At 71.2% G+C, this 54,413-nt stretch carries 54 protein-coding genes; 20 read left to right on the top strand and 34 right to left on the bottom strand.

From position 1 onward, the window contains the following. The coding region (locus tag GVN67_RS04360; protein WP_235034946.1) for a thioesterase domain-containing protein at positions 1–1,052 on the top strand (1,052 nt) is incomplete at its 5' end. Positions 1,053–1,083: 31 nt separating this feature from the next. Here GVN67_RS04360 and GVN67_RS04365 read toward each other — a convergent pair. After that, positions 1,084–2,133: a YncE family protein gene (locus tag GVN67_RS04365; protein ID WP_159993187.1), complete on the bottom strand. Its 1,050-nt coding sequence runs from the start codon at positions 2,131–2,133 to the stop codon at positions 1,084–1,086. A gap of 208 nt (positions 2,134–2,341) precedes the next feature. Here GVN67_RS04365 and GVN67_RS04370 point away from each other — a divergent pair, with 208 nt between their 5' ends. The 5 genes from GVN67_RS04370 to GVN67_RS04390 are packed head-to-tail and all read left to right on the top strand — an operon-like array spanning position 2,342 to position 6,800. Beyond that, positions 2,342–3,550 (top strand): ABC transporter substrate-binding protein, encoded by a 1,209-nt coding sequence (locus GVN67_RS04370; protein ID WP_159993189.1) that lies wholly within the window; start codon positions 2,342–2,344, stop codon positions 3,548–3,550. Positions 3,551–3,554: 4 nt separating this feature from the next. Further along, positions 3,555–4,427, top strand: coding sequence for a branched-chain amino acid ABC transporter permease (locus GVN67_RS04375; RefSeq protein WP_235034947.1), 873 nt, complete (start codon positions 3,555–3,557; stop codon positions 4,425–4,427). Continuing rightward, positions 4,424–5,356: a branched-chain amino acid ABC transporter permease gene (locus GVN67_RS04380; RefSeq protein WP_159993191.1), complete on the top strand. Its 933-nt coding sequence runs from the start codon at positions 4,424–4,426 to the stop codon at positions 5,354–5,356. The genes GVN67_RS04375 and GVN67_RS04380 overlap by 4 nt, the downstream gene beginning before the upstream one ends. Further along, the gene (locus tag GVN67_RS04385; RefSeq protein ID WP_159993287.1) at positions 5,353–6,102 is read left to right on the top strand and encodes an ABC transporter ATP-binding protein; all 750 of its coding nucleotides are present in this window, start codon (positions 5,353–5,355) and stop codon (positions 6,100–6,102) included. The genes GVN67_RS04380 and GVN67_RS04385 overlap by 4 nt, the downstream gene beginning before the upstream one ends. Continuing rightward, complete coding sequence (locus tag GVN67_RS04390; RefSeq protein WP_159993193.1) at positions 6,099–6,800, top strand: ABC transporter ATP-binding protein; 702 nt, start codon at positions 6,099–6,101, stop codon at positions 6,798–6,800. Before GVN67_RS04385 ends, GVN67_RS04390 begins: the two co-directional genes overlap by 4 nt. Here the strand turns inward: GVN67_RS04390 and GVN67_RS04395 are convergent. From GVN67_RS04395 to GVN67_RS04430, 8 genes are all read right to left on the bottom strand, one after another. Continuing rightward, a complete protein-coding gene (locus GVN67_RS04395) occupies positions 6,774–7,610 on the bottom strand; it encodes an alpha/beta hydrolase (protein WP_159993195.1) in 837 nt (278 codons plus the stop codon). The two genes, GVN67_RS04390 and GVN67_RS04395, sit on opposite strands and share 27 nt — an antisense overlap. 4 nt (positions 7,611–7,614) lie before the next feature. Further along, a complete protein-coding gene (locus GVN67_RS04400) occupies positions 7,615–8,376 on the bottom strand; it encodes a 2,3-dihydro-2,3-dihydroxybenzoate dehydrogenase (RefSeq protein WP_159993197.1) in 762 nt (253 codons plus the stop codon). Between the two features lie 16 nt (positions 8,377–8,392). Then, positions 8,393–9,511, bottom strand: coding sequence for a YncE family protein (locus GVN67_RS04405; RefSeq protein ID WP_159993199.1), 1,119 nt, complete (start codon positions 9,509–9,511; stop codon positions 8,393–8,395). A 38-nt stretch (positions 9,512–9,549) separates the two neighbouring features. After that, positions 9,550–9,873: a DUF3325 domain-containing protein gene (locus GVN67_RS04410; protein ID WP_159993201.1), complete on the bottom strand. Its 324-nt coding sequence runs from the start codon at positions 9,871–9,873 to the stop codon at positions 9,550–9,552. Then, a complete protein-coding gene (locus GVN67_RS04415; protein ID WP_200845120.1) occupies positions 9,870–11,447 on the bottom strand; it encodes a PepSY domain-containing protein in 1,578 nt (525 codons plus the stop codon). Before GVN67_RS04415 ends, GVN67_RS04410 begins: the two co-directional genes overlap by 4 nt. Then, positions 11,444–11,737, bottom strand: a complete 294-nt coding sequence (locus GVN67_RS04420; protein WP_200845121.1) for a DUF3649 domain-containing protein — start codon at positions 11,735–11,737, stop codon at positions 11,444–11,446. Before GVN67_RS04420 ends, GVN67_RS04415 begins: the two co-directional genes overlap by 4 nt. Before the next feature lie 31 nt (positions 11,738–11,768). Beyond that, entirely contained in the window at positions 11,769–14,051 is a 2,283-nt protein-coding gene (locus GVN67_RS04425) for a TonB-dependent siderophore receptor (RefSeq protein WP_159993203.1), read from the bottom strand. A gap of 364 nt (positions 14,052–14,415) precedes the next feature. Then, positions 14,416–15,408 carry a tripartite tricarboxylate transporter substrate binding protein gene (locus GVN67_RS04430; protein ID WP_159993205.1) on the bottom strand — a complete coding sequence of 331 codons (993 nt, stop codon included), beginning with the start codon at positions 15,406–15,408 and terminating at the stop codon, positions 14,416–14,418. Between the two features lie 133 nt (positions 15,409–15,541). Between GVN67_RS04430 and GVN67_RS04435 the strand changes: the two genes are divergently transcribed. The 5 genes from GVN67_RS04435 (at position 15,542) to GVN67_RS04455 (ending at position 21,266) form a co-directional block, all read left to right on the top strand. After that, complete coding sequence (locus GVN67_RS04435; protein WP_159993207.1) at positions 15,542–16,231, top strand: GntR family transcriptional regulator; 690 nt, start codon at positions 15,542–15,544, stop codon at positions 16,229–16,231. Then, positions 16,222–17,328 (top strand): isocitrate/isopropylmalate dehydrogenase family protein, encoded by a 1,107-nt coding sequence (locus GVN67_RS04440; protein WP_159993209.1) that lies wholly within the window; start codon positions 16,222–16,224, stop codon positions 17,326–17,328. The genes GVN67_RS04435 and GVN67_RS04440 overlap by 10 nt, the downstream gene beginning before the upstream one ends. A 131-nt stretch (positions 17,329–17,459) precedes the next feature. Continuing rightward, entirely contained in the window at positions 17,460–18,803 is a 1,344-nt protein-coding gene (locus tag GVN67_RS04445; protein WP_159993211.1) for an autotransporter strand-loop-strand O-heptosyltransferase, read from the top strand. Positions 18,804–18,815: 12 nt separating this feature from the next. Then, positions 18,816–20,813, top strand: coding sequence for a Hint domain-containing protein (locus GVN67_RS04450; protein WP_159993213.1), 1,998 nt, complete (start codon positions 18,816–18,818; stop codon positions 20,811–20,813). Between the two features lie 141 nt (positions 20,814–20,954). Next, the gene (locus GVN67_RS04455; protein WP_159993215.1) at positions 20,955–21,266 is read left to right on the top strand and encodes a hypothetical protein; all 312 of its coding nucleotides are present in this window, start codon (positions 20,955–20,957) and stop codon (positions 21,264–21,266) included. Between the two features lie 33 nt (positions 21,267–21,299). Here GVN67_RS04455 and GVN67_RS04460 read toward each other — a convergent pair whose 3' ends face one another. From GVN67_RS04460 to GVN67_RS04475, 4 genes are all read right to left on the bottom strand, one after another. Beyond that, a complete protein-coding gene (locus tag GVN67_RS04460) occupies positions 21,300–22,097 on the bottom strand; it encodes an enoyl-CoA hydratase/isomerase family protein (RefSeq protein WP_159993217.1) in 798 nt (265 codons plus the stop codon). Positions 22,098–22,144: 47 nt separating this feature from the next. Further along, positions 22,145–22,927 carry an SDR family oxidoreductase gene (locus tag GVN67_RS04465; RefSeq protein ID WP_159993219.1) on the bottom strand — a complete coding sequence of 261 codons (783 nt, stop codon included), beginning with the start codon at positions 22,925–22,927 and terminating at the stop codon, positions 22,145–22,147. Positions 22,928–22,931: 4 nt separating this feature from the next. Next, positions 22,932–23,915 carry a tripartite tricarboxylate transporter substrate binding protein gene (locus tag GVN67_RS04470; RefSeq protein ID WP_159993221.1) on the bottom strand — a complete coding sequence of 328 codons (984 nt, stop codon included), beginning with the start codon at positions 23,913–23,915 and terminating at the stop codon, positions 22,932–22,934. A 135-nt stretch (positions 23,916–24,050) separates the two neighbouring features. Further along, the gene (locus GVN67_RS04475; protein ID WP_235034949.1) at positions 24,051–24,866 is read right to left on the bottom strand and encodes an enoyl-CoA hydratase; all 816 of its coding nucleotides are present in this window, start codon (positions 24,864–24,866) and stop codon (positions 24,051–24,053) included. Positions 24,867–24,970: 104 nt separating this feature from the next. Between GVN67_RS04475 and GVN67_RS04480 the strand changes: the two genes are divergently transcribed. From GVN67_RS04480 to GVN67_RS04490, 3 genes are read left to right on the top strand one after another with little or no spacing between them, the layout of a single operon-like run. Next, positions 24,971–25,660 carry a GntR family transcriptional regulator gene (locus GVN67_RS04480; protein ID WP_159993223.1) on the top strand — a complete coding sequence of 230 codons (690 nt, stop codon included), beginning with the start codon at positions 24,971–24,973 and terminating at the stop codon, positions 25,658–25,660. Between the two features lie 52 nt (positions 25,661–25,712). Continuing rightward, positions 25,713–26,012, top strand: coding sequence for a hypothetical protein (locus GVN67_RS04485; protein ID WP_159993225.1), 300 nt, complete (start codon positions 25,713–25,715; stop codon positions 26,010–26,012). 9 nt (positions 26,013–26,021) lie between these two features. Continuing rightward, a complete protein-coding gene (locus GVN67_RS04490; RefSeq protein WP_159993227.1) occupies positions 26,022–26,267 on the top strand; it encodes a hypothetical protein in 246 nt (81 codons plus the stop codon). Positions 26,268–26,338: 71 nt separating this feature from the next. On the opposite strand, the gene GVN67_RS04495 is transcribed toward GVN67_RS04490, so the two are convergent. The 5 genes from GVN67_RS04495 to GVN67_RS04515 all read right to left on the bottom strand — a co-directional run bounded on the left by GVN67_RS04495 (position 26,339) and on the right by GVN67_RS04515 (position 32,021). Continuing rightward, complete coding sequence (locus GVN67_RS04495) at positions 26,339–27,916, bottom strand: ABC transporter substrate-binding protein (protein WP_159993229.1); 1,578 nt, start codon at positions 27,914–27,916, stop codon at positions 26,339–26,341. A gap of 26 nt (positions 27,917–27,942) precedes the next feature. After that, positions 27,943–28,698 carry an SDR family NAD(P)-dependent oxidoreductase gene (locus tag GVN67_RS04500; RefSeq protein ID WP_159993231.1) on the bottom strand — a complete coding sequence of 252 codons (756 nt, stop codon included), beginning with the start codon at positions 28,696–28,698 and terminating at the stop codon, positions 27,943–27,945. Positions 28,699–28,711: 13 nt separating this feature from the next. Further along, positions 28,712–29,545, bottom strand: coding sequence for a polysaccharide deacetylase (locus GVN67_RS04505; RefSeq protein WP_159993233.1), 834 nt, complete (start codon positions 29,543–29,545; stop codon positions 28,712–28,714). Positions 29,546–29,573: 28 nt separating this feature from the next. Further along, a complete protein-coding gene (locus GVN67_RS04510; protein ID WP_159993235.1) occupies positions 29,574–31,178 on the bottom strand; it encodes an ABC transporter substrate-binding protein in 1,605 nt (534 codons plus the stop codon). Positions 31,179–31,259: 81 nt separating this feature from the next. Further along, positions 31,260–32,021, bottom strand: a complete 762-nt coding sequence (locus GVN67_RS04515; RefSeq protein WP_159993237.1) for an SDR family NAD(P)-dependent oxidoreductase — start codon at positions 32,019–32,021, stop codon at positions 31,260–31,262. Between the two features lie 108 nt (positions 32,022–32,129). On the opposite strand from GVN67_RS04515, the gene GVN67_RS04520 reads away from it, so the two are divergent. After that, entirely contained in the window at positions 32,130–32,924 is a 795-nt protein-coding gene (locus GVN67_RS04520) for an IclR family transcriptional regulator (RefSeq protein ID WP_159993238.1), read from the top strand. 34 nt (positions 32,925–32,958) lie between these two features. Here the strand turns inward: GVN67_RS04520 and GVN67_RS04525 are convergent, their stop codons facing one another. The 5 genes from GVN67_RS04525 to GVN67_RS04545 all read right to left on the bottom strand — a co-directional run bounded on the left by GVN67_RS04525 (position 32,959) and on the right by GVN67_RS04545 (position 37,664). Beyond that, entirely contained in the window at positions 32,959–33,672 is a 714-nt protein-coding gene (locus GVN67_RS04525) for a calcium-binding protein (protein ID WP_159993240.1), read from the bottom strand. A 184-nt stretch (positions 33,673–33,856) separates the two neighbouring features. Beyond that, positions 33,857–34,894 carry a tripartite tricarboxylate transporter substrate binding protein gene (locus GVN67_RS04530; RefSeq protein ID WP_159993241.1) on the bottom strand — a complete coding sequence of 346 codons (1,038 nt, stop codon included), beginning with the start codon at positions 34,892–34,894 and terminating at the stop codon, positions 33,857–33,859. 74 nt (positions 34,895–34,968) lie between these two features. Next, positions 34,969–35,853 (bottom strand): oxaloacetate decarboxylase, encoded by an 885-nt coding sequence (locus GVN67_RS04535; RefSeq protein ID WP_159993243.1) that lies wholly within the window; start codon positions 35,851–35,853, stop codon positions 34,969–34,971. A gap of 30 nt (positions 35,854–35,883) precedes the next feature. After that, complete coding sequence (locus GVN67_RS04540) at positions 35,884–36,384, bottom strand: 3-isopropylmalate dehydratase small subunit (protein ID WP_159993245.1); 501 nt, start codon at positions 36,382–36,384, stop codon at positions 35,884–35,886. After that, entirely contained in the window at positions 36,381–37,664 is a 1,284-nt protein-coding gene (locus GVN67_RS04545; protein ID WP_159993247.1) for an aconitase/3-isopropylmalate dehydratase large subunit family protein, read from the bottom strand. The genes GVN67_RS04540 and GVN67_RS04545 overlap by 4 nt, the downstream gene beginning before the upstream one ends. A gap of 223 nt (positions 37,665–37,887) precedes the next feature. On the opposite strand from GVN67_RS04545, the gene GVN67_RS04550 reads away from it, so the two are divergent. The 3 genes from GVN67_RS04550 (at position 37,888) to GVN67_RS04560 (ending at position 41,699) form a co-directional block, all read left to right on the top strand. Beyond that, on the top strand, positions 37,888–39,018 hold the full coding sequence (locus tag GVN67_RS04550; RefSeq protein WP_159993249.1) for a LacI family DNA-binding transcriptional regulator: 1,131 nt from the start codon (positions 37,888–37,890) through the stop codon (positions 39,016–39,018). Between the two features lie 142 nt (positions 39,019–39,160). Then, positions 39,161–40,504 carry an FAD-binding oxidoreductase gene (locus GVN67_RS04555; RefSeq protein ID WP_159993251.1) on the top strand — a complete coding sequence of 448 codons (1,344 nt, stop codon included), beginning with the start codon at positions 39,161–39,163 and terminating at the stop codon, positions 40,502–40,504. Positions 40,505–40,565: 61 nt separating this feature from the next. Beyond that, positions 40,566–41,699, top strand: a complete 1,134-nt coding sequence (locus tag GVN67_RS04560) for a serine hydrolase (protein WP_159993253.1) — start codon at positions 40,566–40,568, stop codon at positions 41,697–41,699. Between the two features lie 7 nt (positions 41,700–41,706). Here the strand turns inward: GVN67_RS04560 and GVN67_RS04565 are convergent, their stop codons facing one another. Beyond that, the gene (locus tag GVN67_RS04565) at positions 41,707–43,182 is read right to left on the bottom strand and encodes an amidase (protein WP_159993255.1); all 1,476 of its coding nucleotides are present in this window, start codon (positions 43,180–43,182) and stop codon (positions 41,707–41,709) included. A gap of 134 nt (positions 43,183–43,316) precedes the next feature. Between GVN67_RS04565 and GVN67_RS04570 the strand changes: the two genes are divergently transcribed. Then, positions 43,317–44,021, top strand: coding sequence for a hypothetical protein (locus GVN67_RS04570; protein ID WP_159993257.1), 705 nt, complete (start codon positions 43,317–43,319; stop codon positions 44,019–44,021). Positions 44,022–44,054: 33 nt separating this feature from the next. Here GVN67_RS04570 and GVN67_RS04575 read toward each other — a convergent pair whose 3' ends face one another. The 7 genes from GVN67_RS04575 to GVN67_RS04605 are packed head-to-tail and all read right to left on the bottom strand — an operon-like array spanning position 44,055 to position 49,992. Further along, positions 44,055–44,783 carry an aspartate/glutamate racemase family protein gene (locus GVN67_RS04575; protein ID WP_200845122.1) on the bottom strand — a complete coding sequence of 243 codons (729 nt, stop codon included), beginning with the start codon at positions 44,781–44,783 and terminating at the stop codon, positions 44,055–44,057. Then, a complete protein-coding gene (locus tag GVN67_RS04580; RefSeq protein ID WP_200845123.1) occupies positions 44,776–45,693 on the bottom strand; it encodes an allantoinase PuuE in 918 nt (305 codons plus the stop codon). Before GVN67_RS04580 ends, GVN67_RS04575 begins: the two co-directional genes overlap by 8 nt. A gap of 13 nt (positions 45,694–45,706) precedes the next feature. Further along, positions 45,707–46,198, bottom strand: a complete 492-nt coding sequence (locus tag GVN67_RS04585; RefSeq protein WP_159993259.1) for an ureidoglycolate lyase — start codon at positions 46,196–46,198, stop codon at positions 45,707–45,709. Further along, positions 46,195–47,013 carry an ABC transporter permease gene (locus GVN67_RS04590; protein ID WP_159993261.1) on the bottom strand — a complete coding sequence of 273 codons (819 nt, stop codon included), beginning with the start codon at positions 47,011–47,013 and terminating at the stop codon, positions 46,195–46,197. Before GVN67_RS04590 ends, GVN67_RS04585 begins: the two co-directional genes overlap by 4 nt. After that, positions 47,010–47,834: an ABC transporter permease gene (locus GVN67_RS04595; protein ID WP_159993263.1), complete on the bottom strand. Its 825-nt coding sequence runs from the start codon at positions 47,832–47,834 to the stop codon at positions 47,010–47,012. The genes GVN67_RS04590 and GVN67_RS04595 overlap by 4 nt, the downstream gene beginning before the upstream one ends. A gap of 2 nt (positions 47,835–47,836) precedes the next feature. Further along, positions 47,837–48,865 (bottom strand): extracellular solute-binding protein, encoded by a 1,029-nt coding sequence (locus GVN67_RS04600; RefSeq protein WP_159993265.1) that lies wholly within the window; start codon positions 48,863–48,865, stop codon positions 47,837–47,839. Further along, a complete protein-coding gene (locus GVN67_RS04605; protein WP_235034950.1) occupies positions 48,862–49,992 on the bottom strand; it encodes an ABC transporter ATP-binding protein in 1,131 nt (376 codons plus the stop codon). Before GVN67_RS04605 ends, GVN67_RS04600 begins: the two co-directional genes overlap by 4 nt. A 179-nt stretch (positions 49,993–50,171) precedes the next feature. Here GVN67_RS04605 and GVN67_RS04610 point away from each other — a divergent pair, with 179 nt between their 5' ends. Next, positions 50,172–51,062: a polysaccharide deacetylase family protein gene (locus tag GVN67_RS04610; protein WP_159993267.1), complete on the top strand. Its 891-nt coding sequence runs from the start codon at positions 50,172–50,174 to the stop codon at positions 51,060–51,062. A 46-nt stretch (positions 51,063–51,108) separates the two neighbouring features. Here the strand turns inward: GVN67_RS04610 and GVN67_RS04615 are convergent, their stop codons facing one another. From GVN67_RS04615 to GVN67_RS04625, 3 genes are all read right to left on the bottom strand, one after another. After that, positions 51,109–51,795: an alginate O-acetyltransferase AlgF gene (locus GVN67_RS04615; RefSeq protein ID WP_159993269.1), complete on the bottom strand. Its 687-nt coding sequence runs from the start codon at positions 51,793–51,795 to the stop codon at positions 51,109–51,111. Beyond that, on the bottom strand, positions 51,795–52,835 hold the full coding sequence (locus GVN67_RS04620; protein WP_159993271.1) for an alginate O-acetyltransferase AlgX-related protein: 1,041 nt from the start codon (positions 52,833–52,835) through the stop codon (positions 51,795–51,797). Before GVN67_RS04620 ends, GVN67_RS04615 begins: the two co-directional genes overlap by 1 nt. A 340-nt stretch (positions 52,836–53,175) precedes the next feature. Continuing rightward, positions 53,176–54,228 carry a FadR/GntR family transcriptional regulator gene (locus GVN67_RS04625; RefSeq protein ID WP_368667223.1) on the bottom strand — a complete coding sequence of 351 codons (1,053 nt, stop codon included), beginning with the start codon at positions 54,226–54,228 and terminating at the stop codon, positions 53,176–53,178. Positions 54,229–54,413: the final 185 nt, after the last annotated feature.

A 54,413-nucleotide genomic window follows, 5' to 3' on the forward strand; every position in this document is an offset into this window, starting at 1 on the left:
CCCCCGACCTGGCCACCACCCCCGGCCGCGCCCCGGAAGGCGCGATGGAAACCCGCCTCGCCGCGCTCTTCGCCGCGACGCTGGGCCTGGAAACGATCAGCGCCGAGGATGATTTTTTTGCGCTCGGCGGCCATTCGCTGCTGGCCGTCGAGCTGACGCAGAAAATCCGGCAGGAATTCGGCCGTGACCCGGGCCTCGGCGCGCTGTTCGAGCAGCCCAGCGTCGCCCGCCTCGCCCGGCTGCTGGACAGCACCGCGCTGCCGCCCAGCGATGACGGGCTGCGGCCGCTGCTGCGCCTCGGCAGCGGGGATGCGGCGGCACCGCTCTTCGTCATCCACCCCGCCGGCGGCATTGCCTGGTGCTATGGCGGGCTGGCCCGCGCCTTGGCCCCCAAGCGCAGCACCTTCGGCCTGCAGGCGCCGTCGCTCGATGCCGCCGTGGCGCCGCCGGCCGACATGGCGGCGCTGGCGGAAGACTATGCGGCCCGCGTGGTCGCGGCGCAGCCCGAGGGCGCCATCAACCTGGCCGGCTGGTCGGTCGGCGGCATCATCGCCCAGGCCATGGCCGTGGCGCTGCAGCGGCGCGGGCGGCAGGTCGGGCTGCTCGCCCTGCTCGACGCCTATCCTGCGGACGCCTGGCGCGCCGAGCCGGAGCCCGACCAGGGCGCCATCTACCGCGCGCTGCTGGTCATCGCCGGCCACGACCCGGCGCAGCATCCCGAGCTGACCCTGGACCGCGCCCCCGTCATCGACTTCCTGCGCCGCGGCGGCACGCCCCTGGGCCGGCTGCCGGAGGCGGCGCTGGACGGCGTGGTGCGGGTGGTCGAGGGCAACAACCGCCTGGTGCGCGGCCACCACCACGCCCGCTTCGAGGGAAGGCTGGTGCATGTCCGCGCCGCCCATGACCATGCCGGCCGGGCGCTGACGCCGGCGATGTGGGCGCCCTATGCCACCGAGCTCGCGGTGATCGACGTCCCCGCCCTGCATGGCGAGATGATGGGGCCGAAGGCCACCGCCATCATCGCGCCCGCGCTGCTGCGGCTGATGGCCTGAGAAGGGCGGGCCACCGGCCCGCCCCGTTTTCTCAAGCCCGGATGATGCTGACGGTGTCGCCGTTCGGATCCTCGACCGGCGGCTGGCCTCTGGGGGCCGAGCGCGCCTTGTTGGTCACATAGGCCAGGCCCGAGCGGCGATCGACGGCCACCGTGTTCGGATGCGACCCCGTGGCCAGGCTTTCCTTCAGTTCCAGCGCCTTGGCATCGACGATGCTGACGGTCCCGGCGCCACGGTTGGCGACGTATGCGAGGGAACCGTCGCCCGACAGGGTGACGCCCAGCGCGCCCTCGCCCGTGGCGATCGCCTTCACCACCTGGCCGGAGGCCGCATCCAGCACGGTCAGCTGGCCGCTCTTCTGGTTGGCGACGAACAGCCGGTTGCTGCCGGCCTGGAAGGCGATGTTCACCGCGCCCTCGCCGCCCGAGGCGAAGCGGCGGATGCCGGCGCGGCGACCCAAGCTGACCTCGACGATCTCGCTGCTGGTCAGCGCCGTCGCGAACAGCCGGTCGCCGGCGGCGTCATAGGCGAGGCCCGTGATGCCACCCTCCAGCCCCTCGGTGATGACGGCGGAAACCTTGCCGCCGGCGGTGTCGACCACCCAGATCGCGCTGGGCTTGTCGCGGGCGCCGAAGGAGGAGACGAAGGCGCGGTCATGCGCCTCGTCGACGATCACCTGGCGCAGATGGGCGCCCTCGCCCTCGGCGATGCGGGCCTTCACCGCGCCGGTCTTCAGGTCGATCGCCAGCAGGTTGCCGGCCCGCGTGCCGGTGCCGAACAGCGTGCCCGTGCGGTCGTTCACCGCCAGGCCGAAGGCGGCATCATCGCCGAGCTCGATGGTCGACTTGATCTCCAGCGTGCGCGGGTCAAGGCCGAGGATCTTCGCCTCCTTCCCCCCGCGCGGCCCGGCGCTGGCCACATGCACCAGGCCGGTGGTGCTGCTGACCGCCAGCTCATACAGGCCTGGCGCCAGCTTGACCGTCTTCTCCACCGCGGCGGCGGCGAAGGCCGGGCGGAAGGTCAGGCCGAGCCCGGCGGCGCCGAACAGAGCCAGGGCGCCGCGGCGCGTCAGATGGGGCATGGGATGGGTCTCCTTGCAGGCGGTTTCTGCGAATGGTTCTCACTATCGCCGCTCCGCCGCCGTCCGGCAATCGCGCTGGCGGGCCGCGCATGACCGGGCCGACATGGCAGGCGCCCGGCCGCCTGGCTTGCCATGCCCGGACGCCGCTGTCAGAAGAGGCTGCAACTCATTCGCAGCAGGCGAAGGCGCCAGCCGGCAGGGGACCTCGATGCCGCAGCATTGCCAAAAGAATATCTTTTCTCCCGGTCGCCGTGGCCTGCTGGCGGGCGCCGCCGGGCTGGGGCTGCTGCCGCTGGCCCGCCCCGCCATCGCCCAAGGCCGGCCGCTGCGCATTGGCATGGTCACCTCGCTGTCCGGCCCCTTCACCGCGCTGGGCGAGAGCATGCGCGCCGGCATGCAGCTGCTGCTGGCCCAATCCAACCAGACCATCGCCGGCCGGCGCGTCGAGTTCCTGGTGGAAGACGACCAGGCCCGCCCCGAGGAAGGCGTGCGCAAGGCGCGCAAGCTGATCGGCCAGGACAAGGTCGACCTGCTCTGCGGCGTCATCAGCTCCGGCGTGGCCCTCGCTTTGCGCGACGTGGTCACCGAGGCGCGGATGCCGACCTTCCTGCTCGGCTCGGCCAATGACCTGGCGCGCAAGGCCGCCAGCCCCTTCATCCTGCGCCCGACCAAGACCAACTGGATGCTGGGCGACACCGCCGCCCGCTGGACCTATGAGAAGGTGTCCAAGTCGAAGGTGCTGACCGTCGGCTCCGACTATGCTGCCGGGCGCGAATATATCGGCGACTTCTCCGAGGGCTACCGCAGGCTCGGCGGCAGCATCGGCCGGCAGCTCTGGACGCCGCTGGGCAGCGCCGATTTCGGCCCGCTGCTGACCACCATCGCCTCGGAACGGCCGGAGGTGGTCTATGGCTTCTTCGCCGGCAGCGACGCCGTCCGCTTCCTGCGGCAATGGAAGGAATACCGTCTGGCCGGGCGCGTGCCGCTGGTCGGCACCGGCGCCTTCTTCGACCAGGAGGACGTGCTGCCCGCCGTCAGCGACGCGGCGCTGGGCGCGTTGAACACCTTCCACCAGTCGCCCACCGCCCCCGCCAGCGCGGCCTTCATCGAGGCCTATCGCGCGACCGGCAAGCCGCTGCCCGGCGAGTTCAGCACCACCGGCTATGTCTGCGGCCAGGTGATCAAGGCGGCGCTGGAGCGCAGCAACGGCGATGTCTCCGACTGGGAGAAGACCCGCGCCGGGTTGTTCGCGTCGCCGGTCGAGACCGCCTTCGGCCCGATGCCCTTCGATCCGCGCAACGGCCAGGCCATCCTCGACATCCATGTCAACGAGGTGAAGCGCGGCGAGGACGGCCGCATGGTCAACACCGTGCTGCACACCTATGCCCAGGTGCGCGACCCCGGCATCCCCGCCTGACCGCATGATGGGCTATGCCGCCATCCAGGTGCTGAACGCGCTGTCCTTCTCGGCGCTGCTGCTGCTGACCGGGCTGGGCCTGTCGGTCGTCCTCAGCCTGATGAATTTTGTTAATTTGGCGCATGGCTCTTTCTATCTGCTGGGCTCCTACATCGCGGTGCATTGGCTGGCCTCGGGCGCGCCGTGGTGGATGGCCTTTCCGGTGGCCTTCCTGGCGACCGCTTTGGCCGGCGCGCTGCTGGAACGCTTTCCGCTGCGTGCCTTCTACGCCCGGCCGCATCTGATGCAGGTGCTGCTGACCTACGGCCTGTCCGTCATCTTCGCCGACCTGATGCGCTGGGGTTTTGGCGCGCAGATCCTGTCGCCGGAGCTGCCAGAAATGCTGCAGGGCGTGGTCTTCCTGTTCGACATGCCCTTCCCGCTGTACCGGCTGTTCATCATCGGCGCCGGCTTCGCGCTGGCGCTCGCCCTGTGGCTGCTGTTCGACCGGACGATGTGGGGCGCCGTCGTGCGCGCCGCCGTCAGCGACCGCGGCATCGTCGAGACGCTGGGCATCGACACCCGCCGCCTCTTCGCCGCGGTCTTCATGCTCTCGGCGGGGCTGGGCGGCATCAGCGGCGCGCTCGGCGCCGGCATGCTCGCCGCCTATCCGGGGCTGGACGAGGAGGTGCTGATCCTGGCGCTGATCACCGTCGTCGTGGGCGGTCTGGGCAGCTTCGGCGGCACGGTGCTGAGCGCGCTGGTCGTCGGCTTCGCCCTGACCTTCAGCAAGGTCTGGTTCCCGGAATTCGCCAATCTGGCCGCCTTCTCGGCGATGATCGCGCTGCTGCTGGCGCGCCCCAACGGCCTGATCGCGCCGCCGCTCCGCCAGCTATGAACCGTCTCGCGCTCCCGCTCGGCGGGCTCCTGGCCATCGCCATGGTCGCTGTCCTGGCCGGCGATTTCCAGCTGCGCTTCCTGGCCGAGATCCTGATCATCGGCACCGCGGTGATGAGCCTCGACCTGCTGATCGGCTTCGGCGGGCTGATCTCGCTCGGCCATGCCGCGCTGTTCGGCTCGGCCGCCTATGCCGCCGCCATCGCCGCGCAGCATTGGGGCGCCTCGCTGCCGGTGATGCTGGGCATCGGCATCGCCATGGGCACCGCGGTCGCGGCGGTGATGGGCCTGGTCATCCTGCGCGCCGGCAATCTTTTCCTGCTGATCCTGGCGCTGCTGTTCGGACAGATCGTCTGGGAGATCGCTTTTCATTGGCGCGACGTCACCGGCGGCGCCGACGGGCTGCGCGGGCTGCCGACGCTGTCGCTGGGCCCCTGGGCGCTGGGCGATGCGCGCTCGCTCTTCGTGCTGGCCGGGCTGCTGGCGCTGGGCTGCCTGGGCCTGGCGCGCAGCTTCGTGGCCTCGCCGCTCGGCCGCGCGCTGATCGGCACGCGGGAACAGCCGATCCGCATGCAGGCGCTGGGCTACAACCTGTTCTCGCTGCGCTTCCGCGCGCTGCTGGTCTCCGGCGCCATGGCGGGGGCGGCGGGCGCGCTCTACCCCTTCGTCAACCTCTATGTCGGGCCGCAAAGCGTGCATTGGACGCTGTCGGCGACGATGATCATCATGCTGGTGATCGGCGGCGTCGGCTCGCTCTGGGGTTCTTTCCTCGGCACCGCCGCCTACCTCGCGCTGCAGACCTATGTCGGCGCCTGGACCGATCGCTGGCAGCTCTGCGTCGGGCTTCTCTTCGTCCTGACCGTGCTGGTGATGCCGCAGGGGCTGGCGAGCGGGCTTCTCCGACTGGCCCGCAAGGCGCGCCGGTCATGACCGCGCTGCTGCAGGTCGAGGGCGTGGGCAAGAAATTCGGGGAATTCGCCGCCGTCAGCGATGTCACGCTCGACCTGCGCGCCGGCGAGACGCTCGGCCTGATCGGCCCGAACGGCGCCGGCAAGACGACGCTGTTCAACATGATCACCGGCTTCCTCAAGCCCGACACCGGCCATGTCCGCTTCGACGGCGCCGCCATCGACCGGTTGTCGCCGGCGCAGCGCGTGGCGCGCGGGCTGGTGCGCAGCTTCCAGAAGCCGATGCTCTTCCCGGCGCTGTCGCTCCGCGAGAACATCGCCATGGCGTCGCGCCAGCATGCCGGGCGAGGATTGTCCTGGCTCGGCAGCCTGCGCGCGACGCGCGCGGCGAACGAAGAATCCGACCGGTTGCTGGCGGAATCCGGCCTGACGCACCGCGCCGAGGCGCGCGTCGCCGACCTGGCCTATGGCGAGCAGCGCATGGCCGATCTGCTGATCGCCCTCGCCCTGCGGCCGCGCCTGCTGCTGCTGGACGAGCCCACTGCCGGCCTGGCACCCGAGGAAGCGCGCCGCCTGCTGGCCATCATCCGCCGCCATGACGCCGAGACCTCGGTGATGCTGATCACCCATGAGGTGGAGATCGCCTTCGCCGCCTGCGACCGCATCGCCATGCTCAATCTGGGGCGGCTGCTCTGCCTCGACACGCCGGCGGCCGTGCAGGCGCATCCGGCGGTGCGCGACGCCTATCTCGGGGCGCTGGCGGCATGATGCTCGCGCTGGACAGGCTTTCCGCCCATTACGGCGCCGTCGAGGTTTTTTCCGACGTCTCGCTGGCCATCGCCGCCGGCGAGAAGGTCGCGCTGCTCGGCCGCAACGGCGCCGGCAAGACGACGCTGGTGCAGTCGCTGTTCAACCTCGGCCCGCGCCTCTCGGGCAGCATCCGCCTGCAGGGCGAGGCCGTGCAGGACTGGCCGACGCATCGCATCGCGCGCCGCGGCATGGCGCTGGTGCCGCAGGGCCGCGGGTTGTTCCCGACGCTGTCGGTGACGGAGAATCTGCGCCTCGCCACGCTGCGCCAGCCGCGCGGCGAATGGACCCTGGAAAAGATTTTCGCCCTGTTTCCGCGGCTGGCGGAGCGGCGCCATGCCTCCAGCAGCGCGCTCAGCGGCGGCGAGCGGCAATTGCTGGCCATCGGCCGCGCGCTGCTGACCCAGGCGCCGCTGCTGGTGCTGGACGAGCCCAGCGAAGGCCTGGCGCCGATGATGGCGGAAGAGATCATCGTGCAGCACGTCGGCAAGCTCGCCGAGGCCGGGCTGACCGTGCTGCTGGCCGAGCAGAATGCGGCGCTGGCCTTGCGTCTCTGCCCGCGCGCCCTGGTGCTGGCCGGGCGGCGGCTGGTCTTCGACGGGCCGTCGGAAGCGCTGCTCGCCGACCGCGCGCTACTCCAGGAACATCTGGGCGTCTGACGCCAGCAGAAAACGCAGCGACCGCATCAGCCCGAGCGGCAGCATCGAGGCATGCGTCTCGCCCGGGCAAGTCTCTGCCTGCACCCGCGCCTGCGGCAGGCAGGAGCCCAGCGTGGTCGCCATGTCGCGCAGGTTGCTGACCATGGCACGCCGCCGGCGCCGTGCCGCGATGTCCTCGGCCCCCGGCAGCCCGGCTTCCCAGGGGGCGAGGCCTTCTTCCCATTCGCCGACGGCCAGAAAAACATCCGGCCGCGCGCCGGCGGGCAGGATCGCGTTGGACAGCCCGCGCAGCAGCCGCGGCCGGTCCCACCAGATCGAGGGGCTGAGCGCGCCGTAGCCGCTGAACAGCGCCGTGTCATGCGCCAGCAGGTCCAGCACCAGGTTGCCCGCCAGCGAATGGCCGATGATCACCTGCCGCGCCGGATCGATCGGCGCCTGGCCTGCCACCAGCGGCCGCGCGACATCGCGCAGCATGTCGCGGAAGCCGTCGCGCCCGCCGGCGGTGCCGCGATGCGGCTCGGCGGCTGGCGGCCCGGCGGTATAGTCGAAGCCGCGGCGGGCGCGGTCGAAGCCGCCATCGGTCGGATAGGCGATGCCGGCCAGGATGGCGGGCGCCATGCGCGTCACCTTCTGCCGCGCCGAGGCCATGCGCAGCGTCTCCAGCGCGGTGCCGAAGCAGGCATTGGCGTCCAGCAGCCAGACCACGGGAAATCCTGGCTCCGGCGGCGGCGTCTCCGGCACCGCCAGCCACAGCTGCCATCCACCCGGAATGTCGAAAACCTGCGTGCCCGACAGCGAGACCGGCGGCATCGCCTCAGCCCCGCAAGGTCGCGCCACCATCGACCAGGATATCGGTCATGGTGACATGGGCCGCGCGATCGGACAGCAGAAACAGCACGGCATCGGCGACGTCGTCGGGCGTCGCCAGCTTGCCCAGCGGAATGCCGGTCTTGTAGGCCTCGGGCAGGCCTTCGATGACGCGGGCGGCGCCGTGCTCGTCGGCCCACATCCCCGTCTGCATCGGCGTCAGCGTCGAGCCGGGGGCGACGATGTTGCAGCGGATCCCATGCGGCGCCAGCTCCAGCCCGAGGCAGCGGGTGAACATGCTGGCCGCCGCCTTCGACGCCGCATAGGCCGCCATGCCGTGCCTAGGCACGCTGGCGGCGTTGGAGCTGACGGTGACGAAGGCGCCGCGCTTGCGCGGTGTCATGCGCCGGGCCAAAGCGCGGCCCAGATGGAACACGCCCTGCGCGTTGATGGCGAAGACGCGGTCCCAGTCGGCATCGCTGGTCTCCGCCACCAGCCCGGTGGCCAGCACGCCGGCGACGCTGACGCCGTAATCGATCGCACCCCAGTCGGCCTCGACCTGCGCCACCAGCGCCTCGACGGCGGCGGCATCGGTGACGTCCAGCGCCGCGCGCCAGACGCCGTCCAGCTCGGGGATGCCCTCGATGCCGAGGTCGGTCGCGACGATGCGCGCGCCTTCCTCGTGCAAAGCGCGGACCAGGGCGGCGCCGATGCCGCCCCCCGCGCCCGTCAGCACAGCAATCCGCCCGGCGATGCCGCTGGCCCGCATGGCCCGTCCCCTCTGGTCAGAAGGCGATGCGCGCCACGCTCTCGGCCGAGTTGCGCGGCGCCTCGCGCCCGTTCTTCACCGAGACATAGAGCAGCTTGCCCGCCGCGTCGAAGGCCAGGCTGTTCGGGTGCTTCGGCAGGGCGATGGTGGCGCGATTGGCCAGCGTCGCGGCGTCGAGCACGGCGATGGCGCCGTCCTCGCGCGAGGCCACGAAGACGCGGCCGCCAGCCGCGTCCAGCAGCAGCGACAGCGGGCCCTTCGGCGCCACGCCCTCGGCGACCAGGCGGCCGTCGGCGGGATCGATGCGGCCGACCCGGTTGCCCGGATGCTTCGAGGTGAAGTCCGCCTGCATCTTCGCCTGATAGCCCGGCATGCTTTCCAGCCCCTGGTCGACCGCCAACACCTGGCCGCTGGCGGCGTCGAATTCCAGGTTCATCGGCTGCTCCAGCCCGCCGGCGGCAACCTCCCTGGCCACCGTCATCGCCTTGGCGTCGACCGTGTAGAGACGCCCGAGCAGCGAGGAGAGGAAGACGCGCTGGCTGGCCGAATCCACGGCGATGCCGATCACGCCCGGCCCCATGCCCGTCACCGTGCCCTTCAGGGTCAGCGCCTTGGCGTCGACAACGTACAGAACACTGTTCTCGGTGCTGAAGCCGGGGATGTAGAGGGTCGTGCCGCTGGCATCGAGGCGCAGCTCGCGCAGGCTGTAGGGGGCGCGCTCCTTGCTGTCGGGGCCGCTGACCTTCTCGGCCAGGCGCAGCGTGCCGACCAGCTTGTTGGCGGCGATGTCGATGACGCTGATGGCAGCCTCGGTGCTGTGACCGACATAGAGGCGGCCCGCGGCCTCATCCAGCGCCACGCCAAAGCCCTTGAGCGGCAGCGCGATCTCGGCCTGGACCTCGAGCGTCGCGGCATCGAGGCGCAGCACCCGGCCATCCACCGAATTCTCGCCGAAGCCGCCGGAGGACGCGACGAAGACCGCCTTCTGCGCCGCGCTGACCGCGAGCTCGTAGAGGCCGACGCCGACTTCCTTGCGGGTCACGGCCGGCTCGGCGGCGCGGGCCGGGATGGCGAGCAGCCCGAGGGCGGCGAGGCCCAGCAGCGGCCGGCGGCCAAGGACAGGAGCATGCGGCATGGCGAATTCCCTTTTGTCATTCCGTGGCCGTCGAAGTCTCAAAGCAGCGCGAGCAGCCCCGCCGGCAGCGGCGCGGCGCCGAGGAACAGCGCCACCCGCGGGGCATAGCACAGCAGCAGCGCCAGCGGCATGGCGGCGGCGGTCAGCAGCCCTGTCCAGGCGACAAGGCCGAGGCCCCAGCCGAAGGCGGCGACCGGTGGCAGCATCGACGCCGCCAGCAGCAGCCAGCCGCCCCAGAACAGCAGCTGTCGCCGCCGGGCGGGAATGCGGCGATGGGCAAGAACCTGCTCGTGGTGGCGCTCCATGGCGAGCGACAGCGCCAGGAAGCCGGCATAGGCCAGCGCCAGGCCGAGCAGCGTCATGGCGTGGCCTCGGCGGCGCGCGGGCCGCGCGCCGGGCGTCGCGCCGCGGCCGGCGCATGGCGCGCGACCTTCACCGCGATGGCGCCCAGCAGCGCGCCGCAGCCCAGCAGGCCGAGGTCGAAGCCAACCCGCAGCCAGTCGCCGGCCTGGGCGGAGGCGACAAGATGCGCGTCAGTGGCGAAGAAGTTCAGCAGCGGCAGCAGCGCGAAGGCCACGGCGCCGACGGCGAACTGCTCGACCCAGGCGCGGCGGCCGCGGCGGAACAGCGGATGCAGCAGGCACAGCGCCCAGACGGCGAAGAAGGCATGCACCTCCCAGGCGGCGCGCTGCGGCAGGTCGAGCGGCAGCAGGCGATTGGCCCAGAAGTAGCCGGCCATGGCCAGCGGCAGCCCGGCGATGGCGGCGACGTTCAGATGCTCGACCAGCCGGGTGCCGAAGCCGACGCGCCCGGCCTTCACCGCCTGCTGCCGCTGCTTCACCGCCCAGAGCACGCAGCCCGTCGCCACCATCACCGTTCCCGCCAGCCCCGCCAGCAGGAACAGCGCGCGCAGCGCCGGCCCGGCGAAACGCGCCAGATGCAGCCCATAGAGCACGCCATGCAGCTGCGCCGCCGGCCCCGCCTCGCCGGATTGCGCGATCACCGCCCCGGTCGCGCCGTCGAAGGTCAGGCTCTGCGCGCTGGTCGAGATGCGCTCATGGCCGGCGCGGGTCAGCTGGACCGTGGCGCTGGCATCGCCCGGGTTGTTGACGGCGATGCGGCCCGGGCTGCCGCCCTGCCAGCGCCGCGCCGCCTCCTCCAGCATCGGCGCGATCGGCGCCAGGGGCACGGGCTGGCTGGCGCGCGGGCGCGGCGCGGCATTGCCGAAGAGCTCGGTGTTGAAGCCCTGGCGGTCGTTGGGATAAGCGCGCTCGATGCCCCAGGGCATCGCCATCGCCATGAAGATCACCAGCCCGCTATAGGTGATCATCAGGTGGTAGGGCAGCGCCAGCACCGCCGCGACATTGTGCCCGTCCAGCCAGGAACGCTGACCCTTGGCCGGGCGGAAGGTGAAGAAGTCGGCGAAGATGCGCCGATGCGTGATGATGCCGCTGATGATCGCCATCAGCATGAACATCGTGCAGACCACGATGATCCAGCGCCCCCAGAAGACGCTGAGGTAGTGCAGCTCGAAATGGAAGCGGTAGAAGAACTCGCCGCCCTGGGTCTCGCGCGCCGCGACCGCCTCGCCGCTGTCGGGATGCAGCACCGCGGAGCGGAAGCCGCGGCCGCGGGCGGCGGGGTCGCGCGGGGCGGGGTCGCGCCAGAAGACGCGGATCGCGCTTTCGCGTGTATCCGGCAGGGTGATGAACCAGCTGGTCGAGCGCGGCGCCAGCCGCTGCATCGCCGCCATCGCCACCTCCGCATTCTGCGGGCCGGGGCGGGCGGCGGCGAGCTCGGGCCGCATCCAATGCGAGATCTCGGGGCGCAGATAGGCCGCCGTGCCGGTCAGGAAGACGGCGAAGAGGATCCAGCCGACCAGCAGCCCGGTCCAGGTGTGCAGCCAGGCCATGCTCTGGCGGAAGCCGTCCTTCATGATGCCGCTCCCTGCAGCCACAGCAGCCCGGCCAGGATCGCCGCCAGGATGGCGATGCCCACCGCCATGCGCCCGAGCCGCCGCGCGGCGAAGGCCCAGACGATGCAGCCGGCGAGGATCAGGAAGGACAGCAGCGTCGCCGTGATCACCGCCTCGACCCGCGGCATCGGCAGGCTGGTGGCCAGCCAGGCGCTGGCCATGGCGGCGACGGCATAGCCGCCGCCGAGGCCCGCGAGCAGCCGGGCGACGATCCCGGCCACGCGCCGCAGCTCGGACGCGCGCGACGGCACCCCTTTCTCCGCCGCCACGCGCCCGCGCCGCTCAGAAGCGGTAGCGGATGGTGCCGGTGACGGTGCGGCCATAGCCGTACCAGCACCAGGTGTAGCCGCCGCAGCTGTTGACATAGCGGGTATCCGCCACGTTGTTGACGTTGACCGAGGCCAGCATGCCCTCGAGGTTGCGGCCGAGCTGGCCCAGGTCATAGCGCAGCGCCAGGTCGAACAGCGTCGCCGCATCCACCTTGAAGGTGTTGGCGTCGTCGCCGTAGCTGGAGCCGAGGTAGCGCACGCCGGCGCCGAGGCCGAGGCCCTGCAGCTGGCCCTCGGGCGCGGTGTAGTCGAGCCAGGCGGAGGCGCTGCGGCTCGGCGCGCCGGCCGGAGTCTTGCCCTGCAGCGGCACGCTGCCGCCCGTGGCGCGGCCCTCGATGCCGTAGTCGATGGTCGTGGTGTTGTTGCTGCGGCTGTACTCGACGTCCTGCAGCGTGAAGGCGGCGGTCAGGCGCAGCCCCTCGGCCAGGCTGGCCTTGGCCTCCAGCTCGATGCCGCGCGAGGTGGTCTCGCCCTGCTGCGTGCTGAAATTCGGGTTGACCGCGTCGGTCGACAGCACGTTCTGCCGCAGCAGGTCGAAGGCGGCGACGCTGACCGACAGGTTGGTGCCCGGCGGCTGGTAGCGCAGGCCGATCTCATACTGCCGGCCGGTGGTCGGCTCGAAGGGGTTCAGGAAGCGGTCGGTGCCCGACTGCGGCTCGAAGCTCTCGCTGTAGCTGACATAGGGCGCCAGGCCATTGTCGAACAGATAGACGGCGCCGAGCCGCGCGGTCGCCGCATGGTCCTTCTGCCGCGACACCGAGGTGCGGCGCTGGGTCGAGACCGCGCTGTTCTCCGTCGTGCTGTCCGACCAGTCGAGGCGGCCGCCGGCCAGCAGCACCAGCTGGCCGATCTTCACCTGCTCCTGCAGGTAGACGCCCATCTGGTTCTGCCGCTGGCTGCTGTAGGAGGCGAAGCCGGGCCAGGCGGTGCCCTGGTTGGCGTAGCGCGGGTTGAAGAAATCCTGCTGCAGCACGCGGCGGCCGGCCGCCGTGGTGTAGGAGGCGGAGCCGGTATAGACGTCGTTGAGCAGGCGATAGTAGTCGAGGCCCACCAGGATGGTGTGCTGCGCCGGGCCGGTGCGCAGGTTCAGCTGCGCCTGGTTGTCGACGGTGAAGGCGTCGAGATTGGCGTCGGTGCCGAAGACCGAGCGGACGCTGCGGCGCAGGTCGGACGAGATCAGCGAGTGGTAGACGCTGCGATACTCGCCCTGGGTGTGCAGGTAGCGGAAGTTCTGCCGCAGCGTCAGCGCGCTGTTGACGCGGTGCTCGGCCAGGTAGCCGGCCATGTAGTGCTCGCGGTTCGAGCGCTCCAGGTTCGGGTCGCCGTCGTAGAAGCGCGTGCCGATGCGGCCGTTCGGATTGGGCAGCACCGAGCCCCAGGAGGAGACGCTGCCATAGGAGCCGGATTCCGGGTCGCGCTGGTAGTGGCCGAACAGCGTGATGCTGGTGTCGGCATCCGGCCGCCAGGTCAGGCTGCCATTGAAGAAGTAGCGGCGGGTGCGGGTCTGGTCGAGCTCGCCATCGGCCTCGCCATAGGAGGCGATGAGGCGGCCGAGGAACTTGCCCTCGCTGTCCAGCTTGCCGCTGAGGTCGCCGGCGACGCGGCGGCTGTCGCGGTTGCCGCCCTCGACCAGGATCTCGCGGATGCGCTCCTCGGTCGGGCGCTTGGTGACGACATTGACCAGGCCGCCCGGCGGCGTCGTGCCGTAGAGCACCGAGGCCGGGCCACGCAGCACCTCGACCCGCTCCAGCCGGTAGGGGTCGATGCTGGGATTGGCGTCGCGGCCGCCGGCGACGCGCATGCCGTCGACGAAGGTGGCCGGCGAATAGCCGCGGATCGAGATCTGGTCGAGGCGCACGGCGGTGTTGCCGCGCGGCTCGACGGTGGTGCCGGCGGTGTAGCGCAGCGCCTGGGTCAGGCTGCGCGCGTTGCGGGCCTGGATCTCGTCGGCGGTGATGACGGAGATCGACTGCGGCGTCTCGATGATCGGCGTGTCGGTCTTGCTGGCCGTGGCGCTGACGCCGGCGACGAAGCCCTGCACCGGGCTGTAGGCGCGCTCGACGCCGCCCTGGACGCTGACTTCCGGCAGGGCGACGGGGCTGCCCGCGGCGGCCGGCGCGGTGGTGCTGTCCTGCGCGACGGCCGCGCCGAGCGGCGCCGCCACGGCGCCGGCGGCGGCCAGCGCGATCAGGGCGCGCTGGCCGCGCAGAAGGGCCTTGGGTGCTCGCCGAGCCATGATGCGTAGTCCTTGCCAGCCAATTGAGAATGAGACGCGAATGCGAGGCGCCCGCATAGTCGTCCCGGTAATCTTGGGCAAGGGCCGCGGTAACAGTTTGTCGAATTTCACCCGGTGGAAGCGACAGGGCCGCCGGCGCCGTGGCGGCGTCGGCGGAGATCGGCCCGCGATGCCCCGATGCGGCCAGCTTCCCTCCCGCTCTGTCTGGGACAGGCTTCGCCGCGATTCGGCCACAGGCCTGCCAGAGGCCCGGCGCCATGCCGGCCCGGCCGGGCCCTGGCGGCGGCGGCTGCGCGACCGTCGCGGCAAGCCTGGGCCTGGCGGCTTTCCGGTTACAGGATGGTCAGGAAAGCCGCCGGGCGCCTCAGCTGTCCAGGCGGATCTTGGCCTCGCGCGCCACCTGGCGCCATTTGGCGATCTCGGCGCGGATGAAGGCGCCGAACTCGGCCGGGCTGCCGGGGTCGGGGAAGCCGCCGAGCTCCACCATCCGCGCGGCGATCGCCGGGTCGCGCAGGATCGCCACGGCATCGGCGTTGATCTTGGCCAGGATGTCGTCCGGCGTGCCGACCGGGGCGACCAGCCCCGACCAGCCCAGCGCCTCGTAGCCCGGGAAGCCGGCCTCGGCGACGGTGGGCACGCTGGCCAGCTGCGGCGGCCGCGCCCGGCTGGTCACCGCCAGCGCCCGGGCGCGGCCGGACTGGATCTGCGGCAGGGCGCTGGCCAGGCTGTCCATCATCAGCGGCACATTGCCGGCGATCAGGTCGGCGATGGCCGGGCCGCTGCCGCGATAGGGCACATGGGTCAGCTTCAGCCCGGCGCGATGCGCCAGCATTTCCGTCGCCATGTGCTGCGCCGTGCCCGGCCCGGCCGAGGCATAGTTCACCGCCCCCGGATTCTTCCGCGCCTGCGCCAGGAAGGATGCGAAATCGGCCGGCCCCTTGCCGGGATGGGCGACCAGCACCAGCGGCAGGGTGAAGATATTGGTGATCGCGGCGAAGTCGCGCTCGGCGTCATAGGGCAGCTGCGCCATCACCGAGGGGTTCACCCCCAGCGTGCCCGAGGTGCCGACCACCAGCGTGTAGCCGTCGGGCGTGGCGCGCGCCCCCGCCTCCATCCCCAGCGCGCCGGCGCCGCCCGAGCGGTTCTCCACCACCACGCGCTGCGGCCAGCGCTTCGACAGCTCGTCGGCCATCAGCCGGCCGAAGATGTCGGCGGCCTGGCCGGGCGGGAAGGGCACGATCAGCCGCACCGGGCGCGTCGGCCAGGCGGATTGGGCGAAGGCGGGTTGAGCGAGGGCGGGCGCGGCGAGGGACGCGGCGGCCACGGCCAGCAGCGGCCGGCGGGCGAGCTTGGGCATCGTCAAAGGTCCTCCCTGGGCGGTCCTTCTGCCGGATGCCCCGGCGGGACCGTTCCTGCTTGACGGCGGCATCCTGCCTTTGCCAACAATGCATACGCAAACGAATTCACAAGCAAGGTCCAAGGGAATGGCGATGCCGGCCGAAGCCACGGCGGAGGGGGCCCGCGCGCGGAGCGCAGCGGAGGCGGCGCATGCCGCGCTGAAGGCGCTGATCCTGGACAATGCCCTGCCCCCCGGCAGCCAGCGGCTGGAGAGCGAGCTGGCGCTGCAGCTCGGCCTGTCGCGCACCCCGGTGCGGGAGGCGATGGTGCGCCTGCAGCAGGAAGGCCTGGTCGCCATCACCCCGCGCCACGGCATGCGGGTGCTGCCGATCGCCGCCGCCGACATGCGCGAGATCTATGCCGTGCTGACCGCGCTGGAGCCGATGGCGGCCGAGCTGCTGGCCCGCCGCGCCGATCCCGGCGCCGGGCTCGGCCGGCTGGAGCAGGCCTGCGACGCCATGGAGGCGGCGCTGGCCGCCGAGGACCGCCGTGGCTGGGCCGCGGCCGACGAGGCCTTCCACCTGGGCCTGGCCGAGCTCTGCGGCAATCGCCGCCTGGCGGGGATGGTGATGCAGGTCTGGGAGCAGTCGCACCGCGCCCGGCTGTTCACCTTGCAGCAGCGGCCGCTGCCGGCGCGCAGCACCGCCGAGCATCGCCGCGTGCTGCAGGCCATCGCCGCCGGCGAGGCCGAGCGCGCGCATACCCTGTATCGCCGGCACCGCGCCCGCAGCGGCGCCGAGCTGGTTTCCCTGATCGAGAGGAGTGGCCTGGCATGGCTTTGACCCGCAATGCGCTGCAGATCGCGCTGATGCCGGGCGATGGCATCGGCGTGGAGGTCACCGAGGCCTGCGTCGCGGTGCTGCGCCCGCTGGCCGCCCGCCACGGGCTGGGGCTGAATTTCGAGACGCTGCGCGCCGGCGCCATGGCCTATCGCGACACCGGCACGGCGATGGACGAGGCCACCTTCGACCGCGCCAAGGCGTCGGATGCCATCCTGCTCGGCGCCATGGGCTGGCCGGGCATCCGCTATCCGGACGGCACCGAGATCGCGCCGCAGCTCGACCTGCGCTTCCGCCTCGGGCTTTTCGCCGGGGTCCGGCCGATCCGCGCCCTGCCCGGCCTGCCGACGGTGCTGGCCGATCCGCGGGCGAAGGACATCGATCTCGTCATCCTGCGCGAAAGCACCGAGGGGCTGTTCGCCGCGCGCGGCCGGGGCGAGATCATCGAGGATCGCGAGGCGCGCGACACCATGGTGATCACGCGGGCCACGACCGAGCGGCTGTCGCATTTCGCCTTCGACCTGGCGCGGCGGCGGGCCGAGAAACGCGGCCGGCCGGGCAAGGTGACGCTGGTCGACAAGGCCAATGTCTTCACCGGCTTTGCCTTCATGCGGAAGATCTTCTACGAGGTCGCGGCCAAGCACGGCGATGTCGCCGCCGGCGACCATTATATCGACGCCATGGCGCTGGACCTGCTGCGCCGTCCCTGGGCATTCGACGTGCTGCCGACCGAGAACATGTTCGGCGATATCCTGTCGGATCTCGGCGCCGGGCTGATCGGCGGGATGGGCTTCGCGCCCTCGGCCGATGTCGGCGACGGCCATGCCGTCTTCCAGCCGAGCCATGGCACCGCCCCCGATATCGCCGGCAAGGGTGTCGCCAACCCGACCGCCATGCTGCTCTCGGCGGCGATGATGCTGGACTGGCTGTCGAGCCGCGGCGCCGGCCCGGCCTGGGCCGAGGCGGCGGCCGAGCTGGAGGCGGCGGTCGACGCGGTCTTCGCTGGCGGGCTGCGCACCCCCGATATCGGCGGCAGCGCGGGCACGGCGGAAGTGGCGCGGGCGGTGCTGGAACGGCTGCAGGAAGGGGCGCTGGCTTGAGCGGCGCCGCCCGGCACCGTGCCGGGCGGCTCAAAAATTGCGCGCCGTGTCGGGCTTCCGCGTAATCACATTGCCCCGCCAGAATATTTTCGGCACAACTCGCGCCTTCGTGCGCGGGACAGGACGGCGGGATGAGTGAGGAAAAGGCGAAGCCTGAGGTGTCGGCCCCGGCCTCGCCACCAGCGTCGGCACCGGTGTCCACCCCGGCGTCGGCGCCAACGTCGGCAGCGGCGCGCGCCAGCTATCTGCCGCCGGCCACGACGCCGGTGCTGCCCGGCCCGGCCGGCTTCCGCTTCGACTTCAACCAGGGCGCCCGGCTGATGCTGCCGCCGGGCACGCGGCGCGCCATCCGCCTGTGGGATGCCGATACCGGCAGCCTGCTGTTCCGCACCACCGGGGAAGGGCTGGTCATCAACTCGTCGAAGCGCTTCTTCGTGCGCTTCCGCATCGAGCTCTGGGACGGGCCGGATGATTCCGGGCCGCCCGCCTTCACCCATGAATACGACGCGCGCGGGCGCGAGGTGCTGGTGCAGTTCCCGGTCGGCACGCTGGGCGACAGCCTGGCCTGGTTCCCCTATGCCGCCCGCTTCGCCGAGCAGCATGGCTGCCGCCTGACCTGCAGCCTGTCCGGGCTGATCATCCCGCTGCTGCGCGACGCTTATCCGCACATCACCTTCATCACCCCGGAGGAGCTGGGCGAGCCCGGCCGGTGCGACCGCTTCTACGCCAGCTACTGCCTCGGCCTGTTCTTCGATGACCCGAAGAACGCCCTGCAGCCGACCGATTTCCGCATGGTCGGGCTGCACCGCACCGCCGGCTATATCCTGGGCGTCGACCCCTCCGAGGTGGCGCCGGCGATCAGCTTCCCCGACCCCGGCCCGCCGATCGAGCAGCCCTATGTCTGCATCGCCGTGCAGTCCTCGACCCAGTGCAAGTACTGGAACAACCCCGAGGGCTGGCGCCGCGTCGTCACCGCGCTGAAGGCGGCCGGCTTCCGCGTGGTCTGCATCGACCAGAAGCCGGTGCACGGCCAGGGCCTGGTCTGGAACCACATCCCGCATGGCGTCGAGGACGAGACCGGCGACCGGCCGCTGGCCGAGCGCGCCCGCTGGCTGCGCCATGCCGCCTTCTTCATCGGCACCAGCTCGGGCCTCGCCTGGCTGGCCTGGGCGGCGGGCACGCCGGTGGTGATGATCAGCGGCTTCACCCACCCGACCAACGAGTTCACCACCCCCTATCGGGTGATCAACTGGCACGCCTGCAACAGCTGCTGGAACGACCCGAAGCACCGCTTCGACCACAAGGACTTCATGTGGTGCCCGCGCCATGCCGGCACGCCGCGGCAGTTCGAATGCTCGCGGCTGATCACCGCCGAGCAGGTGCTGTCGATCATCGCCCGCATCCCGGCCTGGCAGGCCATGCAGCAGAAGAACAAGACGGCGCCGGCGATCGCGGCCCTCGCCGCCGCGGAATAAGGGCAGGGAAGCATGTCGGGCTCACAGACGGTCAGCGGCGGCGGCGTCGCGGTCAACAGCGCCGTGGGCTCGGCCTATGCTCTCCAGGAGCTGATCCTGGTCAGCGGCGGCGCCGCCTCCGGCACCACCGTCCATGGCGGCGGCACCGAGCGGGTCGATGCCGGCGGCCTGGCGAGCGCCACCCGCCTCTTCGAGGGCGGCACGCAGCAGGTCGAGGAGGGCGGCACCGCCTGGACCACCTCGGTCGGCGATGGCGGCAGCGCCACCATCGCCGGCAGCGCCGTCTCGGCCACCATCGACAGCGGCGGCCTGCAGGTCGTCGAATCCGGCGGCACCGCCTCGGCCAGCGAGATCCTGAGCGGCGGCGCCGAGCTGGTGCAGGGCGGCGAGAGCCTCGACGCCACCATCCGCCTCGGCGGCCAGCAGGAGGTGGTGGACGGCCATGCCGGCGGCGCCGCGGTCTTCGGCAGCCAGACCATCACAGGCGACGGCGTCACCGCCGGCAGCGCCACCGACACCAGCATCGGCGCCGGCGGCGTGCAGACCGTGGAGAATGATGGCGAGACCACCGGCACCGAGATCGCCTCCGGCGGCACGCAGGTGGTGCGCGACGACGGCTATGCCAGCGGCACGGTCATCGCCGGGGGCGGCGTGCAGCGGATCGAGGAATATGGCGGCGCCGAAGGGACGACCATCGCGTCCGGCGGCCTCCAGCAGGTCGGCGACCTCGGCTTCGTCGCCTATACCACGGTGGAATCGGGCGGCCTGCAGGAAGTGGGCAGCGGCGGCACCGCCATCCTGACCACGCTGACCGGCGGGCGCCAGGACGTGCTGGCCGAGGGCAGCGCCGCCGGGACGGAGATCGTCGCCGGCACGCAGTATGTCGCCGGCTTCTCGGTGGCCACCATCATCCATGCCGGCGCGACGCAATATGTCCTGGATGGCGGCACCGCCTATCAGAACATCATGGAGGGGCTGTCCTATGTCTCCGCCGGCGGCCTGGCCGGGCAGAACGCCATAGGCCATGGCGGGCGGCAGGTCATCCTGTCGGGCGGCATCGGCTCGGACACCGAGATCCATTCCGGCGGCACCCAGGTCATCGAGGCCGGCGGCACGGCGACCGGCTGGATCGAGCTGGTCGGCACCGGCGCCACCCTGCAGCTCGACACGCCGGAGACGCTGGGCAGGGGGCTGACCATCAGCGGCCTGTCCTATGGCGACCGCATCGACCTGCAGGGGCTGACCTATCATTCCGCGATGGTCGCGCAATGGGATGCGGCGACCAACCTGCTGACGGTGACCGACGGCGCCACGACCTACACCCTGGCGCTGGCCGGCAGCTACACCCAGGACCAGTTCGCGCTGTCCGAGGACGGCAGCGACGGCTCGGTGATGATGGCCGCCACCTGCTACGCCTCCGGCACGCTGATCATGACGATCAGCGGCGCCGCCCCGATCGACACGCTGCGCCCCGGCGACCTGGTCACCACCGTCGACCCTATGGGCCTCGCCGCGCAGCCGGTGCGCTGGATCGGCATCCAGACGGTGATGAAGCGCTTCGCCGACCCGCTGCAGGCCTATCCGGTGCGGATCCGCGCAGGCGCCCTGGCCGAGGGGCTGCCCGCGCGCGACCTGCTGCTGTCGCCCGACCATGCCATCCGGCTGGACGGGCTGCTGGTGCAGGCCGGCGCCCTGGTCAATGGAAGCTCGATCGCCCGGCTGGCCGCCGCCGAGCTGCCGGAGCGGTTCTCCTACTATCATATCGAGCTGCCCGGGCATGCGCTGGTGCTGGCCGAGGGGGTCGCGGGCGAGAGCTTCGTCGACAATGTCACCCGCCGCCGCTTCGACAATTTTTCCGAGTTCGCCGCGCTGCATGGCGAGGCCGGGCCGCCGATCCCCGAGCTGCCGCTGCCACGGGTGAAATCGGCCCGCCAGCTGCCCGCCGCGCTGCGCGACCGGCTGGCGGCACGCGCCGCCACGCTGGAGGCCGGCGCCGCCGCGGCCGCCTGAGGCCCAGCCTCGCCACAGCCTCGCCGGGAAGCGACTTCACGGGGCGGAAAACTGCGCTAGCATGCCGTTTCTGCTCCTCGAGGTCGGTCCGGAAGGGAAGCCCAGCTTGAGCGCCAGCATTGCCACCCGCAGGACCGTCGGATGAGCCCGGAGGCGCCGCCGGCACCCGCCCTCGGGGTCGCCAGCCTCAGCCGGGCGCGCGAGGACCGGCTCTGGGCCGTCGTCGCCGCCATCGGCCGCCGCACCCGCATCGCCGAGATCTATCCCAGCCGCGCCGCGGCGGATGCCGACCGCAGCTGGCGCGAGCAGCAGATCCGCGCCTATGCCGGCTTCCTGCGCAGCTCGAGCATGCCGATGCCCAGCTACAGCGTGGCGCCGATCCGCCGCGCCGACCTACCGCGCGGCTGGCGCCCGCTGCCGGCGCTCGGCTTCCTGCGCGGGCAGTTCAGCTAGCAGGATGGCCCCGGGCTGCGGCCGCCGGCCGCCTCAGCGCCCTTCGAAGCGGGGCTCGCGCTTGCCCAGGAAGGCGTCGCGGCCTTCCTGGAAGTCTTCCGTGGTGTAGAGCAGGCCCTGGAAATCGGCCTCGGCGGCCAGCGATTCGGCCAGCGTGCCGGTCGAGCGGTTCAGCAGCGTCTTGGCCAGGGCATTGGACAGCGGCGCCCGGGCGGCGATCTGCCGGGCCAGGACCCGCGCCGCCGCCAGCGCCTGGCCGGGCTCGGCGAGCTGGTCGACCAGGCCGAGCGACGCCGCCTCCTCCGCCCCCATCGGCGCGCCGACCAGCATGACGCGCTTGGCCCGCCCCAGCCCCATCCGCCGCTGCAGCGTCCAGGCCAGGCCCAGATCCGGCACCAGCCCGACCCGGTTGAAGGAGCAGGTGAAGACCGCCGCGCGCGAGGCGACGACGATGTCGCAGGCGGCGGCGACCGAGATGCCGGCGCCGGCGGCATGGCCTTCGACCGCGGCGATCACCGGCTTCTCGCCCTCGGCCAGCAGGCGGATCATGCGGTGGCCCCAGTGCAGGCGCGCGCGGCCGCCCATGCCGGTGATGCCCTGCATGCCGGCGATGTCGCCGCCGGCGCAGAAATGCCCGCCCTCGCCGGTCAGCACGATGGCGCGGATCTCGGGGTTGCCCAGCGCCGCCTCCAGATGCGCCATCATCGCCTCGCGCAGCGCCGGCGCCAGCGCGTTGCGGCGGCGCGGATAGGACATGGCGAGCTCCAGCACGCCATCGTCCAGGCGGGCATGGGTGGTGGCCTCCGCGGCCTCGGCGGCATTCTTGTCCATTGTTTCCTCCGTGTCGGCGGCGAGGCTAGACGCAGACGCCGCGCCCGTCACACCCCGCGGCTCAAGCCCCCATCCACCGCGATGGCCTGGCCGGTGACATAGGCCGCGACCGGGCTGGCCAGGAAAGACACCATGGCGGCCACCTCGGCCGGCGTGCTGAGCCGGCCCATCGGGATATCGGCCGCGACGCGGGCCAGCACCTCGGCCTCCGAAATGCCCTCATCCGCCGCCATCTGCTTCGCCCGCGACTGCCAGAGCGGCGTCAGCGCCCGCCCCGGCGAGACGCTGTTCACCGCGATGCCCTCCGGCGCCAGTTCCAGCGACAGCGTTTTCGCCAGCGCCAGCACCCCGGCCTTGTGCACGTTGGAGACCACCTGATGCGCGGTCGGCTGCCGGGCCGAGACGGCGCCCAGCAGCACCACCCGCGCATCGCCCGCCGCGCGCAGCATCGGCAGCAGCGCGCGCACCGCCCGCACCGTGCCCAGGATGTTGAACTCGTAGTTTTCCAGCCAGGCCTCGTCGGAGAGCTCGGCGAAGGCGCTGCGCCGGCTGCCCCCGGCGGCGCAGACCAGGGCATGCAGCGGCAGCCCGCCCAGGCGCTCGACCAGGCCAGCGAGCGAGGCCGGGTCGGACTGGTCGCAGACCAGCGTCTCCGGCGCGCTGCCCGCCTCGGCCATCAGCGTGGCGGCGGCGCTGGCCAGGCGGGCGGGGTCGCGCCCGGCGATGGCGACCCGCGCCCCCTCCCGCAGCAATTGCCCGGCGGTCGCCAGGCCGATGCCGGAGGAGCCGCCGATCACCAGGGCGAAGCGCCCCTGCATGCCCAGATCCATTCGATCACTCCACCTTGGCGCCGGTGGCCCGCACGATGGGCGCCCATTTTTCGGTCTCGACCTTGATGAAGGTCGCGAGCTCCGCAGGCGTGCTCAGCAGCGGCTCCACCCCCTGCCCTTCCAGGGCGGCGGCGACATCGGGGTCGGCCAGGGCCTCGCGCATCACCGCGTTCATCCGGGCGACGATGGCCGGCGGCAGGCCCTTCGGCCCGACCAGCGCGTACCAGTTCTGCACCTCGTAGCCCGGCAGCGTCTCGGCCACCGTCGGCAGCTCGGGGCGCGCCTTGATGCGCTGCGCCGTCGGCACCGCCAGCAGCCGCAGCCGCCCGGCCTGCACCTGCGGCAGGGCGGTGGGCGCGGTGGAGAAGGCATAGTCGACCTTGCCGCTCATCAGGTCGGTCATCATCGGCCCGCCGCCGCGATAGGGCACATGGACCGTCTTCACCCCCGCCATCTGGTCGAGCAGCGCGCCCGCCAGGTGCCCCGCGCCGCCGATGCCGGAGGAGCCATAGGTGATGGTCTCCGGCGCCGCCTTGGCCGCGGCGATCAGCTCGGCGACGCTCTTCCACGGCCGGTCGACCGGCACCACCAGCACGTTCAGCACATTGCCCGACATGGCGATCGGCGTCAGGTCGGCCTGCGGGTCGAAGGGCATGCTGGCATAGAGGCTGGGATTGATCGCCAGCGCGCCGATGGTGCCCATCAGGAAGGTGGCGCCATCGGGCGGCGAGCGCACCACGATCTCGGTGGCGAGATTCCCGCCGGCGCCGGGGCGGTTCTCGATCAGCACCGGCTGGCCGAGCAGCGCGGTCAGCCGCGGCTGCATCACCCGGGTGCTGATGTCGGTGGCGCCGCCGGCGGCGAAGCCGACGACGATGCGGATCGGCTTGCTGGGCCAGCTTTCCTGGGCCCTGAGCAGCCCGGGCCTGGCCAGGGAAAGGCCAAGCCCCCCCAGCCCAGCGCCCAGCAGGGTGCGGCGGTCGATCATCGGACTTCCTCCTCGACGGCCGCGGCCGGGCCCGTCTGTCGCGGGTCCTCTGGCCGGGCCGGATCCCTTGAGCCGGGAGCGTGGCTGAGCCTGTGATGCACGCCTTTCGGCGAGGCCGCCTCAGGCGATCACAGGCTAGCTCCCGGTGAATTGCGGGGCGCGTTTCTCCATGAAGGCGCGGCGCCCTTCGACATAGTCCTGGCTGGCGAAGCAGCCGCGCACCAGGCGGTCGCAGAGCGCCTCGTCCGGATCGGGCTTCAGCGCCTCGGCGACGATGGCCTTGACCGAGGCCACGGTCAGCGGCGCGTTGCCGGCGATGGTGGCGGCATAATCCTCGACCAGCGAGTCCAGCGCGTCATCGGGCACCACGCGGTTCACCAGCCCCATGATGCGCGCATCTTCCGCCGAAAACTTCTTCGCGCTGAAGAAAAGCTCCTTGGCGAAGGAAGGGCCGACGAGATGGACCAGCCGGCGGATGCCCTGCAGCGGATAGCCCAGGCCGAGCTTGGCCGCGGGGATGCCGAAGCTGCTGCGCTCGGTCGCCATGCGCATGTCGCAGCAGACCGCGAGCGCCGAGCCGCCGCCGATGCAATGGCCGCGGATGGCGGCGATGGTGGGCTTGGGGAAATCGGCCAGCGCCTCATAGACCTTGGCGGTCTGCACCTGATAGGCCTCGACCGCCTCGGCCGAGCCGCGCTCGCTCTCGAACTTCGAGATATCGGCGCCGGAGACAAAGGCTTTTCCACCCGCGCCCGTCACGACAAGGACACGGACCTCAGGGTCGGCGGCAAAATCGGCAAGAATCTGCTCGGCCGCCAGCCACATCTCCATCGAGACCGCGTTGTGGCGCTCGGGGTTGTTGAAGATCATCCAGCCCACGCCGCCCGCCTTGCGGGAGAGCATCTTGTCGGTGCCGAGCGCCGGGTTGGAGGGCGGGAGCATATCGGGCATGGCGGGCGTGTCTCTCTATCCTGCTGCAGGCAGGCTGCGGGTTGCGCCGCCCCCTGTCAACAGCCTGTTGACAGCCCACCGCCCGGCGTGATGCCTTGCCCGCCATGGATCATCTTGCCACCCCCCTCCCGGACGGCCTTCCCCTGGCGGAGCGCGCCCGCGCCGGGGTCGAGGCGCTGATCCTGGCCGGCGAGCTGGCCCCGGGCAGCCGGCTGAACGAGGTGGCGCTGGCCGCCCGCCTGGGCCTGTCGCGCGGCCCGCTGCGCGAGGCGCTGCGCGGGCTGGAACGCGACGGGCTGGTCGCCGCCGGCCCGGCCGGCCAGGGCATGAGCGTGCGCCGCCTCGAGCCCGAGGAGATGGCCGAGCTCTACGACATGCGCGCCCTGCTGCAGGGCTTTATTCTCTCCCGCCTCGCCGAGCGGCTTTCCGCGGGACGCCTGGCGCCGGCGGTGCTGGAGGCGCTGCGGGCCGATGTCGCGCTGATGCAGCAGGATGCCGAGGCCGGCCGCGCCGCCAGCTACTATGCCCGCAACCTGGCCTTCCACGACGCGCTGCATGCGGCGGCCGGGCATCGGCGGGCGGCGGCGCTCTATGGCTCGCTGCTGAAGGAAAGCCACCTGGCGCGGCAGCGGGCGCTGGCCCAGTCGGCGCCGATGCGCGAGAGCAATGCCGAGCACGCCGCCATGCTCGACGCCGTGGCCAGCGGCGACGCTGGCCGCGCCCGCGCGCTGGGCGAGGCGCATGTCGCCGAGGGCGGCAAGCGGCGCTGGCTGGAATCGCTGGCGGGCGGCTGACCCGTCGCGCCGTCGCCTTCGTCCCTGGCGGCGACAGCAAGGAATCACTGGCGTGGCGGGACCGGTGCGTTGCGCGGCCGGTCATCACAAGACAGCGAGACCAGGTGATTTCGTTTCGGCTTCCGCAATGATGTCTTTGCGGCGCAGCATGCAATTTCGTGACGATATCGTCACGGCCTCTTGGCAAGATCCGTTGCTGTATCAGCAAAAACGAATACTGGCTTCGACGGGCAGCGTCAGCGCATCCGTTTTTGTTGCAGAGCACAAAGCGCATGACACGAAAATCTGCGCCGGCGCGGGCCATGACGAAAGCATCCGCCGGTCATTGCGCCCTGCTCCGGCGCCGGCCTAGGTTTTCGGCATGATCGCCTCTGTCCTGATGGATCGCCTGTGGGAACTCGCCCTCGATGAGGACGTGGACGCCATTCGCGCCGAAGCCGAGAACTTCCTCCTGGCCGAGCCAGAATCCATCAAGGCCCGCGCCCGCGAGCTCGAGGCCGCCTGGCTCGAGAAGATCGACACGCCCGAGGTCAGCAGCTATTCGTCGGTCGAGCCCGAGCGCGTCGCCTTCGAGGAAGCCCGCAACGCCGCCGCGCGGTATCTGTAGCGCCGGTCAGCGAAGTTTCCGCGCGCGGGCGGTGACGAAGGCGACGCGGGCGCCGCCTCCGTGCTGTCGCCTCAGGTCTTCTTGACGTTCCAGAAGACCGGGAAGCCACGCACCACATCCTGCAGCCGCGTCGATTGCGCCGCCGCCTGCATGAACTGGCCGGTCGGCACATAGGGCAGGTCCTGCATCGCCTGCAGCTGCAGCTTGCGGGCCACCGCCTGCTGCGCTGCCACGCCCTCGGCGGCGAACCATTCGGCCACCAGCGCCTCCAGCTCCGGCAGGTTGGGCCAGCCATACATGGCCTTGTCGCCATTGCCGCGCAGCGCCAGCTGCAGCGCCGGGTTGACCATGTCGACGCCGGTCAGCGCGGTCATCAGGCAGCTCCAGCCGCCCTTCTCCACCGGCTCGCGGCTCAGGCGCCGCGCCGTCAGCGTGCCCCAGTCGGACATCTGCAGGTCGACATTCATCCCCGCCTTGCGCAGCATGTCGGCGGCCACCTCGGCCAGCGTGCCGATGAAGGCCGGATCCGAGGCGCCGAGCAGCACGACCTTCTCGCCCTTGTAGCCGGCGGCGGCCAGGTCGCGCTTGACCTTGTCGTAGTCGCGCGGGCCCTTGAACACCTCCATCCCCGCATCGCTGGCCATCGGGCTGCCGGGGGTGAAGAAGCCGATCGGCGCGTGCCACATGCTGTTGTCGGCGCCGGCCACGGCCTGGACGAAGTCGGCTTGGTTGACGGCGCCGAGCAGCGCGCGGCGGATCGCCGGATTGTTGAAGGGCGCCTGGGTGTGGTTCATGCGCATGAGGGTGATCATGCCGCTCTGCTCCTGCACCGCCACCTTCAGGGTGCGGGCGCGGGCCAGCAGCGGGATCACGTCGTTGGCAGCGAATTCCAGCCAGTCCTGCTCGCCGCTGCGCATCGCCGCCGCCGCCGTCGCGCCGTCGGGGATGGTGGTCCATTCGACGCGGTCGACATGCACGACCTTCGGGCCGGCGGTGCCGTCGGCGACGCCGTTAGCGCGCGGGACGTAGCCGTCGAAGCGGGCATAGGCGACGCGGGCGCCGGAGACGCGCTCATCGGCCAGGAAGCGGAAGGGGCCGGAGCCCACCATCTCGGTGATCTGGGTGAAGGCGTCGGTCTTGGCCAGCCGCTCCGGCATCATCACCGGCACCAGCGAGGGCATCTTTCCCAGCGCCTCCGGCAGCAGGGGAAAGGGCGCCTTCAGGCGGAACTGGATGGTGCGGTCGTCGGGGGCCGAGAGCTCCTCGGTCGCGCCCATCAGCCCCTGGCCGAAGGCGTCGCGCGTCGCCCAGCGGCGGATCGAGGCGACGCAGTCGCGCGCCAGCACCTTTTCCCCGTCATGCCATTTCAGGCCTTCGCGCAGGGTCAGGCGCCACAGCTTGCCGTCATTCTCGACGACATGGCCCTCGACCATCTGCGGCGTCACGCGGAACTGCGTGTCGGTGCCGTAGAGGGTGTCGAAGATCATGTAGCCATGGTTGCGCGTGGCGTAGGAGGCGTTGATCACCGGGTCGAGCACGGTGAGGTCGGTCTGCGGGATGAAGCGCAGCACGCGGCTCTGCTGCGCATGGCCGACAGCGGGGGCCGCGAGCACGGCGGCGCCGGCGGCAAGAAAGGTGCGACGCTTCACGGCATCGATCTCCAGGGCAAAAGGGTTCAGGCCGTCGCCGGGGCGTTGCGCGCCACCAGCCAGCCGCCATCGACCACCAGCACCTGGCCGGTCATGAAGGAGGCGTCGTCGGAGGCGAGGAAGGCGATCACCGAGGCGATCTCCTCGGGCTTGCCGGCGCGGCGCAGCGGCGTCGGCACCAGCATGTTCTGCACATAATGCGGGTTCTGCAGGTGGCCCACCGTCATCGGCGTCTCGATGACGCCGGGGGCGATGGCATTGACCAGGATGCCCTCGGGCCCGACATCGCCGGCCAGCTGGCGGGTGAATTGCGCGACGCCGGCCTTGGCCACCGCATAGGCGGTGGTGTTGGGATAGCCGACGAGGCCGAAGATCGAGGAGACATTGACGATCCGCCCGCCCGGCCGGGTCAGATGCGGCAGCACGTCGCGGGTGACGCGCAGCACCGCCTTCAGGTTGGTGTCGACGAAGCGGTCGATCAGCTCGTCGTCGGAATCAGCGAGCTTCTTGGCGCCGCCGATCCCGGCATTGTTGACCAGGATGTCGATGCGGCCATGCGCGTCGAGCGCCGCGCGCGCCAGCTGCTTCCCGGCATCGGCCGCGTTGATGTCGAGCAGCAGGTGCGCCGCCCCCAGCGCCGCCGCGGTCTCGGCGACCGCCGGGTTGCGGTCGGCCAGCAGCAGGCGCGCGCCATCGGCGGCGAGGCGCTGGGCGGTCGCGGCGCCGATGCCGGTCGCGGCGCCCGTGACGATGGCGACGCGGCCCTCGAGCTTCTTGGTCATGACGCGGTGCCCCTCAGCCGGCCTGGCGGGCGCGGAAATCGCGCTGGATCTGGTCCAGCGTGCAGAACTCGGCGCCGCGCTGGGTCAGCCCGTCGATCAGCTTCTCGAGGAACAGCATGCGGTGGCCGCGGCCGACGACATAGGGGTGGAAGGTGTAGACCAGCATCCCCTGCTCCGTCGTGCGCTGCATATAGTCGAAATCGGCCAGCCAGTTCTCCAGCACGTCGTTGGCGTTCGCCAGGCCCGGCATGACGCCCGCCTTGGTGCGGAAGAACTCGAAATGCGGATGGTCGTCCAGCGACCAGCTGATCGGCACCTCGACCAGGGTGGTGGTCTCGCCGAAGATCAGCGGGCCGTCGACCGTCACCTTGTCGCCGCGCCGCGCGAAATAGGCCTCGCAGTCATGGCCCATCATCGAGCTGTCGTATTCGCAGCCATGCTCCATCACCAGCTCGATGGTGCGGTCGGACAGGTCCCAGGCCGGCGAGCGATAGCCCTTCGGCCCGGCGCCGGTCAGCTTCTTGATCGATTCCACCGCCCGCGCGAACTCCTCCGCCTCGACATCGGCCGAGAGCTCGGCGGGGGGCACGTGGCTCCAGCCATGATGGCCGACCTCGTGGCCCGCCTCGACGATGCGGTGGCAGATCGCCGGATAGGTCTCGATCACCACGCCCGGGATGTACCAGCTGCCCTTGATGCCGCGGCTGCCGAGCAGATCGAGAATGCGGCCGGCGCCGATGACGCAGAACTCGCCGCGGGAGATCGGCGTCGGCGTCAGCATCCCCCGCGCGGCGAAGCCGGAGAAGGCGTCGAAGTCGAAGGACAGGCAGGCGATATGGCGCGGCATGGGACAGGCCTCCTACAGGACAGAAGAATCAGCGGGCGCGGCGGATGTTCCACAGCACGGGGAAGCCGACATCGATCACCCCCTGCAGCTCGCTGCGCCAGACCGCCGGGTTGGAGAACTGCCCGGTCAGCGGGAAATTGACATTGGCCAGGGCCCGGCGGTTGATCTCGGCCGAGAGCGCGCGGCGGGCCTCCAGGTCGGTGCCCGGGGTCGCCTCGAAACGCTGCAGCAGCGGCTTCAGCGCCTCGTCGCAATAGTTCCAGGGCGCGCCGCCGGTGCAGTTGTAGCCGATGCCCATGCTGCTCAGCGGATCGGCCAGGTCGAAGCCGGTATAGACCACGGGCACGGCGCTCCAGCCGCCGCGCTCGACCGGCTCGTTGCTCGACCAGCGCTGCGCCACCACCGCCCAGTCCATCAGCTGCTGGTCGACATTCAGCCCCAGCCGCTTCATGCGGTCGACCACCACCATGGCCATCGGGTTGATCACGGTCGACGTCGCCGAATGCAGGAAGACGACGCGCTCGTTGGCGTAGCCCGACTCCTTCAGCATCTGCCGGGCGCGGTCCAGGCTGGGCTGGCGAAGATTTTCCGACCCGGCCTCGCTGGCATAGCGGGTGCCGCAGAGCGTCATCGACTGGCAGATCGGCAGCGACATGCCCTCCGGCAGGCCATGGGCGGCGACGATCTCCGACTGGTCCAGCGCCATCTGCAGCGCCTGGCGCACCTTGATGTTGTTGAAGGGCGGCTGCGCGTGGTTGAGCACCAGCCCGCCCATGATCTGGGCGATGCCGCGGGCGCCGGCGATGGTCAGGCGGCGGTCGCGGCCCAGCACCGGCAGGAAGTCGACGGGGGCGTATTCCAGATAGTCGACCTCGCCATTCTGCAGCGCGGCGGCGCGGGTCGCGGCATCGGCGATGTTGATGAACTCGGCGCGCTCGACCAGCACCTGCTTGCCGCCGGCCAAGCCATCGGCGGGCTCGGCGCGGGGGACATAGCGCGGGTTGCGGCGGAAGGTCGCTTTTTCCCCAGGAACCCATTCATTGGCAATGAAAAGAAAAGGGCCGGAGCCGATGATCTCGGGCACCGGCGTGGTCGGCGGCGTCGCTGCCAGCCGCGCCGGCATCATGAAGGGCACGTGGACGCTGGGCTTGGCCAGGGCGTCGATCACCCCGCCATAGGGGCGCGACAGGACGAGGGTGAACTGCGTCGGGCTGTCCGCGGTCAGCGAGGCGGTGGCCGCCAGCAGCCGCCGGCCGGTGGCATCGCGGGCACCCCAGCGCTTCAGCGAGGCGACGCAATCCTCGGCCGTGACCGGCTTGCCGTCATGCCATTCCAGGCCCGGGCGCAGCGTGAAGCGCCAGGTCAGCCCGTCCTCGCTGGTGGTCCAGCCTTCCAGCATCTGCGGGCGCGGATCGCCCTTGCTGTCCTGCGACACCAGCGTGTCGAAGACCATGTAGCCGAAGTTGCGGGTGATGAAGGAGGGGCTGGTGATCGGGTCCAGCACCTGCAGCCCGGCATTGACCACCAGCCGCAGCGGTTTTTCGGCAGTGCCCTGCGCCAGGGCTGGCGCCGCCAGCGCCAAGGCCAGCGCGGAAGCGAGCAGCCCACGCCGAAAGATGCTTGCCAGACTCATCCCGGAAATCCCCCAAACCCGTTGCAGCCGCAGGCACTCTTCCCTGTGGGCGGGGGCTCTGTGTCCCCTCGCCCCGGCACGTCAGGCCAGGCGGCCGCCATCGACCGGCAGGCAGACGCCGGTGACGAAGCTGGCGGCATCGCTCAGCAGATAGAGCACGGAATCGGCGACCTCGCCTGCCTGGCCGAAGCGGCCCAGCGGATGGCGGGCGCGGAACAGCGCCATGCGCGCCTCCTGCGCCGCCGCATCGCCGGCGGCGGCGAAGGTCGCGGCCAGCATCGGCGTCTCGATCGAGCCCGGGCAAACGGCGTTCACCCGGATGCCCTGCGGCGCATGCGCCAGCGCGAGACTCCGGGTCAGCATCACCACCGCGCCCTTGCTGGCCGAATAGGCCTGCAGCTGGGCCGAGCCGGTCAGCCCTGCGGCCGAGGCCATGGTCACCACCGCGCCGCCGCCGCTGGCCTGCATCTGCGGGATGAAGGCGGCGGCCGCTGCCCAGGTGCCCTTCACATTGACGGCGAAGGTGCGGTCCCAGTCGTCCTCGCTGGCCTCGATGGCGGGGCCGGTGGGGCCGAGGATGCCGGCGCCGGTGACCAGCAGCGTCGCCGGCCCGAGCTTCTCCAGCCCCTCGGCGGCGGCGCGGCGCAGGTCGGCGGCCCGCGTCACGTCGCCCTGGACGGCGATGCTGCCCGGGCAGTCCTTCAGGGTCCCGGCGAGCCCCGCGGCGTCGCGGTCGAACAGCACCAGCCGGGCGCCCTCCGCCGCCAGGCCGAGCGCCACGGCACGGCCAAGCCCCGACCCGGCGCCGGTGATGGCGCCGACGCGCCCCGCGAAACGCTGCATGCCGGCCAATCCTTCTGCTGGCGAAGCGGCGGCTTCCACCCTGCGAAAATCGCCGCTATATTGCTGAGCAATACGACCACATTGCCGTCAAAAGGTTAGGAAGCACGGATGAAGGTGTCAACGGCGAAGCCCGCCGCCGATATCCCGCCAGGCGTCGATGACCGCCTGTTCCTGCAGGGTGTGCAGCGCACCATGCAGGTGCTGGAGGCCTTCGCCCGCCAGCCCCGCCCGCTCAGCCTGGCCGAGCTCGCCGCCGCCGCGGGGGTGGACAAGAGCGCGACGCAGCGCATCGCCCACACGCTGCAGGCGCTGGGCTACCTGGAACGCCAGCCCAGCGGGCTGGCGCCGGGCAAGAAGCTGCTGGACCGCGGCTTCGACTTCCTGCGCGCCGAGCCGCTGATCGAGCGCGCCGTGCCGGTGCTGCACGACCTGCGCAAGTCGATCCCCGAGCGCGTCGATCTCAGCCTGTTCGACGACACCAGCGTCATCTATGTCGTGCGGCTGCAGAGCAAGCGGGAGACTTTTTCCGCCACGCTGGTCGGGCGGCGCATCCCGACCTTCTGCTCCTCCGGCGGCCGCGCCATCCTGGCCGCCCTGCCGGAGGAGGAGGCGGAAGCCGTGCTGGCGCGCTCCGACCGCACGGCCCTGACGCCGGCCACCATCACCGACCTGCCCGGCATCCGCGCCAAGCTGGCCGAGACAAGGCGCGACGGGTTTTCGCTGTGCCTGGAGGAATCGCTGCGCGGCGAGATCACGCTGGGCGCCGCGGTGCGCGACGCCTCCGGCCGGCCGGTCGCCGCCATCCATGTCGCGGCCTCGCTGGCCGAGTGGAAGCCGGCCGCCTTCCGCCGCCTGGCGCCGCTGGTGCTGCATGCGGCGGAGGCGCTCAGCCGCCAGCGCTGACCGACGCTGACCGGCGCTGGCCGGGAGCGAGGCGTCAGAGGATGATGTCGGCCTCGGCCAGGCTGGCGACATCGAGCAGCGCGATCACCCGCGCCGAGCCGATGGCCGAGAAATGCAGCTCCAGCCCGTCATCGGTCTGCACCTGCTCGACCCCGCCGGTGATGGAGTATCCGCGCAGGTCGATCCGATCGATGCCGCTTTCGAAGTCGTGGATGGTGTCCACCCCGTCGGCGTCGTTGCCTTGCTGCGCATTGACCATCAGGTAGCGGTAGAGGAAGACATCCGCCCCCGCCCCGCCCCAGAGCTGGTCCGTCCCGCTGCCGCTGGAGATCACGTCGTCGCCGGCGCCGCCGCGGATGATGTCGTTGCCGGTCCCGCCATAGAGGGTGTCGTTGCCGGTGCCGCCGAGGAGGCGGTCATCGCCGCCGCCGCCATGGATGGTGTCGTTGCCGCCGCCGCCATCGATCAGGTCGTCGCCGTCACGGCGGATGTCGAAGCCGCCGCTGGCCGGGTTGCCGAAGGGCAGCGTTTGGCCGAAGCCGAAGACGACGTCGTCGCCCGCGCCGGCGAAGATGACATCGCGGCCCCAGCCGCCATGGATCTGGTCGTTGCCGCGGCCGGCGACGATGATGTTGAAGCCGAAGGGGTCGTCGATGGTGGCATCGCCATCGGCCCAGATCGTGTCGCCGGTCCGGTGGCTGGCCAGCAGGAAGATGTCGTTCCCGCGCGAGCCGTTATACAGGGCCATCCTGGTCGCTCTCCCGATCGCGCCCATGCGGGTGCAGCCTCGTGCCGGCCGCAGGACGTGCCGACCATGGCCGGGATTTTTGGTCCGGCTAAGTAACGATACTGCGCTTTCATCCGTATTTCACGCGATCTGCGCCGCAGTTCAACTTTCTGCGGCGCAATTCGCGGAACGACCTGGATGGGTCTCATTCGACCCGGATGCCGCCCTCCTGGATGACCGGGCCCCAGCGGTCGTATTCGCGCTTCAGGAAGTCGGCGAATTGCTGGCGGCCACCGCCGACGATGCTGCCGGCCTGGTTCTCCTCGACGCCGCGCCTGATCTCCGGCAGCGCCGCGATGCGGGCGAAGACGTCGTTGACGCGGTCGGCGAGCGCCGGATTCATGCCCGCCGGCGCCGCCACGCCATACCAGATGGCGACGTCGAAGCCCGGGATGGTGTCGCGCATCAGCGGCGCCTCGGGCGCCTGCGGGCAGGGGCCGCCGCCCACCGCCATGACGCGCAGCTGGCCGCCGCGCACCATGCCCAGCACCGAGGACAGGCTGGGGAAGCAGAACTGCGTCTCGTTGCGCATCACCGCCAGCGCCGTCTCCGACCCGCTGCGATACGGCACATGGACCATGCGGATCCGCGCCTGCCGCTCCAGCAGCGCCATGAACAGGTGGCTGCCATTGCCGACGCCGGCCGAGGCGTAGATCAGCGTCTCCGGTGTCGCCTGGGCCGCCTTGATCAGCTCGGCCAGCGTCTGCTGCGGCACCTGCGGGTTGGTCACCAGCGCGGCATGCAGGTTCACGCCATGCATGATCGGCGTGAAGGCGGTCATCGGGTCATAGCTGAGCTGGCGGTTCAGCAGCCTGCCGATCGAGTTGGCGCCGATATCGGCCATCATCAGCGTGTAGCCGTCGGGCTGCTGGCCGGCGGTATAGGCGCCGGCGACCATGCCGCCGGCGCCGGCGCGGTTCTCGATGACCAGCGGCTGGCCATTGGCGAATTCGGGGAAGCGCTGGCCGAAGCTGCGCGCCAGGGTGTCGACCGCGCCGCCGGCGCCGAAGGGCACCACCATGCGCACCGGCCGCTCCGGCCAGGCGGCGGCGGCGGTATTGGCCAGCGCCGGCTGGGATAGCGCAGGCGGGGTCAGCGCGGTCGCGGCGGGCGCCAGCAGCAGCCCGGCCGCCGCCCGTCCCAGCCCGCGCCGGGTGGGATTCTTCTCAATTGAATCGTTCATGGGACGTCCCTGGATCTTTTTTTGGCAGGCGCAGCGCGCCGGCCGCCGGGGGCGGCCGGCAACAGAGGCGAAGCTTACTCGGCGGCCTCGGCGGGGCGGGCCCAGCGGCGGTCGAAATCCCAGACCTCGGGGAAGCCCAGCAGCTCGTTCATCTTGGCGAAGTCGTAGATGACGTCGTCGCCGAGGCCGTGGGTGACGCCCTTCGCCTTCAGATGCGCGTAGGAGCGCTCCAGCGCCGCGGCGACGGTGAGGAAGCCGAGCGCCGGATAGATGGCGATGTCATAGCCGAAGCTCGCCAGCTTCTCGGCCGAGAGGATCGGCGTGCGGCCGCCGCCATCGACATTGTTGGCCAGCAGCGGCGCGTCGATCTCCTGGCCGATGCGCTTCATCTCGTCCTCGGTCTCCGGGCTCTCGATGAAGACGATGTCGGCGCCCGCCTGGCGGTACAGCTTGCCACGCCGGATGGCTTCATCCAGCCCGAGGGTCGTGCGGGCATCGGTGCGGGCAATGATCAGAAAGTCGTCGCTCTTGCGGGCCTCGGCGGCGACCTCGATCTTCAGCGCCATCTCCTCGGCCGGGATGACGCGGCGGCCCGGGGTATGGCCGCATTTCTTCGGCACCTCCTGGTCCTCGATCTGGATGGCGGCGATGCCGGCGGCCTCGTAGCCCATCACCGTGTGGCGCACGTTCAGCAGCCCGCCGTAACCCGTGTCGGCGTCGGCGATCACCGGCGTCGCCGAGCCCTGGGCGAAGCGCCCCATGCGGCCGACCATGTCGGTGAAGGTGGCGATGCCGGCATCGGGAATGCCCAGATGCGAGGCGACAGTGCCATAGCCGGTCGCGTAGAGGGCGGAGAAGCCCATGCGGTCGGCAATGCGGGCGGAGATCATGTCGAAGATGCCGGGGGCGACGATGAACTGCTTCGCAGCCAGCGCTTCCTTGAGACGTTTGTCAGCCATTGTTTCGTTCCAGTCCGGGTCGTGAAGAAATCAGGCGGCGGCGGCCAGCGCCTGGCGCACCCGCGGCACCAGCCCGCCGGCCGCCAGGATGGCGCGCACCTCCTCGCCGAGCGGTGCCGCCTGCCAGAAGCGGTCGCCTTGCGTGATCGCCATGGCGTCCAGGTCGATGGCGGCGTCCTCGCCTTCGCGCAGCGCGCCGGCGGCCTCGGCGCAGAGCAGCACCGGCAGGCCGAGGTTCACCGCATTCCGAAAGAAGATCCGGGCGGCGCTGACGGCGACGATGGCGGCGACACCGGCCGCCTTCAGCGCGATCACCGCATGCTCGCGCGACGAGCCGCAGCCGAAGTTGCGCCCCACCGCCAGGATGTCGCCGGGGCGGACGCGGTGGATGAAATCCGGGTCCAGCCCTTCCATGCAATGCTTGCCCAATTCCTCGGGCTTGCGCAGCGCCAGGTAGCGGCCGGGCAGGATGACGTCGGTGTTCACCTCGTCGCCGAAGCGGTGGATGCGGCCACTGAACAACGCGCTCATGCCACGGCCTCCATCGCCATCACCTCGTCCGGGGGGCAGATCTCGCCGGCCACCGCGGCGGCCGCGGCAACCCAGGCATTGGCCAGGAAGACCTGGCTGTCGGGGTGGCCCATGCGGCCGCGATAGTTGCGGTTGGTGGTGGCGATGGCGGTCTCGCCCGCCGCCAGGATGCCCATATGGCCGCCGAAGCAGGCGCCGCAGGTCGGCGTCGAGATGGCGGCGCCGGCCCCCGAGATGATCTCCAGCAGCCCTTCCGCCATGGCCTGGCGCCAGATCTTCTGCGTCGCCGGCACCACCACCATGCGCACCCCCGGCGCCACCTGGCGGCCGCGCAGGATGGCGGCCACCTGGCGCAGGTCGGTCATGGTGCCGTTTGAGCAATTGCCGACATAGACCTGGTCGACCCGCTGCCCGCGCAGCGCGCTGACCGCGACGCCCGAGGCCGGCGATGGCGGCCGCGCCACCATCGGCTGCAGCGACCCCAGCTCGAGCTGGATCACCTCGCGATAGGTGGCATCGGCATCGGCGCGGACCGCCTCGGCCGGCGCCATGCCGCGCTTGCCCATGTCGGCGGCCGATTGCGCGTCGCCCTCGAAGACGCACATATCGGCGCCGGCCTCGACCGCCATGTTGGCGACCGCCATGCGCTCGTCCATGCCGAGTGCTGCGACCCCCGGGCCGCCGAATTCCAGCGCGGCGTCGGCGGCGCCGTCGGAGCCGATGCGGCGGATCAGCTCCAGGATCACGTCCTTGCCGGTGACATAGGCGCCGGCCGCGCCGGACAGCTCGACGCGGATGCTGTCGGGCACCCGCATCCACAGCTTTCCAAGCGCCAGCGCCCCGGCCAGGTCCGTCGAGCCGAAGCCGATGCCCAGCGCGTTGAAGGCGCCGGCGGTGCAGGTATGGCTGTCGGCGCCGAAGACGATGCTGCCATGGCCAACCATGCCGAGCTCGGCCAGCAGCGTGTGCTCGATGCCGCCGCGGCCGGGCTCGTAGAAATGCGCGATGCCGTGGCGGCGGGCGAAGTCGCGGGTCATGGCGATGGCGCCGGCCGCGGTCACGTCCGGGGCGGGCGCGAAATGATCGGCCACCAGCACGATGCGCGCCGGGTCGAAGGGGCGCTCGGCCCCCATGGCGTCGAACTGCTCGAAGGCCAGCGGGCCGGAGACATCGTTCAGCAGCACGACGTCGGGCCGCACGGTGATGATGCTGCCCGGCGGCGCCCGGCCCTCGACCGCATGGGCGGCCAGGATCTTCTCGGTGATGCTGCGGCCGCTCATGGCCACGCGACGCCTGTCGGCATGCTGCTTCCTTCCCGTCGCCGCAGCGCTTCCCCCGGGGGAGACCGGGATGCGCTGCCTGTCCTGCCTTGGCGCGACCGGTCTCGGGGCCGGCGCGTTGTGCAATCGTTAGCATAGATTTTCCGGCGTCAAAGCCGATTCGAACCGATGCTGCAGTGCGGGATCGTTTGCACGGCGATTCCGCCCATGCTAGCCGGAGGGCATGGATGAAGCCGCCGCCGCCCCGCGCCGCCCTGCCCGCCCCGCCGCGGCCAGGCCGTCCTCGGGGCGCGCCACCGGCCGTGCCACCCTGGGCAGCCTGGCGCAGAGCGCCGGCGTCGCGGCCTCCACCGTCTCCCGCGCGCTGCGCGGCGATGCGCGGATCTCGACCGAGGTGCGGGCGCGCATCACCGCCCTGGCCACCGAGGCCGGCTACACCCCCAATATCCTGGCCCGCACCCTGGTGCTGGGCCGCTCCGGCCTGATCGGGCTGGTGCTGGGGCCGGTGGAGAACCCCTTCTATGCCGAGCTGCTGCAGCAGGCGGTGCGGCTGGCCGCCGATCGCGGCTGCCGGCTGCTGCTGCTGCATGCCGGCCCCGGCCCGATCGAGGACGCCACCACCGAGGCGCTGCTGCAGTATCGCGTCGATGGCTGCCTGGTCAGCTCGGCCGAGCTGTCCTCCCGCGCCGCGGCCATCTGCGCGGCGAACAACGTGCCGCTGGTGATGATCAACCGGGTGGCGCGCGAGCATGGCTCGGCCGTCTCCTGCGACAACCGCGCCGGGGCCGAGCTGCTGGCAACCTTGCTGCTCGAGGCCGGGCACCGGCGGCTGGCGGTGGTCACCGGCAATGCCGCGACCTCCACCGGCCGCGAGCGCACCGAAGGCTTCTGTCAGTTTGTCGCCGCCGCTGGCGGCGACATGCCGTTGCTGGTGACCGGCGGCGCCAGCCATGCCGCGGGCTTCGCCGCCGGCCAGCGCATCGCGGCGATGCCGGCGGCCGAGCGCCCCGACGCCGTCTTCGCGGTCGCCGATATCCTGGCCATGGGCGTCATCGACGCGCTGCGCGAGGCCGGGCTCGCCGTCCCCGGCGATGTCTCGGTGGTCGGCATGGACGGGATTTCACTCGCCGACCGCCCGCCCTATCGGCTGACCACGGTGGTGCAGCCGCTGCAGGCCATGGTGGCGCGCGGCCTCGACCTGCTGCTGGCCGGCATCGAGCAGGGCGCCGTCGCCGCGCCGCAGGAACGCGTGCTGCTGCGCGGCACGCTGCGGCTCGGCGCCTCCGCCCGGCTTCCCGAGTCAGGGCTTCCGCTCACCGGAAGTCCCGCCGCGGCGCTGCCCGCGGCAGAGTGATCTGCCGCCCACCGCGGCGCAAACGGCAGGATCTGCGCCCCGCCGCGCCTAGCATCGGGGGGCCCCTTGCCAGCCGCGCATCGCTGCAGGAGGCTGCCGCCCTTTCTCGACGTCAGCAGCCCAGATCAGGAATCGCCGCGCCATGTCTCCTCCCGTCGATCGCGTCCAGGATGATGCGGCGCTGCCGGCCGAAGCCGATGTCGTGGTGATCGGCGCCGGCATCGCCGGCATCACCGCCGCCTATTACCTGGCCCAGGCCGGCAAGCGCGTCGCCGTGCTGGAGAAGGGCGTCGTCGCCGGCGAGCAGTCCAGCCGCAACTGGGGCTGGTGCCGCGTGCAGAACCGCGACGAGCGCGAGATCCCGCTGGCCCAGCGCAGCATGGAGCAGTGGGAGAAGCTGGTGGCCGAGACCGGCGCCGATCTTGGCTTCCGCCGCACCGGCCTGGTCTATGTCACCGACAGCCCGTCCGAGCTCGCCACCTGGCAGAAATGGGTCGATATGGCCCGCACCTACCAGCAGCACAGCCGCATGCTGACCGGCGACGAGGCCCGCGCGCTGACCCCGGGCAACACCCAGTCGCATCGCTGGATCGGCGGCGTGCAATCGGCCAGCGACGGCATGGCCGAGCCCGCCAAGGCCGTGCCCGCCATCGCCGAGGCCGCCCGGAAGCTCGGCGCCACCATCCACCAGCGCTGCGCCGTGCGCGGCATGGACACAACGGGCGGGCGCGTCAGCGGCGTCTTCACCGAGCGCGGCCTGATACGCGCGCCGGTGGTGCTGCTGGCCGCCGGCGCCTGGTCGTCGATGTTCCTGCGCCGCCACGACATCGACCTGCCGCAATCCAGCGTGCGCTCGACCATCTTCGCGACCGAGGTGGCGCCGGAAGTGACGCCGGGCGGCCTGGCGACGCCGGGGGTGACGGTCGGCCGCCGCCGCGACGGCAGCTACATCATCGCCGCCGCCAATCGCGGCCAGATCGAGCTGACGCCGCAGGGCATCCGCTATGCCCGCAAGTTCTGGCCGACGCTGATGGAGCGCCGCAAGAGCGTGACCTGGGGCTTCGGCGGGTCGTTCTTCCGCGGCCCCGGCGCGCATTACGGCAAGTGGTCCTTCGACAAGCCGACGGTCTTCGAGCAGGAAGACATGCGCACCCTGGACCCGACGCCGAACACCTCCATCATCCCCGCCGCGCTGGCGAAGATCGCCCATTCCTGGCCCGACTTCGCCGGCGTGAAGATCCGGCAGAGCTGGGGCGGCTGGATCGACAGCACGCCGGATGCGGTGCCGGTGATCGACCAGGTCGCCGCCCTGCCCGGCCTGTACCTGTCGACCGGCTATAGCGGGCATGGCTTCGGCATCGGCCCGGGCGCCGGCCGGCTGGCGGCCGACCTGATCCTGGGCAAGCCGCCGATCGTCGACCCGACGGCCTTCCGCTACGCCCGCCTGGTCGATGGCTCGCCCATCCGCCGCCCCGGCATGTTTTGATTCTTTTCCGGTTCTGCCGCGCTCGATGGCGCGGCAGGGCGCCCTGCTGATAGGAAGAAAAATGTCCGAGGCGAAGCCGCGCTGCCACATCCCCGCCGGCGGCGAATTTCTGCTCTTGCCGCCGACGCAGCAGGCCTTCGCCTATCGCAACGTGGACCGGATGTTCGCGACACGGCCCGTCACCCGCGGGCCAACGCCGCGGCTGCTGCCGCGCGGGCCCGAGGTGGCGCCGCGCTACGTCGTCGATGGTGTCGAGCACGGCGTCGACGACTATATCGACCGCGCCTGCGTCTCCGGCATCCTGGCGATCAAGCGCGGCCGCATCGTGCTGGAGCGCTATGCGCTGGGGCTCGAGGAAGCGACCCGCTGGTCGACCATGTCGATGGTGAAGTCGCTGACCTCGACGCTGATTGGCGCGGCGCTGAAGGACGGCGCCATCGCCAGCCTGGACGACAAGGTGTCTTCCTATGTGCCGGCCGTGCGCGGCTCGGCCTATGACGCGGTCGCGGTGCGCGACCTGCTGACCATGTCCTCCGGCGTTGCCTGGAGCGAGGACTACACCGACCGCCATTCCCACGTGAACCGCTACAGCCAAAGCCTGGGCGACAAGGTGCCCGGCGGCGTGCTGGCGCTGCTGCGCGAGCTCGCCCCCGAGCACACCCCCGGCAGCCGCTTCCTCTACAACACCGGCGACACCTATCTGCTGGGCTGCCTGCTGTCGGCGGCGGTGGGGACGACCATCGCCGACTACATGACGCGCCGCATCTGGGCGCCGCAGGGCATGGAGTTCGACGCCTTCTACACGCTGGAATCCGAGGGCGGGCAGGAGATCGGCGGCAGCCGCGCCGGCATGACGCTGCGCGACCTCGGCCGCTTCGGCCTGTTCCTGCTGGAAGGCGGCCATGGGGTGCTGCCCGAAGGCTGGCTCGCCGAGGCGTCGCGCCCCGCCTTCACCCTGAACCCGGCCGAGAACTCCTTCGGCGCGACCGGCTATGGCTATAGCTGGTGGCTGCAGGACGGCGTGATGGCGGCGGTGGGCTTCGCCGGCCAGAGCCTCTGCCTGGACCCGGCGGAGAAGCTGGTGGTGGTCACCCTCTCCGCCCGGCCGCAGCCGCCCTATGCGGCGGCCTACACGGTCGACATGAAGGCGGAGCGCGCGGCCTTCCACGCCGCGCTCACCGCCGCCCTGCGCTAGGCTCGCCTCAGGCGGTGACGTGGACCCCGGGGCGGCGCCCCTGGTTCCACTTCCCGCCGAGCGCGCGCTCGATCTGCGCCGAGAGCTGCAGCAGTAGCCCGTCGCCACCCTGCTTCGTCTGCGCCTGGATGCCCAGCGGCAGGCCATGCGCCTGCTCCGCCATCGGCAGCGAGATGCCCGGAATGCCGCAGAGATTCGACAGCGGCGTATAAGCAAAAAACTTCCAGAGATTGCCGAACCAGTCGTGCACGTCGGTGTTGTCGCTGATCGTCAGGTATTCCGTCGTGCCGACCTTCGGCGTCGGCAAGGCGGTGATCGGGGTGAGGAGAATATCCCAGTCCTCGAAGAAGGCGCCGAAGGCGCGCGACGTCGCGTTGAAGGCGGCCTGCATCTTCGTCCGCTCGGAATAGGTGGCGCCGATGCCGGCCTGCCAGATGCGGATGTTCATCGGCTCGATGAGCTCCGCCGGCGGCGGGGCGCTGCGGCCGACCTGGGCCAGCAGCGTCTCGATGGTCTGGGCGAAGTTGGTGATGTAGCAGGTGGTCTGCGCGGCATAGGCGGCGCGGAAATCGACCTTCGGCACCACCCATTCGACATGATGGCCGAGGGTTTCCAGGAAGCGCCCGACCCGCTCCAGCTCGGCCACGAATTCCGGAATGGCGCGGTAGTCGCCCCATTCATGCGACAGCGCGATGCGCAGCTTCGACGGGTCGCGCTGGATCAGATCGGCATAGGGCTCGGGCGCGGTCCAGTAGGGCATGAACTCGCCCGGCGCGCCGCCGCGGCAGGCGTCGATGAAGCTGGCCATGTCGCGCACCGTGCGGGTCTGGCAGCCCTGGGTGGAGACCACCCCCATCAGGTCGGAGCTGCCGGGCGCGACCGACAGAACCCCGCGCGACGGCTTCAGCCCGATATTGCCGCAGACGCCGGCCGGGATGCGGATCGAGCCGCCGCCGTCCGTCGCGTGCGAGATCGGCGTGACGCCCGCGGCCACCGCCGCCGCCGTGCCGGCCGAGGACCCGCAGGTGGTGTAGTCCAGGTTCCACGGGTTGCGGGTGACATACATCGCCGGGTTCTCGGCCGAGCTGCAGACGCCGAATTCCGGCGTGGTGCTGCGGCCGATGATGTTCAGCCCAGCCTTGCGCAGCTGGCCGGTGAGGAAGCTGTCGGCCGCCGCGCGATTGCCGCGCATCAGGAAAGAACCCATCTCCTGCAGCCGGCCCTTCAAGGTCGGGCCCAGGTCCTTCATCAGGTAGGGCACGCCCGCGAAGACGCCGTCGGCATTCATGCCGTCCTTGAGCGGATCGGCGACGACATCGTCGAAGACCTCGACGACGGCGGAGAGGGCGGGATTGACCTTGGCGATGGCGGCGGCGGCCTGGGCCGCGAGCTCGGCGGGGGTCACCTGGCCCGCGCGGACCAGGCCTGCCAGCGCTGTCGCGTCATGCCCGGCCCATTCTTCCCAGCTCATCGCCAACGTCATCGCGGCCATCCTTCAGCATCTCTCGGAAGTCCGCGAGCCTAGGGCCGCGCCGCACCCGGTCAAGGTGGCCGCGCCCCGGATCGTGAAGCGGCGATCCCTGGCCGCCCGGCCCCGGCTGCGCTTAGGTCGCGCCGATGCCGAGCGAAACCCCGACCCGACCGATCAACCCGCTCTGGCTGGTGCTGGGCCTGGCGATCATCGTGCTGCTGCCCTTCGGCCCGATGCCGCTGCTGGTGGGCGGCCTGGCGGGCATGTTCCTGGGCCAGCAGCTGGCGCTGGTCCCGGGCGTGCTGGCGGTGGTGCTGCTGTTCCTGCTGGCGGGGCCGGAGCCGGTGGGCGCGCGGCTGTGGCCCGCCTTCCGCTGGGGGGCGGGCACAGTGCTGGCGGCGACGGTACCGGCCGCCGTGGTCGCGCTGGCCTGGAGCGACTGGCTGGAGGCGCAGCGCTTCGCCCTGCTGGAGCTGGCGCTGTGGATCGACGCCGCCTGGCTGCTGCCGGCGGCGCTGCTGGCCTGGTGGCGCCCGGCCGGCGCGCGCTGGCCGAAGGCGCTGCTCGTGGCCTGCGCCCTGACCTCGCGGCTGATGATGTTCCCGCTGCTGCTGGCGGGGGTGGTCACCAGCAGCGAGATGAACGGCATGCAGGTGATCGTGGCGCCGATCTTCGCCGCCGGTATCTGCCTCGGCATGCTGATGCTGCTGGGCCTGTGCGGCGCCGTGGCCTGGGGGCTGCAGGCCGCCGGGCGCTGGCTGCCGCCGCGGCGGATCCTGGCGGTGCTCGCCTTGGCGGCGCTGGCGGCGCAGCTGGCCCGGCTGGCGCTGGGGCTGCCCGCCGGGCTCTGATCCCCTGATGCAGGATATCGGATATACCCGATATCAGCCCAGCGCGCCGATCCTGCCCCAGTCCTTGAGCGCCGAGGGATCGGCCCCGGCGACGGCCAGGCTTTTCCAGACGACGGTCGCGATGGTGTCGTAGACGGGCAGGCCCAGCGCCGCCTCCCAGCCCGCGACCAGGGGTGCGGCGCGCAAGTTGGTGCAGACGACGGCGACGGCATCGACGCCTTCCGCGGCCACCGCTTCCACCATCCCGGTCAGCGCCGCGCCCTCGACCTCACTGAAGGAAAAATTCTCCTGCAGGCCGAGGTGGCGCTCGCTGCTGCAATCGACGCCGAGCGTCGCGTAGTTGGCGACGATGCGCGCCTGGACATCGTCGCGATAGGGCGTGACCAGGCCCAGCCGCTTCACCCCCGTCGCCGCCAGGATGTCGTTCAGGGCGAGCATCGAGGTGGTGGCGGGAATGCCGGTCGCCGCGGTGATGCGCTCGCACAGGCGGTGGTCCGCCTCGAAGCCCAGCCAGCCGGCAGAGGTGCCGTTCCAGCCGATGACATCGACGCGGGCATCGGCCAGCAGCTCGGCGGCGCGCAGGATGGCGCTGTCGTCGAACTGGGCGAGGGCGCTGTCGGACAAAGCGATCTCGGTGACGCGGAACCGGGAGAAATGCGCCGAGGCGCCGGGGACGCTGGCGACCATCGCCTGGGTCACCGGCTCCAGCACCGTGTTGGAGGAGGGCGTCAGCATCCCCAGCCGGATGCGCTTCTCACTCATTGAGGCCGCGCCCCGGATAGGGGTGGGTCGCCATCCAGTGCTGCGCGATGTCGATGCGCCGCGTCACCCAGACATCGTCGAATTGCTGGATATAGTCGAGCAGCTTGGCCAGGCCCCGCGCCCGCGCCGGATGGCCGATGAGGCGCATATGCAGCCCGATCGACATCATCTTCGGCGTCTTCGCACCTTCCTCGCGCAGCATGTCGAAGCCGTCGCGGACGAAGCTGAACCAGTCGTCGCCGGTGCCGACATGCCCGTTGAATTTTCCATCATTGTGGGTCAGCGAATAGGGCACCACGAGATGCGGCTTGCCCTCCACCGTCAGCCACCAGGGCAGCTCGTCGGCATAGCTGTCGCTATCGTACAAGAAGCCACCTTCCTCGGCGACGAGGCGGCGGGTGTTCACGCTGGGTCCATAGCGGCAGTACCAGCCGAGCGGGCGGTTCCCGACGGTCTTCTGGAGCGATTCCACGGCGCGGCGGATATGCTCGCGCTCCTCGTCTTCCGACAGCTCCCAATGCTTCACCCAGCGCCAGCCATGGCAGCACAGGTCGAAGCCGCTCTCCCGGATGGCCGCCGCCGCCTCCGGGTTCCGCTCGAGCGCGAGCGCGCAGCCGAAGACCGTCATCGGCAACCCGCGTTCCTGGAACAGCCGCATCAGCCGCCAGAAGCCAACGCGGCTGCCATATTCGAACATGCCCTCGGCGGCCAGGTCGCGGCCCTTGGACTGCTGCCCGCCGGATTCGGTCAGGCCCCATTCGCTATGGCCCTCGCCGTCCTGGACCGAGGGCTCGGAGCCTTCCTCGTAGTTCATGACGAAGTTGACGGCGAGCTTCGCGCCCTTCGGCCAGCGCGGATCGGGCGGATTGGCGCCGTAGCCGCGGAAGTCGCGACGCACCTCATAAGCCATGCGGAAAAGCCTTTCAGGGCAGGTCGAGATCCAGGTCGAAGGGCGGAACCGGAACGAATTCCTCGTCGGTGGCCGAGCCGTCGCGCCACATCACCACGGCGAAGCGGGCGGGCACCTCCAGCACGGTCAGCGGATGGTGCCAGACATTGGCGGCATAGGTCACGCCCTGGCCGCGCCCGGCCAGGAAGGCCTCGGCGCGGTCCATGTCCGGCCCGCCGCTCGCCGCATGCGGCGCCACCAGCACCACCCAGCGCGAGGGGCCCAGGGGAATGAAGCTCTGGGAGGAAAACTCATGCCGCTCCATGGTGCTGACGCGCAGCAGCCCGCCCGGATGCGGCTCCCGGCAGGAGAAGGCCAGGCTGGGCCAAGCGCCGGCGCGCTCGCTGCCGAGCGCGCGCTCGAAATAGACGCGACCCGGCTGGTTGGGGGCCTCGAGCACCTCGCCGTATGGGGCGAAGGCTTCCGCGCTCAGGCGCTTCAGGGTCAGGCTTCCGGTCACGCTCATCCGGCCATCCTCCGCACCAGGCCCACGGCCCGGTCCATCACGACGAGAAGAAGGAAAGCGACCGCCACCAGCACGCCGGAGGCCGCCGCGACACGCACATCCAGCGCGCTTTCCATCATGCCCCACAGGCGGATCGGCAGCATGTCGGTCCCGGCGGAGGAGAGGAAGAGCGACACAGGAACATTGTCGAGAGAAGAGACAAAGGACAGGAAACCGCCCGCGGCGACGCCCGGCAGGATCAGCGGCAGGATGACGCGGCGGAAGGTGCGCCACGGGGAGGCGCCGAGGCTGGCGCTGCTCTCCAGCAGCGCGGGGTCGAGCCCGGCCGCGCTGGCGCCGACGGTGCGCAGCGCGAAGGGCGTGGCGATGATGGCATGCCCCGCCACCAGCAGCAGGAAGGAGGGCGGCAGCCGCAGCCAGGAGAAGAACATCAGGGTGGCCAGGCCGTAGGCGATGCCGGGCAGCACCAGCGGCGCCAGGAAGGCGCCCTCGGCGAAGCGGGCCCAGGTCGCGCGGGAGCGGGAGATGGCGAGCGCCGCGGCGGTGGCCAGCGCCGTGGCGATCGCCGCGGTGCAGGCGGCGACGGCGAGCGAATTCAGCGCCGCCCGGTGGATCTGCGCCGAGCGGGTGGCGTCGAACAGCTCGGCATACCAGCGCAAGGTCAGCCCCGGCGGCGGGAAGCGCAGCGCCTGGGAGGTGGTGAAGGAGGTCAGCAGCACGATCAGCACCGGCCCGGCCAGCACCAGCAGCCCGATCGCCGCCAGCGCCAGGATCAGCAGCGCCAGCGGCCGGTCGCGCGCGGCCAGGCGCATCATGCCTGCGCCCCCCTGGCGAGCGCGGAGAGCGCGGCGGCGACCGCCAGCACGCTGCCCATCAGGGTCAGCGCCATGGCGGCGGCCAGCGGCCAGTTGAAGACCACCATGGCCTGCTGCCAGACCAGCGCCGGCAGATAGGCGAGCCGCCCGCCGCCGATCACCGATTGCGAGATGAAGGCGGTGGCCGCCGAGGCGAAGACCAGCGTGGCCCCGGCCAGCAGCCCCGGCAGCGCCAGCGGCAGCACCACCTTTCGCAGGGTCCGGAACAGCGAGGCGCCGAGCGCGGATGAGGCATCCAGCAGCGAGGGATCGATGCGGGCCAGCGCCGCGATCAGCGGCAGCAGCATCAGCGGCATCTCGATCTGGGTCAGCGCCAGGATCAGCCCGGGCTCGGTCTGCAGCAGCGCCACCGGGCTGCTGACGATGCCGGTGGACAGCAGCGCCGTGTTGATCACCCCTTCGCGGCCGAGGATGACGATCCAGGCGAAGGTGCGCACCACCACCGAGGTCAGCAGCGGCAGCACCGCCGCCAGCAGAATGATTTTTTTCAATCCCGGCCCGGCGACCATGTGCAGCAGGGCCAGCGGCACCGCCAGCAGCATCGTCGCCAGCACCGCCAGCGCGCCCAGCCGCAAGGTGTTCAGCACCGCGCCCAGATGGAAGCTGTCCCCCAGCACGTCGAGCCAGGCCTGAACGCTGAACTGGGAGAAGTTTTCATCCGTCGCGAAGGAGGTGGCCGCGAGGAGAAGCAAGGGCGCCAAAAAGAAAGAAAACTGGGCCAGGCCCAGCGGCACGGCCAGCTTCCAGGCGCCCTCGCCCATGGCTACTTCGCCATCTCGCGGTTGAAGCGGTCGATCCAGCGGGCGCGCAGCGGGTTGATCTTCGACCAGTCATGGCTGACGAAGTTCTTCAGCTCGTCCAGCGACTTCACCGGGACATCGGCGCCCGGCGTCACCCCGGTGTTGACGGGGACGAAGAAATACGGCGCCTGGCTCAGCGCCGCCTGCACCGGCGTCGAGATCATGGTGTCGATATACTGGTAGGCGGCGTCGATGTTCTTCGAGCCCTTGGCGATATGCATGGTGGTGCCGAAGGCCGCCGCCCCCGTCTCGGGCACGGCGAAGTCGATGTCGACGCCGCGCGACTTCAGCAGGGTCACGGTGTAGGTGTTGGTGTACATCACATCGATCTGGCCCTGCTGGAACAGCCCTGCCATGGCCGCCGGCTGCGCGACGGCAGCCACCTGCGGCAGGATTTTCCTCAATTCGACGAAGAGCGGCTCGACGTCGCTTTCCGAGCCACCGAAGACCTTGGCCATCTCGATCAGCGAGATCGTGCCGAAGGTGGTGCCGAACCCCGTCAGGCCAAGCCGCGAGGCATATTCCGGCTTGAACAGGTCGCGCCAGCCGGCGGGCTTGGCCAGCTTCTTCGGGTTGTAGGCGATGCCCACCACCTGGGCGGCGACGCCGGCGCCGACCGTGTCGGCATAGCCCGCCGGCAGCTTGTCGCGGTTCGGCAGGCGGGCGGGGTCGAAGGGCTCGAACAGGCCGAGGTCGATGCCGCTGACCCGGGGGCCGGGGTCGAGCACGAAGACATCGAAGGGCGCCGTGCCGCGCGCCGCCCGCGCCTTGGCGATCTGGTCGACGGCGAAGAGCGGCTCATAGGCGACGTCCACCCCATGCGCCTGCTTCAGCGCCGGCGACAGCACGGCGCGCAGCGCCTCGTCCCAGCCGCCGGGATAGACGGCGGCGGTCATGCTGCCGGCGGCCCGCGCCGGGCGTCCCGGCAGGAGGGCCGCGCCGGCGAGGCCCAGCGTGGCCCCCAGGACAGTGCGGCGGCTGAGGTCGGTCATGCGGCATCTCCGGCGGCGAAGAGGGCGGGACGGGCTTCGGGCAGCAAGGCGACGCGCACCGGCCCCGGGACGGGCGGCGCGCCATGGCGGGGCTGGTGCAGCTTGAGCTCGGTGGAACCCGCCTCGACGTCGTGCATCAGGGCCGGGCCGAGCGGCAGCGACTGGCGCAGCCGGGCCGGGAAGGCGGCTGGGTCGGGGTCGGACGCGTCGCGCAGCGCCAGCTGCTCGGGGCGGGCGGTCAGCAGCACGCGCTCGCCGACGGCGAAGCCGCGCGGGCTGTCGGCGACCAGGCTGGCGCCGACATCGAGGCGGATGCGATAGGCCGCGCCCTCCCGCGCCTCGATCCTTCCGTGCAGCCGGTTGCTGGTGCCGACGAAGCCGGCGACGAAGGGGGTGGCGGGGTTGTCATAGACCTCCGCCGGGGCGCCCACCTGCTCGACGCGGCCGCCGCGCATCACCGCCATGCGGTCGGCCATGCTCATCGCCTCGTCCTGGTCGTGGGTGACCAGGACAGCGGTGACGCCGAAGCGGCGCTGGATGCGCTTGATCTCCAGCTGCAGGTCAAGCCGCAGCGCCCGGTCCAGCGCGGCGAAAGGCTCGTCGAGCAGCAGGATCGCGGGCTCGATGGCGAGCGCGCGTGCGAGCGCCACGCGCTGCTGCTGGCCGCCGGACAGGGCGCGCGGCCTGCGCTCGGCGAAGGCTTCCATGCGCACGGCGGCGAGCGCGGCCTCGACCTTCTGCCGGATTTCTTTCTGCGGCCGGCCACGGGCCTCGAGCCCGTAAGCCACGTTCTGTGCCGCCGTCATATGCGGGAACAGGGCATAGGACTGGAAGACAATGCCGACGCCACGGCCGCCGGGCGGCAGGTGGTCGATCGGCCTGCCATCGACCAGCACGCGCCCGGCCTCGGGGCGGATGAAGCCGGCGACCGAGCGCAGCAGCGTCGTCTTGCCGCAGCCCGAGGGGCCGAGCAGCGCCAGGATCTCCCCCGGCGGGACGGTCAGGGTGACGTCGTCGACCGCGGTCGCCTGGCCGTAGCGGACGCGGATGCCGTCCATGTCCAGGCGGTGGCCCGCCGGGGTTCCGGTGACCAGGGCGGCATCGGCGGGGGGCATCTGCTCGAGCATTCCGCTCCGGCAACCAGCAAGGCGCATGCCAGGGGCGCGGCGGCCCGGTTTGCCAGGATCGCGCCGCCGCCCCCGCCCCGGCTGCGCCCAAACCGCGCGCGGCTGCCCATTCTCCGGGCAGCCGGGTACCGTGGCCCGGCTCTTGCTCCGCGTTGCGGGCACGGCATGGAGGCGGCGGCATGACACGGGACCTGGTGGGCTATGGCGGGCGCTGGCCGGATCTGCGCTGGCCGAACGGGGCGCGGCTGGCGGTGTCGCTGGCCGTCAACCTGGAGGAAGGCGCCGAGCAGCAGGTGGGCGATGGCGACCCGGCCTCGGAACGCATGGGCGAGGTGATCAGCGTCGTCGCCCCCGGCACCCGCGACCGCGGCCAGGAACAGATTTTTGCTTATGGCACCCGGGCGGGGATCTGGCGCTTCCTCGACGCGCTGGAACGCCACGCGCTGCCGGCGACCTTCCTGATGTGCGGCCGCGCCGTCGCCCGCGCGCCGGGGCTGGCGGAAGCCGCGGTGCAGGCGGGGCACGAGGCGGCGCTGCATGGCTGGCTCTGGCGGCCGCATGCCGACTACGCCAATGCCGCCAGCGAGGCCGCCGATATCGACCGCGCCATCGCCGCCATCCGCGCCGCCACGGGGGCCACCCCGCGCGGCTTCTTCTGCCGCGGCGCCGAGAGCGACTGGACCCGCTCGCTGCTGGCCGAGCGCGGTTTTCTCTACGCCTCGAACGCCTTCGACGACGACCTGCCCTATCGCGACACAGCCCATCCCGGGCTGCTCGTCGTGCCCTATGCGCTGGACAGCAACGACATGAAGTTCTTCCACCCCAACGGCTTCGTCCGCGCCCAGGAGATGGTCGACTATGTCGAGGACGCGCTGGCCGTGCTGCTGGCCGAGGCGGAACGCGGCCAGCCGCGGCTGCTCAACATCGGCTACCACCTGCGCATCGCCGGGCGGCCAGGGCGGTTCCGCGCCTTCGAGGGCGTGCTGGCGATGCTGAAGCGGCTGGGCGACCGGGTCTGGGTGGCGCGGCGGGACGCGATCGCCGAGGCGTTCCTGGCCGCCCCCCAATGAAAAACGGGGCGCCCCTTCCGGAGCGCCACGCCTCACATCAGAGAAATCAATTCCAGCCGGCGATGGCGTCCGTCGTCAGGATCAGCCGGCTGCCCGCCCCCGCGGGCAGCAGCCACAGGCTGGTGCGGGTGCCGGGCTCCAGCCGCGGCAGGGTGATGGTCGCCGGCGCCAGGGCGCCGCAGGGGGCGGCGAGGCCGGTGCTGACCGGGTTCAGGTCGCGCCAGGCGGCGGCGCCGAAGCCGATGTCGCGGAAGACGACCGCATCGCCCTCGGCCAGCTTCAGCGTCGCGCTGCAGGCCGGCATCAGGTTATGAAAAGAAACCCGGGCGCGGGCCTTGTTGAACATCACCCCGTCCGCGGCGCTGGCGACCTGGTAGCCCTGGGCGCCCTCGCCGGTGACGACCAGGGTGGTGTAGGCCTCGGGCTTCAGCGGAATGTCGATGGTCTGCTCGCGGCCGCCCGACAGCTGCAGCCGCAGCGGGCGGCTGGCGTCGCGCACCAGCTGGAAGGGGGTGACGCGGCCAGCATCCTCGGCGGTCGCGCGCAGCTGGGTGCCGTCCGGCAGCCGCGCCTGCAGCGGCCGGTTCAGCCCGTTGATGACGCGGACGAAGGCCGAGCCAGGCGGCGGCTGCTTGCCGTAGAGCGAATCCTGCGCCGCGGCGGGCTGCGCGAGGCCGAGCGCCAGGACAGCGACGGCGCCCAGGGCCGCCGCGCGAAAACCGGAAAAGGACATCACGCGACCACCTGCTTCATGCGGGCCAGGAAGGCCTCGTCGGCCATGGCGTTCTGCCCCCAGGTCGCGGTGCGGTCGGGCGGCGATTCGAAATCGAGCTCATGGCAGCCCCAGACGATGGCCTTGGGCCGCCCCTGCTGGAAGGACGCGCTGCCGACATAGTCCAGCATGGTCTTGTAGGGGCCGATCTGGTGCACGTTCCAGGCCAGCGAGACGGTGCGGTTCAGGTGGTAGCCCAGCATCGCCGCCAGGCCGTAGCGCTGGTGGAAGAAGCTGCTGCCGATGGCGGCGACATCGGCGCGCGGCTCGTCCAGCAGCGAGGCGCCGCCGCCCTGGGGCGTGATCACCGGCTGCCAGAAATGCGGGTCCTGGAAGCTGCGCTTGTCGGCGACCGGCAGCAGGTTGCGCAGGTCGCCGGCATGCTCGTCCTCGCGATAGGTCACCGCCGAGCGCACCTGGCCGGTGGTCGGCGACAGCGCCGGGTTGCGGGCCAGCTGCATGGCCATGCCATGCGCGGCGATGGCGCAGCCGGCGGGCGTCCAGTGGGTGTCGGTCTTGAAGAACAGCGGCTGGTCGGGCTGGCGCTGGCGCTGGGTGGCGAAGGCCTCGGCCAGGTTGGCGATGGCGAAGCCGGCATCCTGCAGCGCCTTCTGCCCGGCGCTGTAGCGGCCCTGGAAATCGGCCGGGAAGGATGTCCCCGGCGGGATCATGTCGCGATAGATGCGGGTGCGCGACGGGATCAGCAGGATGTTCAGGTCGACGCCGCCGGCGGCCAGCAGGCGGCGGGTCTCGCCCAGCACATGGACGATGCGGCGGCGCGCCTCGGGCGGGGTCTGCCGCGACAGGTCCCAGCGCGGGAACAGCCAGCCGTCGCGGCCGCGCAGCAGCAGGTTCTCCTGGGCGGCGGCCGTGCGGGACGCGACCAGCGGCGCCACCAGGCCGGCGGCGCCCAGCCGCAGCAGCCCGCGCCGCGGCAGGCGCGGCCCCGCGCCGCCTGCATCCCGGGGCTCGACCCCACCCCGATCCTGCCCAGCCGCCATCGCCGCCTCCTTACGCTATCAACCCAATCCAGTTTTCGAAATTAGCCAAGCTCATGTCAATTGATGGCGAGGCGTCAAATTTAAGGGATACGTATATTTTTTGGGTTGCCCTGGCGACCGAATTTGCGCTTAGCGCAATAATGGTCGGACCGCGGCCCGATTGGTTCCAGATCTGGCCGCGCTGCCTTAGGGGACTTGTCGCCCCGGGGCCGGTCACAGGGCGCAGGCCGGTCCCATGGGCGGGAGGTCGGCGGCTTTCCGGCGGGGCACAGCAGAAAGGCCGGCCCGGTTGCCCGGGCCGGCCTATCATGCATCAGATGAAATAATAACGGTGAAGAAACTACTCGGCGGCGTCCTGCCCGGCCTCGCTGTCGAACAGCGGCTGGCTGAAGCCGGTGCCCGGCCCCCAGGCCTGGCCGGCGCGCAGCGCGTCGCGGATCAGGCTGGCCACCGATTGCAGATGGTCCCACATCGCCGCATGGGCGGCGGCCGGATCGCGGGCGGCGATGGCGTCGGCCAGGCGGCGATGCTCGGCGATGCCGCGGCGGCGCACCGCCTCATCCACCAGCGAGGCCCGCATCATCGACCATTCGCCGCGCACCCGGCAGCTTTCCAGCTGCTCGAACAGCGCAAGCAACAGCGGATTCTGCGCAGCCTGCGCAATCGCCCGGTGCAGCGCGGTGTCCCAGCGGCCCCAGCTGTCCAGGTCGCCGGTCTCGCTGCCGCGGCGCACCGCCTGGTCGATGCTCGCCAGGTGCTCGCTGCCCGCCTTGGCGGCGGCGAGCCCGGCCAGCTGCGGCTCCAGCGCCAGCCTGGCCTCCATGATGTCGAGCGGCTGGCCGGGCGGCATCAGCCGCGCGGGCTCGGTCGCCGGACGCGGGCCCAGGAAGGTCCCCTGCCCGACGCCACGCCACAGCTGCCCTTCCAGCTCGAGCCGCGCCAACCCCTCGCGGAGGGCGCGGCGGCTCAATCCCAGCTTGGCGGCCAGGTCGCGCTCGGGCGCCAGACGCGCCCCTTCGGGCAAACTGAGCCCCGCCAGATGAGCCCGCAATGCTTGCAGGGCCTCGTCGCCTTTCCTCATGTGACCATGATACGAAGGTTCCTCTGACGTGAAAGCTTGATTCCGCGCGTTTTGCTCAAGAATCGGCAAATATTTCCAATAGTTGAATAGCACCAATTCTTTATTGGTTCCAATTTCAGCTCGTTCTCGGCCATTTTTTTTAACGTAGGTTAAAGAATTCCGCGGGATGGCCGGCGGAGGGTCCCGCCGGGCGATCGCCGCGCTGCACGGTTTGGCGCCTGCACTGCAAATTTCGCGAATCGCATTTTTGCGCCGACCGGCCTGGCGGCTGCGGCACCCCGATACCGGCATTCGCAGGATACCGGCGATCATGGGCAAAAAGCCCGTGCCGCGCGCGACCAGGCGGGTCAGCTTTGCGCGAGCGCCCGGCGCCCCGGAAAACGCCTTCCAGTATCCGGAAGTATCGGCGGCCCGCCGGAATTCGCCCGCCGGAATTCGCCCGCCAGCGGGTCCGGCGGGCGCGGATCGCGTTTCCGCGACAGGAAACTTTGTCTCGC

Source organism: Roseomonas sp. 18066 (assembly GCF_902706185.1).
In the GTDB taxonomy this organism is placed as follows: Bacteria; Pseudomonadota; Alphaproteobacteria; order Acetobacterales; family Acetobacteraceae; genus Pseudoroseomonas.

Coding starts and splice junctions, on each gene's coding strand:
- GVN67_RS04365 (WP_159993187.1), bottom strand. CDS start 2,133: ATGCCCCATCTGACGCGCCGCGGCGCCCTGGCTCTGTTCGGCGCCGCC.
- GVN67_RS04370 (WP_159993189.1), top strand. CDS start 2,342: ATGCCGCAGCATTGCCAAAAGAATATCTTTTCTCCCGGTCGCCGTGGC.
- GVN67_RS04375 (WP_235034947.1), top strand. CDS start 3,555: ATGATGGGCTATGCCGCCATCCAGGTGCTGAACGCGCTGTCCTTCTCG.
- GVN67_RS04380 (WP_159993191.1), top strand. CDS start 4,424: ATGAACCGTCTCGCGCTCCCGCTCGGCGGGCTCCTGGCCATCGCCATG.
- GVN67_RS04385 (WP_159993287.1), top strand. CDS start 5,353: ATGACCGCGCTGCTGCAGGTCGAGGGCGTGGGCAAGAAATTCGGGGAA.
- GVN67_RS04390 (WP_159993193.1), top strand. CDS start 6,099: ATGATGCTCGCGCTGGACAGGCTTTCCGCCCATTACGGCGCCGTCGAG.
- GVN67_RS04395 (WP_159993195.1), bottom strand. CDS start 7,610: ATGCCGCCGGTCTCGCTGTCGGGCACGCAGGTTTTCGACATTCCGGGT.
- GVN67_RS04400 (WP_159993197.1), bottom strand. CDS start 8,376: ATGCGGGCCAGCGGCATCGCCGGGCGGATTGCTGTGCTGACGGGCGCG.
- GVN67_RS04405 (WP_159993199.1), bottom strand. CDS start 9,511: ATGCCGCATGCTCCTGTCCTTGGCCGCCGGCCGCTGCTGGGCCTCGCC.
- GVN67_RS04410 (WP_159993201.1), bottom strand. CDS start 9,873: ATGACGCTGCTCGGCCTGGCGCTGGCCTATGCCGGCTTCCTGGCGCTG.
- GVN67_RS04415 (WP_200845120.1), bottom strand. CDS start 11,447: ATGAAGGACGGCTTCCGCCAGAGCATGGCCTGGCTGCACACCTGGACC.
- GVN67_RS04425 (WP_159993203.1), bottom strand. CDS start 14,051: ATGGCTCGGCGAGCACCCAAGGCCCTTCTGCGCGGCCAGCGCGCCCTG.
- GVN67_RS04430 (WP_159993205.1), bottom strand. CDS start 15,408: ATGCCCAAGCTCGCCCGCCGGCCGCTGCTGGCCGTGGCCGCCGCGTCC.
- GVN67_RS04435 (WP_159993207.1), top strand. CDS start 15,542: ATGCCGGCCGAAGCCACGGCGGAGGGGGCCCGCGCGCGGAGCGCAGCG.
- GVN67_RS04440 (WP_159993209.1), top strand. CDS start 16,222: ATGGCTTTGACCCGCAATGCGCTGCAGATCGCGCTGATGCCGGGCGAT.
- GVN67_RS04445 (WP_159993211.1), top strand. CDS start 17,460: ATGAGTGAGGAAAAGGCGAAGCCTGAGGTGTCGGCCCCGGCCTCGCCA.
- GVN67_RS04450 (WP_159993213.1), top strand. CDS start 18,816: ATGTCGGGCTCACAGACGGTCAGCGGCGGCGGCGTCGCGGTCAACAGC.
- GVN67_RS04455 (WP_159993215.1), top strand. CDS start 20,955: ATGAGCCCGGAGGCGCCGCCGGCACCCGCCCTCGGGGTCGCCAGCCTC.
- GVN67_RS04460 (WP_159993217.1), bottom strand. CDS start 22,097: ATGGACAAGAATGCCGCCGAGGCCGCGGAGGCCACCACCCATGCCCGC.
- GVN67_RS04465 (WP_159993219.1), bottom strand. CDS start 22,927: ATGGATCTGGGCATGCAGGGGCGCTTCGCCCTGGTGATCGGCGGCTCC.
- GVN67_RS04470 (WP_159993221.1), bottom strand. CDS start 23,915: ATGATCGACCGCCGCACCCTGCTGGGCGCTGGGCTGGGGGGGCTTGGC.
- GVN67_RS04475 (WP_235034949.1), bottom strand. CDS start 24,866: ATGCCCGATATGCTCCCGCCCTCCAACCCGGCGCTCGGCACCGACAAG.
- GVN67_RS04480 (WP_159993223.1), top strand. CDS start 24,971: ATGGATCATCTTGCCACCCCCCTCCCGGACGGCCTTCCCCTGGCGGAG.
- GVN67_RS04490 (WP_159993227.1), top strand. CDS start 26,022: ATGATCGCCTCTGTCCTGATGGATCGCCTGTGGGAACTCGCCCTCGAT.
- GVN67_RS04500 (WP_159993231.1), bottom strand. CDS start 28,698: ATGACCAAGAAGCTCGAGGGCCGCGTCGCCATCGTCACGGGCGCCGCG.
- GVN67_RS04505 (WP_159993233.1), bottom strand. CDS start 29,545: ATGCCGCGCCATATCGCCTGCCTGTCCTTCGACTTCGACGCCTTCTCC.
- GVN67_RS04510 (WP_159993235.1), bottom strand. CDS start 31,178: ATGAGTCTGGCAAGCATCTTTCGGCGTGGGCTGCTCGCTTCCGCGCTG.
- GVN67_RS04515 (WP_159993237.1), bottom strand. CDS start 32,021: ATGCAGCGTTTCGCGGGGCGCGTCGGCGCCATCACCGGCGCCGGGTCG.
- GVN67_RS04520 (WP_159993238.1), top strand. CDS start 32,130: ATGAAGGTGTCAACGGCGAAGCCCGCCGCCGATATCCCGCCAGGCGTC.
- GVN67_RS04525 (WP_159993240.1), bottom strand. CDS start 33,672: ATGGCCCTGTATAACGGCTCGCGCGGGAACGACATCTTCCTGCTGGCC.
- GVN67_RS04530 (WP_159993241.1), bottom strand. CDS start 34,894: ATGAACGATTCAATTGAGAAGAATCCCACCCGGCGCGGGCTGGGACGG.
- GVN67_RS04535 (WP_159993243.1), bottom strand. CDS start 35,853: ATGGCTGACAAACGTCTCAAGGAAGCGCTGGCTGCGAAGCAGTTCATC.
- GVN67_RS04540 (WP_159993245.1), bottom strand. CDS start 36,384: ATGAGCGCGTTGTTCAGTGGCCGCATCCACCGCTTCGGCGACGAGGTG.
- GVN67_RS04545 (WP_159993247.1), bottom strand. CDS start 37,664: ATGAGCGGCCGCAGCATCACCGAGAAGATCCTGGCCGCCCATGCGGTC.
- GVN67_RS04550 (WP_159993249.1), top strand. CDS start 37,888: ATGGATGAAGCCGCCGCCGCCCCGCGCCGCCCTGCCCGCCCCGCCGCG.
- GVN67_RS04555 (WP_159993251.1), top strand. CDS start 39,161: ATGTCTCCTCCCGTCGATCGCGTCCAGGATGATGCGGCGCTGCCGGCC.
- GVN67_RS04560 (WP_159993253.1), top strand. CDS start 40,566: ATGTCCGAGGCGAAGCCGCGCTGCCACATCCCCGCCGGCGGCGAATTT.
- GVN67_RS04565 (WP_159993255.1), bottom strand. CDS start 43,182: ATGACGTTGGCGATGAGCTGGGAAGAATGGGCCGGGCATGACGCGACA.
- GVN67_RS04570 (WP_159993257.1), top strand. CDS start 43,317: ATGCCGAGCGAAACCCCGACCCGACCGATCAACCCGCTCTGGCTGGTG.
- GVN67_RS04575 (WP_200845122.1), bottom strand. CDS start 44,783: ATGAGTGAGAAGCGCATCCGGCTGGGGATGCTGACGCCCTCCTCCAAC.
- GVN67_RS04580 (WP_200845123.1), bottom strand. CDS start 45,693: ATGGCTTATGAGGTGCGTCGCGACTTCCGCGGCTACGGCGCCAATCCG.
- GVN67_RS04585 (WP_159993259.1), bottom strand. CDS start 46,198: ATGAGCGTGACCGGAAGCCTGACCCTGAAGCGCCTGAGCGCGGAAGCC.
- GVN67_RS04590 (WP_159993261.1), bottom strand. CDS start 47,013: ATGATGCGCCTGGCCGCGCGCGACCGGCCGCTGGCGCTGCTGATCCTG.
- GVN67_RS04595 (WP_159993263.1), bottom strand. CDS start 47,834: ATGGGCGAGGGCGCCTGGAAGCTGGCCGTGCCGCTGGGCCTGGCCCAG.
- GVN67_RS04600 (WP_159993265.1), bottom strand. CDS start 48,865: ATGACCGACCTCAGCCGCCGCACTGTCCTGGGGGCCACGCTGGGCCTC.
- GVN67_RS04605 (WP_235034950.1), bottom strand. CDS start 49,992: ATGCTCGAGCAGATGCCCCCCGCCGATGCCGCCCTGGTCACCGGAACC.
- GVN67_RS04610 (WP_159993267.1), top strand. CDS start 50,172: ATGACACGGGACCTGGTGGGCTATGGCGGGCGCTGGCCGGATCTGCGC.
- GVN67_RS04615 (WP_159993269.1), bottom strand. CDS start 51,795: ATGTCCTTTTCCGGTTTTCGCGCGGCGGCCCTGGGCGCCGTCGCTGTC.
- GVN67_RS04620 (WP_159993271.1), bottom strand. CDS start 52,835: ATGGCGGCTGGGCAGGATCGGGGTGGGGTCGAGCCCCGGGATGCAGGC.
- GVN67_RS04625 (WP_368667223.1), bottom strand. CDS start 54,228: ATGATCGCCGGTATCCTGCGAATGCCGGTATCGGGGTGCCGCAGCCGC.